General features: G+C 71.4%; 54 protein-coding genes and 1 pseudogene (1 of these 55 running past the window's edge). 31 read left to right on the top strand and 24 right to left on the bottom strand.

Annotated elements, in window-relative coordinates; all coding sequences use genetic code 11:
- From ACFWVP_RS28335 to ACFWVP_RS28295, 9 genes are all read left to right on the top strand, one after another.
- Window positions 1-1,174 carry the 3' portion of an amidohydrolase gene (locus ACFWVP_RS28335; RefSeq protein ID WP_384500828.1) on the top strand. 71 nt of this gene lie to the left of the window's left edge, so the window shows 1,174 of its 1,245 coding nt (coding positions 72-1,245); the start codon falls outside the window, past its left edge; it ends in the stop codon at window positions 1,172-1,174.
- A 138-nt stretch (window positions 1,175-1,312) separates the two neighbouring features.
- Window positions 1,313-2,365 carry a BMP family protein gene (locus ACFWVP_RS28330; protein ID WP_384500801.1) on the top strand — a complete coding sequence of 351 codons (1,053 nt, stop codon included), beginning with the start codon at window positions 1,313-1,315 and terminating at the stop codon, window positions 2,363-2,365.
- Between the two features lie 239 nt (window positions 2,366-2,604).
- The gene (locus ACFWVP_RS28325; RefSeq protein ID WP_384500827.1) at window positions 2,605-4,191 is read left to right on the top strand and encodes an ABC transporter ATP-binding protein; all 1,587 of its coding nucleotides are present in this window, start codon (window positions 2,605-2,607) and stop codon (window positions 4,189-4,191) included.
- Window positions 4,188-5,306: an ABC transporter permease gene (locus ACFWVP_RS28320; protein ID WP_384500800.1), complete on the top strand. Its 1,119-nt coding sequence runs from the start codon at window positions 4,188-4,190 to the stop codon at window positions 5,304-5,306. The genes ACFWVP_RS28325 and ACFWVP_RS28320 overlap by 4 nt, the downstream gene beginning before the upstream one ends.
- On the top strand, window positions 5,303-6,565 hold the full coding sequence (locus tag ACFWVP_RS28315) for an ABC transporter permease (protein WP_384500799.1): 1,263 nt from the start codon (window positions 5,303-5,305) through the stop codon (window positions 6,563-6,565). Before ACFWVP_RS28320 ends, ACFWVP_RS28315 begins: the two co-directional genes overlap by 4 nt.
- Complete coding sequence (locus ACFWVP_RS28310) at window positions 6,562-6,960, top strand: cytidine deaminase (protein WP_384500798.1); 399 nt, start codon at window positions 6,562-6,564, stop codon at window positions 6,958-6,960. The genes ACFWVP_RS28315 and ACFWVP_RS28310 overlap by 4 nt, the downstream gene beginning before the upstream one ends.
- A 227-nt stretch (window positions 6,961-7,187) precedes the next feature.
- A complete protein-coding gene (locus ACFWVP_RS28305; protein WP_384500797.1) occupies window positions 7,188-8,465 on the top strand; it encodes a thymidine phosphorylase in 1,278 nt (425 codons plus the stop codon).
- 97 nt (window positions 8,466-8,562) lie between these two features.
- Window positions 8,563-9,153 carry a Uma2 family endonuclease gene (locus tag ACFWVP_RS28300; protein ID WP_384500796.1) on the top strand — a complete coding sequence of 197 codons (591 nt, stop codon included), beginning with the start codon at window positions 8,563-8,565 and terminating at the stop codon, window positions 9,151-9,153.
- Between the two features lie 20 nt (window positions 9,154-9,173).
- Entirely contained in the window at window positions 9,174-9,545 is a 372-nt protein-coding gene (locus ACFWVP_RS28295; protein WP_384500795.1) for an STAS domain-containing protein, read from the top strand.
- 41 nt (window positions 9,546-9,586) lie between these two features.
- Here the strand turns inward: ACFWVP_RS28295 and ACFWVP_RS28290 are convergent, their stop codons facing one another.
- The 4 genes from ACFWVP_RS28290 to ACFWVP_RS28275 form a co-directional block, all read right to left on the bottom strand.
- A complete protein-coding gene (locus ACFWVP_RS28290) occupies window positions 9,587-9,874 on the bottom strand; it encodes a hypothetical protein (RefSeq protein WP_384500794.1) in 288 nt (95 codons plus the stop codon).
- A complete protein-coding gene (locus ACFWVP_RS28285) occupies window positions 9,871-10,860 on the bottom strand; it encodes a sigma-70 family RNA polymerase sigma factor (RefSeq protein WP_384500793.1) in 990 nt (329 codons plus the stop codon). Before ACFWVP_RS28285 ends, ACFWVP_RS28290 begins: the two co-directional genes overlap by 4 nt.
- A gap of 102 nt (window positions 10,861-10,962) precedes the next feature.
- Window positions 10,963-11,679 carry a L,D-transpeptidase family protein gene (locus ACFWVP_RS28280; RefSeq protein WP_384500792.1) on the bottom strand — a complete coding sequence of 239 codons (717 nt, stop codon included), beginning with the start codon at window positions 11,677-11,679 and terminating at the stop codon, window positions 10,963-10,965.
- Window positions 11,680-11,770: 91 nt separating this feature from the next.
- Entirely contained in the window at window positions 11,771-13,147 is a 1,377-nt protein-coding gene (locus tag ACFWVP_RS28275; protein WP_384500791.1) for an MFS transporter, read from the bottom strand.
- Window positions 13,148-13,209: 62 nt separating this feature from the next.
- Between ACFWVP_RS28275 and ACFWVP_RS28270 the strand changes: the two genes are divergently transcribed.
- Window positions 13,210-14,163, top strand: a complete 954-nt coding sequence (locus ACFWVP_RS28270) for a LysR family transcriptional regulator (protein ID WP_384500790.1) — start codon at window positions 13,210-13,212, stop codon at window positions 14,161-14,163.
- 57 nt (window positions 14,164-14,220) lie between these two features.
- Here the strand turns inward: ACFWVP_RS28270 and ACFWVP_RS28265 are convergent, their stop codons facing one another.
- A complete protein-coding gene (locus tag ACFWVP_RS28265) occupies window positions 14,221-14,982 on the bottom strand; it encodes an alpha/beta hydrolase family protein (protein ID WP_384500789.1) in 762 nt (253 codons plus the stop codon).
- Between the two features lie 103 nt (window positions 14,983-15,085).
- On the opposite strand from ACFWVP_RS28265, the gene ACFWVP_RS28260 reads away from it, so the two are divergent.
- Both ACFWVP_RS28260 and ACFWVP_RS28255 read left to right on the top strand, forming a co-directional pair.
- A complete protein-coding gene (locus ACFWVP_RS28260) occupies window positions 15,086-16,240 on the top strand; it encodes an adenosine deaminase (protein ID WP_384500788.1) in 1,155 nt (384 codons plus the stop codon).
- Window positions 16,241-16,374: 134 nt separating this feature from the next.
- Window positions 16,375-16,668: a hypothetical protein gene (locus ACFWVP_RS28255; protein WP_384500787.1), complete on the top strand. Its 294-nt coding sequence runs from the start codon at window positions 16,375-16,377 to the stop codon at window positions 16,666-16,668.
- Between the two features lie 112 nt (window positions 16,669-16,780).
- Here ACFWVP_RS28255 and ACFWVP_RS28250 read toward each other — a convergent pair whose 3' ends face one another.
- From ACFWVP_RS28250 to afsQ1, 5 genes are all read right to left on the bottom strand, one after another.
- Entirely contained in the window at window positions 16,781-16,984 is a 204-nt protein-coding gene (locus ACFWVP_RS28250) for a PspC domain-containing protein (protein ID WP_384500786.1), read from the bottom strand.
- A gap of 91 nt (window positions 16,985-17,075) precedes the next feature.
- Complete coding sequence (locus ACFWVP_RS28245; protein WP_384500785.1) at window positions 17,076-17,651, bottom strand: VanZ family protein; 576 nt, start codon at window positions 17,649-17,651, stop codon at window positions 17,076-17,078.
- A gap of 123 nt (window positions 17,652-17,774) precedes the next feature.
- On the bottom strand, window positions 17,775-18,428 hold the full coding sequence (locus ACFWVP_RS28240; protein WP_384500784.1) for a hypothetical protein: 654 nt from the start codon (window positions 18,426-18,428) through the stop codon (window positions 17,775-17,777).
- Window positions 18,425-19,957 (bottom strand): ATP-binding protein, encoded by a 1,533-nt coding sequence (locus ACFWVP_RS28235; protein WP_384500783.1) that lies wholly within the window; start codon window positions 19,955-19,957, stop codon window positions 18,425-18,427. Before ACFWVP_RS28235 ends, ACFWVP_RS28240 begins: the two co-directional genes overlap by 4 nt.
- A complete protein-coding gene (afsQ1, locus tag ACFWVP_RS28230) occupies window positions 19,954-20,631 on the bottom strand; it encodes a two-component system response regulator AfsQ1 (RefSeq protein ID WP_384500782.1) in 678 nt (225 codons plus the stop codon). The genes ACFWVP_RS28235 and afsQ1 overlap by 4 nt, the downstream gene beginning before the upstream one ends.
- 203 nt (window positions 20,632-20,834) lie before the next feature.
- Between afsQ1 and ACFWVP_RS28225 the strand changes: the two genes are divergently transcribed.
- Window positions 20,835-21,614, top strand: coding sequence for a SigE family RNA polymerase sigma factor (locus ACFWVP_RS28225; protein WP_384500781.1), 780 nt, complete (start codon window positions 20,835-20,837; stop codon window positions 21,612-21,614).
- A gap of 347 nt (window positions 21,615-21,961) precedes the next feature.
- On the opposite strand, the gene ACFWVP_RS28220 is transcribed toward ACFWVP_RS28225, so the two are convergent.
- Entirely contained in the window at window positions 21,962-22,663 is a 702-nt protein-coding gene (locus ACFWVP_RS28220) for a uridine kinase (protein WP_384500780.1), read from the bottom strand.
- Window positions 22,664-22,725: 62 nt separating this feature from the next.
- Here ACFWVP_RS28220 and ACFWVP_RS28215 point away from each other — a divergent pair, with 62 nt between their 5' ends.
- Entirely contained in the window at window positions 22,726-23,142 is a 417-nt protein-coding gene (locus ACFWVP_RS28215; protein ID WP_384500779.1) for a hypothetical protein, read from the top strand.
- Between the two features lie 65 nt (window positions 23,143-23,207).
- On the opposite strand, the gene ACFWVP_RS28210 is transcribed toward ACFWVP_RS28215, so the two are convergent.
- From ACFWVP_RS28210 to deoC, 3 genes are read right to left on the bottom strand one after another with little or no spacing between them, the layout of a single operon-like run.
- Window positions 23,208-24,161, bottom strand: coding sequence for an aldehyde dehydrogenase family protein (locus ACFWVP_RS28210; protein ID WP_384500778.1), 954 nt, complete (start codon window positions 24,159-24,161; stop codon window positions 23,208-23,210).
- Window positions 24,154-25,590 carry an aldehyde dehydrogenase family protein gene (locus tag ACFWVP_RS28205; RefSeq protein ID WP_384500777.1) on the bottom strand — a complete coding sequence of 479 codons (1,437 nt, stop codon included), beginning with the start codon at window positions 25,588-25,590 and terminating at the stop codon, window positions 24,154-24,156. The genes ACFWVP_RS28210 and ACFWVP_RS28205 overlap by 8 nt, the downstream gene beginning before the upstream one ends.
- A 5-nt stretch (window positions 25,591-25,595) precedes the next feature.
- Complete coding sequence (gene deoC / locus ACFWVP_RS28200; protein ID WP_384500776.1) at window positions 25,596-26,582, bottom strand: deoxyribose-phosphate aldolase; 987 nt, start codon at window positions 26,580-26,582, stop codon at window positions 25,596-25,598.
- Between the two features lie 137 nt (window positions 26,583-26,719).
- Here deoC and ACFWVP_RS28195 point away from each other — a divergent pair, with 137 nt between their 5' ends.
- The 3 genes and pseudogenes from ACFWVP_RS28195 (at window position 26,720) to ACFWVP_RS28185 (ending at window position 28,707) form a co-directional block, all read left to right on the top strand.
- Window positions 26,720-27,358 carry a PH domain-containing protein gene (locus tag ACFWVP_RS28195; RefSeq protein WP_384500775.1) on the top strand — a complete coding sequence of 213 codons (639 nt, stop codon included), beginning with the start codon at window positions 26,720-26,722 and terminating at the stop codon, window positions 27,356-27,358.
- Between the two features lie 96 nt (window positions 27,359-27,454).
- Window positions 27,455-27,955, top strand: a pseudogene (locus ACFWVP_RS28190) (phosphate ABC transporter ATP-binding protein); the annotation flags it as partial.
- The gene (locus ACFWVP_RS28185; RefSeq protein ID WP_384500774.1) at window positions 27,952-28,707 is read left to right on the top strand and encodes a hypothetical protein; all 756 of its coding nucleotides are present in this window, start codon (window positions 27,952-27,954) and stop codon (window positions 28,705-28,707) included. The pseudogene ACFWVP_RS28190 and the gene ACFWVP_RS28185, both read left to right, overlap by 4 nt.
- 96 nt (window positions 28,708-28,803) lie before the next feature.
- On the opposite strand, the gene ACFWVP_RS28180 is transcribed toward ACFWVP_RS28185, so the two are convergent.
- The 3 genes from ACFWVP_RS28180 to ACFWVP_RS28170 form a co-directional block, all read right to left on the bottom strand.
- On the bottom strand, window positions 28,804-30,444 hold the full coding sequence (locus ACFWVP_RS28180; RefSeq protein ID WP_384500773.1) for a phospho-sugar mutase: 1,641 nt from the start codon (window positions 30,442-30,444) through the stop codon (window positions 28,804-28,806).
- 74 nt (window positions 30,445-30,518) lie between these two features.
- On the bottom strand, window positions 30,519-31,343 hold the full coding sequence (locus ACFWVP_RS28175) for a purine-nucleoside phosphorylase (RefSeq protein ID WP_384500772.1): 825 nt from the start codon (window positions 31,341-31,343) through the stop codon (window positions 30,519-30,521).
- Window positions 31,344-31,446: 103 nt separating this feature from the next.
- A complete protein-coding gene (locus tag ACFWVP_RS28170; protein ID WP_028439081.1) occupies window positions 31,447-31,884 on the bottom strand; it encodes a gamma-glutamylcyclotransferase in 438 nt (145 codons plus the stop codon).
- A gap of 252 nt (window positions 31,885-32,136) precedes the next feature.
- On the opposite strand from ACFWVP_RS28170, the gene ACFWVP_RS28165 reads away from it, so the two are divergent.
- Both ACFWVP_RS28165 and ACFWVP_RS28160 read left to right on the top strand, forming a co-directional pair.
- The gene (locus ACFWVP_RS28165; protein ID WP_384500771.1) at window positions 32,137-33,576 is read left to right on the top strand and encodes an NAD(P)H-quinone dehydrogenase; all 1,440 of its coding nucleotides are present in this window, start codon (window positions 32,137-32,139) and stop codon (window positions 33,574-33,576) included.
- A gap of 217 nt (window positions 33,577-33,793) precedes the next feature.
- Window positions 33,794-34,768 (top strand): DeoR/GlpR family DNA-binding transcription regulator, encoded by a 975-nt coding sequence (locus ACFWVP_RS28160; protein ID WP_384500770.1) that lies wholly within the window; start codon window positions 33,794-33,796, stop codon window positions 34,766-34,768.
- 114 nt (window positions 34,769-34,882) lie between these two features.
- On the opposite strand, the gene ACFWVP_RS28155 is transcribed toward ACFWVP_RS28160, so the two are convergent.
- Entirely contained in the window at window positions 34,883-35,470 is a 588-nt protein-coding gene (locus ACFWVP_RS28155; RefSeq protein WP_384500769.1) for a TetR/AcrR family transcriptional regulator, read from the bottom strand.
- Window positions 35,471-35,580: 110 nt separating this feature from the next.
- Window positions 35,581-37,335 (bottom strand): acetyl/propionyl/methylcrotonyl-CoA carboxylase subunit alpha, encoded by a 1,755-nt coding sequence (locus ACFWVP_RS28150; RefSeq protein WP_384500768.1) that lies wholly within the window; start codon window positions 37,333-37,335, stop codon window positions 35,581-35,583.
- Between the two features lie 420 nt (window positions 37,336-37,755).
- Here ACFWVP_RS28150 and ACFWVP_RS28145 point away from each other — a divergent pair, with 420 nt between their 5' ends.
- On the top strand, window positions 37,756-38,220 hold the full coding sequence (locus tag ACFWVP_RS28145) for a hypothetical protein (RefSeq protein WP_384500767.1): 465 nt from the start codon (window positions 37,756-37,758) through the stop codon (window positions 38,218-38,220).
- A 12-nt stretch (window positions 38,221-38,232) separates the two neighbouring features.
- On the opposite strand, the gene ACFWVP_RS28140 is transcribed toward ACFWVP_RS28145, so the two are convergent.
- From ACFWVP_RS28140 to ACFWVP_RS28125, 4 genes are all read right to left on the bottom strand, one after another.
- Window positions 38,233-38,844: a nucleoside triphosphate pyrophosphatase gene (locus ACFWVP_RS28140; RefSeq protein ID WP_384500766.1), complete on the bottom strand. Its 612-nt coding sequence runs from the start codon at window positions 38,842-38,844 to the stop codon at window positions 38,233-38,235.
- Between the two features lie 30 nt (window positions 38,845-38,874).
- Window positions 38,875-39,003 carry a morphogenic membrane protein MmpB gene (gene mmpB / locus ACFWVP_RS28135; protein WP_356737633.1) on the bottom strand — a complete coding sequence of 43 codons (129 nt, stop codon included), beginning with the start codon at window positions 39,001-39,003 and terminating at the stop codon, window positions 38,875-38,877.
- 83 nt (window positions 39,004-39,086) lie between these two features.
- Window positions 39,087-39,293, bottom strand: coding sequence for an acyl-CoA carboxylase epsilon subunit (locus tag ACFWVP_RS28130; protein WP_384500765.1), 207 nt, complete (start codon window positions 39,291-39,293; stop codon window positions 39,087-39,089).
- A 15-nt stretch (window positions 39,294-39,308) separates the two neighbouring features.
- Window positions 39,309-40,889 carry an acyl-CoA carboxylase subunit beta gene (locus ACFWVP_RS28125; RefSeq protein WP_384500764.1) on the bottom strand — a complete coding sequence of 527 codons (1,581 nt, stop codon included), beginning with the start codon at window positions 40,887-40,889 and terminating at the stop codon, window positions 39,309-39,311.
- 181 nt (window positions 40,890-41,070) lie between these two features.
- Here ACFWVP_RS28125 and ACFWVP_RS28120 point away from each other — a divergent pair, with 181 nt between their 5' ends.
- The 5 genes from ACFWVP_RS28120 to hutH all read left to right on the top strand — a co-directional run bounded on the left by ACFWVP_RS28120 (window position 41,071) and on the right by hutH (window position 47,315).
- On the top strand, window positions 41,071-41,952 hold the full coding sequence (locus tag ACFWVP_RS28120; RefSeq protein WP_384500763.1) for a biotin--[acetyl-CoA-carboxylase] ligase: 882 nt from the start codon (window positions 41,071-41,073) through the stop codon (window positions 41,950-41,952).
- A 191-nt stretch (window positions 41,953-42,143) separates the two neighbouring features.
- On the top strand, window positions 42,144-43,334 hold the full coding sequence (locus ACFWVP_RS28115) for an adenylate/guanylate cyclase domain-containing protein (protein ID WP_384500762.1): 1,191 nt from the start codon (window positions 42,144-42,146) through the stop codon (window positions 43,332-43,334).
- Window positions 43,335-43,607: 273 nt separating this feature from the next.
- On the top strand, window positions 43,608-44,420 hold the full coding sequence (locus ACFWVP_RS28110; protein WP_384500761.1) for an enoyl-CoA hydratase/isomerase family protein: 813 nt from the start codon (window positions 43,608-43,610) through the stop codon (window positions 44,418-44,420).
- A gap of 73 nt (window positions 44,421-44,493) precedes the next feature.
- Entirely contained in the window at window positions 44,494-45,660 is a 1,167-nt protein-coding gene (locus ACFWVP_RS28105; protein ID WP_384500760.1) for a diguanylate cyclase domain-containing protein, read from the top strand.
- A 68-nt stretch (window positions 45,661-45,728) separates the two neighbouring features.
- Window positions 45,729-47,315, top strand: coding sequence for a histidine ammonia-lyase (hutH, locus tag ACFWVP_RS28100; protein ID WP_384500759.1), 1,587 nt, complete (start codon window positions 45,729-45,731; stop codon window positions 47,313-47,315).
- A gap of 67 nt (window positions 47,316-47,382) precedes the next feature.
- Here the strand turns inward: hutH and ACFWVP_RS28095 are convergent, their stop codons facing one another.
- Complete coding sequence (locus tag ACFWVP_RS28095; protein WP_384500758.1) at window positions 47,383-47,691, bottom strand: hypothetical protein; 309 nt, start codon at window positions 47,689-47,691, stop codon at window positions 47,383-47,385.
- Window positions 47,692-47,799: 108 nt separating this feature from the next.
- Between ACFWVP_RS28095 and ACFWVP_RS28090 the strand changes: the two genes are divergently transcribed.
- The 6 genes from ACFWVP_RS28090 to ACFWVP_RS28065 all read left to right on the top strand — a co-directional run bounded on the left by ACFWVP_RS28090 (window position 47,800) and on the right by ACFWVP_RS28065 (window position 55,113).
- A complete protein-coding gene (locus tag ACFWVP_RS28090; RefSeq protein ID WP_384500757.1) occupies window positions 47,800-48,201 on the top strand; it encodes a hypothetical protein in 402 nt (133 codons plus the stop codon).
- Between the two features lie 180 nt (window positions 48,202-48,381).
- A complete protein-coding gene (locus ACFWVP_RS28085) occupies window positions 48,382-49,650 on the top strand; it encodes an Ig-like domain-containing protein (RefSeq protein WP_384500756.1) in 1,269 nt (422 codons plus the stop codon).
- Between the two features lie 173 nt (window positions 49,651-49,823).
- Window positions 49,824-51,263 (top strand): ABC transporter permease, encoded by a 1,440-nt coding sequence (locus ACFWVP_RS28080; protein WP_384500755.1) that lies wholly within the window; start codon window positions 49,824-49,826, stop codon window positions 51,261-51,263.
- Window positions 51,264-51,335: 72 nt separating this feature from the next.
- Window positions 51,336-52,019 (top strand): ABC transporter ATP-binding protein, encoded by a 684-nt coding sequence (locus ACFWVP_RS28075; RefSeq protein ID WP_384500754.1) that lies wholly within the window; start codon window positions 51,336-51,338, stop codon window positions 52,017-52,019.
- A 365-nt stretch (window positions 52,020-52,384) separates the two neighbouring features.
- Window positions 52,385-53,764 carry an NADP-specific glutamate dehydrogenase gene (gene gdhA / locus ACFWVP_RS28070; protein WP_384500753.1) on the top strand — a complete coding sequence of 460 codons (1,380 nt, stop codon included), beginning with the start codon at window positions 52,385-52,387 and terminating at the stop codon, window positions 53,762-53,764.
- 146 nt (window positions 53,765-53,910) lie between these two features.
- Window positions 53,911-55,113, top strand: coding sequence for a hypothetical protein (locus ACFWVP_RS28065; RefSeq protein WP_384500752.1), 1,203 nt, complete (start codon window positions 53,911-53,913; stop codon window positions 55,111-55,113).
- The last annotated feature ends 878 nt before the right edge of the window (window positions 55,114-55,991 follow it).

Here is a 55,991-nt window from a genome sequence, read left to right as displayed (position 1 = left end):
CAGCCTGTCCGACGAGCTGCGTGCCGAGCTGATCGCCTTCCGGCGTGATCTGCACATGCACCCCGAGCTCGGCAACCAGGAGTTCCGCACCACCGCGGCCATCAAGGCCCGGCTGGAGAGAGCGGGGCTGGAGCCGAAGGTGCTCCCGTCCGGGACCGGACTCATCTGTGACGTGGGGGAGTGGGACGGCGTGACGCCGATGCTGGCCCTGCGGGCCGACATCGACGCGCTGCCCATCCCCGACACCAAGGCCGGCGTCTCCTACCGGTCCACCGTGCCCGACCGGGCGCACGCCTGCGGGCACGACGTCCACACGACCGCCGTCCTCGGCGCCGGGCTCGTCCTCACCGAGCTCGACCGGCAGGGGTTGCTGCCGCACCCCGTGCGGCTGCTCTTCCAGCCCGCCGAGGAAGTGCTGCCCGGCGGCGCGGCCGACGCCATCGAGTCCGGGGTGCTGGACGGGGTCGGACGGATCCTCGGAGTGCACTGCGACCCCAAGGTCGACGTGGGAAAGATCGGGCTCCGGATCGGCGCGATCACCTCCGCCTGCGACCGGCTGGAGGTCACCCTCGACGGCCCCGGCGGGCACACCGCCCGGCCGCACCTGACCACGGACCTGGTCACCGCCGCCGCCAGGGTCGCCGTCGACGTACCCGCGCTGCTCGCCCGCCGGGTCGACGCGCGCGCCGGGCTCGTCCTCACCTGGGGGCGGCTGGAGACCGGCCACGCGCCCAATGTCATCCCGCAACACGCCGAGCTGTCCGGAACGGTTCGCTGCCTCGATCTGAAGGCCTGGCGCGAGGCGCCGGACCTGGTCCACGCGGCGATCGACGAGGTGGCCGGAATGCACCGGGCCAAGACGGTGATCAACTACATCCGCGGGGTGCCGCCCGTCGTGAACGACGCCGAGTCGATCGGCCTGCTGGACGCCGCGATGACCGCCCGGCGCGGATCGTATGCCATCGAGGACACCGAACAGAGCCTGGGCGGCGAGGACTTCTCCTGGTACCTGGAACACGTCCCGGGTGCCATGGCCAGGCTCGGAGTCCGCACGCCCGGAGACACCCGAGGTCTGGACCTGCACCGGGGGGACTTCGATGTGGACGAGGAGGCGATCACCGTCGGGGTGGAGCTGTTCACCGCCTCCGCGCTGCTCGAAGGCAACCGCTCGTAACCGGACAGGACACCTTCTGTTCGCGACGATCCGATAACGGCTTCCGTACAGGTCATTATCTGACATCTACGCGCGTTACGATCTCGGCGAAACCAGCGCCGGAAGAGGCGCTTCGGTCAGGTTTGAAGGAGCCTTCCCTTGCGCCGGATCACCAGGATTGCCACCGTGGGCATTATGTCCGCGGCGCTCGCGCTCAGCGTTACCGCGTGTGGCGACTCGTCCTCCTCGTCGAGCAGCAGCTCCGACTCGAAGGACAGCAAGGCCGCCATCGCCTACGACATCGGCGGACGCGGCGACCAGTCGTTCAACGACGCCGCCTACGCGGGTCTCGCCCGCGCCGAGAAGGACCTCGGCATCAAGGGCACCGAGGCCGAGCCCTCCGAGGGTGAGTCGGACGCGGACAAGGTCCAGCGCCTCACCTCGCTCGCCCGCGCCGGCAACAACCCGGTGATCGGTGTCGGGTTCGCCTACGCGCCCGCCATCAAGAAGGTCGCGCCGAAGTTCCCGAAGATCACCTTCGGCATCATCGACGACGCATCGGTGACCGGCGACAACATCGCCAACATCGTCTTCAACGAGGAGCAGGGCTCCTACCTCGCGGGTGTCGCCGCCGCCAAGGTCACCAAGACCAAGACGGTCGGCTTCATCGGCGGTGTCGAGACCCCGCTGATCAAGAAGTTCGAGGCCGGCTACGCGCAGGGCGTCAAGGACACCGACCCGTCGGTGAAGGTGATCCCGCAGTACCTGACCCAGCCGCCGAACTTCGACGGCTTCTCCAAGCCCGACCTCGGCAAGGCCGCCGCCCAGGGCCAGCTCGACAAGGGCGCCGACGTGGTCTACTCGGCCGCCGGTCTGGCCGGTTCCGGTGCGATCGAGGCCGTCTCCAAGGCCGGCAAGTGGAACATCGGCGTCGACTCCGACCAGTACGCCCAGGAAGGCCTCGCCGCCTACAAGGAGTCCATCCTGACCTCGGTCACGAAGGACGTCGAGGACTCGGTCTTCAACCTGATCAAGTCCGTCCAGGACGGCAAGCCCGAGAACGGTGAGGTCCGTTACGGCCTCGACAAGGACGGCGTCGGCCTGGCCATGTCCAACCCGAAGTTCACCGAGATGACCGAGGTCATCGCCGCCGTGGACAAGGCCAAGCAGGAGATCATCGACGGCAAGATCACCGTCAAGACCGCCCCGTAACGACCTCGGTCGTACGGCTGGATCCCGTGGGCCCGGAGCGCGCAGCGTCGCTGCTCCGGGCCCACGGGGTACTCCCCGAAGAAGTTCCGCCCGTTGCAGTGCCCTCTCGGACAGGCCTCGAACCCCGGCGTTCTGGCCGTGCTGTGCGCGTGCGCTTGACGATTCGGCAACGCTACGCGTGTAGACAGCCCTCAGGCGCGATAACTTCACCCCGCCCCTTTGCCCCTCCGCTCCCGCTCCTGTCCGGCCAAGGAGAGTGCGTCATCAACGCGTCCAGCAGCCCCCCTGCCGTAGAACTGCACGGCATCACCAAGCGTTTCCCCGGCGTCGTCGCCAACCACGACATCGGCATCACCGTCCGCAAGGGCACCGTCCACGCCCTCGTCGGTGAGAACGGTGCCGGCAAGTCCACCCTGATGAAGATCCTCTACGGCATGCAGAAGCCGGACGAGGGCACCATCGCCGTGGACGGCGAGCAGGTCTCGTTCGGCAACCCGGGCGACGCCATCGCGCGCGGCATCGGCATGGTGCACCAGCACTTCATGCTCGCCGACAACTTCACCGTCCTGGAGAACGTCGTCCTCGGCGGCGAGAAGCTGTACGGCATCGGCTCCGCCGCACGTAGGAAGATCAAGGAGATCTCCGACGCGTACGGCCTGGGTGTCCGGCCCGACGCGCTCGTCGAGGACCTCGGGGTCGCCGACCGCCAGCGCGTGGAGATCCTCAAGGTCCTCTACCGCGGCGCCCGCATCCTCATCCTCGACGAGCCGACCGCGGTGCTCGTCCCGCAGGAGGTCGACGCGCTCTTCGCGAACCTCCGCGAGCTCAAGGCCGAGGGCCTCACCGTCATCTTCATCTCGCACAAGCTCGGCGAGGTCCTCTCGGTCGCCGACGAGATCACGGTGATCCGGCGCGGTACGACGGTGGGCACCGCCGACCCCGCGCACACCACCACCAAGCAGCTCGCCGAGCTGATGGTCGGCAGCGAACTGCCGTCGCCCGAGACCCGTGAGTCCACGGTGACGGATGTGCCGATGCTCCGCGTCAAGGGGCTCTCCCTCAGCGTGACGGACCCGGACGGAGTCGTCCGTGACGTCCTGTCCGACATCGGCCTCACCATCCACAAGGGCGAGGTCCTCGGCATCGCGGGCGTCGAGGGCAACGGCCAGACCGAGCTGATCGACGCCCTCATCGGGATGCGGTCGGCCGACAGCGGGGTGATCACCCTGGGCGACGAGGACATCACGCGCGCGCCCACGCGCAAGCGGCGCGAGGACGGCATCGGCTACATCCCCGAGGACCGGCACCGGCACGGGGTCCTGCTGGACGCACCGCTCTGGGAGAACCGCATCCTCGGCCACGTCAGCGAGAAGCCCAACAGCCGGGGCTTCCTGCTCGACCCGAAGGCGGCCCGCCACGACACCGAGCGGATCGTGCGCGAGTACGACGTCCGCACCCCCGGCATCGAGGTCACGGCCGGCTCCCTGTCCGGCGGCAACCAGCAGAAGCTGATCGTCGGCCGCGAGATGAGCCACGACCCCAAGCTCCTGATCGCCGCCCACCCCACCCGTGGCGTGGACGTCGGCGCGCAGGCACAGATCTGGGACCAGATCCGCGCGGCCCGCCGCGAAGGACTCGCCGTCCTGCTCATCTCGGCGGACCTGGACGAGCTCATCGGGCTCTCCGACACCCTGCGCGTCATGTACCGCGGAAAGCTCGTGGCGGACGCCGACCCCGCCACCATCACCCCCGAGGAACTGGGCTCGGCCATGACCGGCGCCGCCGCCGGTCACCTCGAAGCAGCACCGGAGGACGAGGCCCGATGAAGAAATTCGACAAGGACCGGCTGATCCTGGGCTTCGCCGGGCCGGTACTCGCCCTGGTCGTGGCCTTCGCGCTCAGCACCCTGGTGCTGCTCGTGTCGAACCGCGACCCGTTCGAGCTGTACCGACTGCTGTTCGAGCAGGCGTCGTACTCCGACGTTCAGGTACTGATCATCAACCAGGCCGGTACGTACTACCTCGCCGCTCTCGCGGTCGCGGTCGGCTTCCGGATGAACCTCTTCAACATCGGCGTCGACGGCCAGTACCGCCTCGCGGCGATGATGGCCGCCCTGGTCGGCGCGAGCGTCAACCTCCCCGGACCGCTCCAGATCGCCCTGATCGTGATCGTGGCGATGCTCGTCGGCGCGTTCTGGGCGGGCATCGCGGGCGTACTCAGGACGACCCGCGGAGTGAGCGAGGTCGTTTCGACGATCATGCTCAACTCCATCGCGACCTCGCTGATCGCCTGGCTGATCCTGCCGAAGAACTTCGGTGACCAGGCAGCAGGCTCCAACAACCTGACCACGGGCGAGATCCCGGAGTCCGGCTGGTTCCCGGGCCTGTCCATGGGCGCCGAGGCCGGAGAGATCTACGGATTCACCTTCGTCGCCGCCGGCTGCGGCCTCGTCTACTGGTTCGTCCTGAACCGCACCCGGTTCGGCTTCGACCTGCGGGCCACGGGAGCCAGCGAGAGCGCGGCCCAGGCCTCCGGCGTGGACGCGAAGAAGATGATCCTCACCTCGATGCTGATCTCCGGCGCGGTCGCCGGCCTGGCCGGAATGCCGACACTGCTGGGCGACACCCACACCTACAGCCTCGACTTCCCGGTCGGCATCGGCTTCACCGGCATCACCATCGCGCTGCTCGGCCGGAACCACCCGGTGGGCATCGCCCTCAGCGCCCTGCTGATCGCGTTCCTGGACAAGGCGTCTTCCCCGCTCGACCAGTTCGGGTTCGAGAAGGAGATCGCCACGATCATGCAGGGCCTGATCGTGATCTCCGTCGTCATCAGCTACGAGCTGGTCCGGCGCTACGGGACCCGCCGTCAGCAGCAGAAGGTCGGCGAAGAGCTCGCCGCCGGCCACGCCCTCACGACCGAGAAGGAGGCGGCCCTGTGAGCACCAAAGCCCCTGCCGCACGCGTCGCCCCCAAGAAGGGCGGCGGACGCCGCAAGCTCTCCCTGCCCGTCGTCCTCCTGATCATCGCCGGTGCGCTCGCCCTCGTCTCGCTGGTCCGTCTGATCAGCGGTGCGAACGACGTGACCTCCGTCGGGCAGGTCGCGGGCGCCCTGGAACTGGCCGTTCCCATCGGCCTCGCCGGCCTCGGCGGCCTCTGGGCCGAGCGGGCGGGCGTCGTCAACATCGGCCTCGAAGGCATGATGATCCTCGGCACCTGGTTCGGTGCCTGGGCCGGTTTCCAGTGGGGCCCCTGGGCGGGTGTGCTGTTCGGCATCATCGGCGGCGCGCTCGGCGGTCTGCTGCACGCGGTCATCACCGTCACCTTCGGCGTGAACCACATCGTCTCCGGTGTGGCGATCAACATCCTCGCCGTCGGGGTCACCCGCTACCTCTCGAACTTCACCTTCGCCCAGGAGCCGGGCGGTTCCTCCAAGCAGTCCCCCCGCCTGGAGGAGATCGACAAGATCACCGTTCCGGGGTTGTCGGACTGGATGCAGGACCTCCAACAACACCACTGGTTCTTCGTCTCCGACCTCGCCGGCATCATCGGCGGCCTCGTCACCGGACTGTCCCTGCTGACCGTCGTCGCCCTGCTGCTGATCCCCGTCACCTGGTGGGTCCTGTGGCGCACGGCGTTCGGTCTGCGGCTCCGCTCCTGCGGCGAGAGCCCGGTGGCCGCCGAGACCCTCGGCGTGAACGTCTACAAGTACAAGTACATCGCCGTCACCATCTCCGGCGGACTGGCCGGCCTCGGCGGTGCCTTCCTCGCCATCGTCGCCACCAGCATCTACCAGGAGGGCCAGACCGGCGGCCGTGGCTACATCGGTCTCGCCGCCATGATCTTCGGTAACTGGATGCCGGGCGGAATGGCCCTGGGCGCCGGGCTCTTCGGGTTCACCGACAGCCTCAAGCTGCGCGGCGGCGCGGAGAACGTGCACGCGATGCTGCTGCTCCTGGCGATCCTGCTGGTGATCGCCGCGGTCTGGCAGCTCTACCGCAAGAAGTACGTCGCCGCGGTGATCTCGGCGGCCTGCTCCGCGCTGCTGTTCACCTGGTACGCGCTGACGGACCAGGTCCCGAGCCAGTTCGTCGACGCCGCCCCGTACGTCACCACGCTCCTCGTGCTCGCCCTGTCGGCGCAGCGGCTGCGGATGCCCAAGGCGGACGGCCTGCCGTACCGCAAGGGTGAGGGCAAGTGACACCGCCGCCCCCGGTCGACTGGGAGGCGCTGCGGACGGCCGCCCGGGACGCGATGTCCCGGGCGTACGCCCCGTACTCGGGCTACCCGGTCGGTGTGGCGGCCCGCGTCGACGACGGGCGCACGATCGTCGGCTGCAACGTGGAGAACGCGTCGTACGGCATCGGCCTGTGCGCCGAGTGCGGCCTGGTCTCCCAGCTGGCCGCCACGGGCGGCGGCCGGCTGACCCACTTCACCTGCGTGGACGGCACGGGCTCGGTGCTCGTGCCGTGCGGGCGGTGCCGGCAGCTGCTGTACGAGTTCGGAGGCCCGGAGCTCGTCCTGGAGACGCCGGACGGCCTCCGGACGCTCGACGAGATGCTGCCGCAGGCCTTCGGGCCACAGCACCTGGGGTAGTGCGGGGCGGAGGGGCTTCCGGGGTCGTCCGGCGGCCCCTCCACCCCCTGCTCGCCCCCTGCTAGCCCCCTGTTCGTTCTCGCCGACTGGCCGGGGTCGCCCTCACGATGCCGGGCTGGCTCGATTCGGCCGGTCCCGGCCGGGCCGTCCGATGATCCATCATTCTCTATGCGCGTAGAGTCATTCGGGACTCCCGCGTACGCAACCGGCCGGAAGGATTCCCTCCCATGGACGCCATCTCCGTCATCCGCACCAAGCGGGACCGAGGCGAGCTCAGCCCCGAGCAGATCGACTGGGTCATCGACGCGTACACCCGCGGCGAGGTCGCCGACGAGCAGATGTCCGCGCTGGCCATGGCGATCCTGCTGAACGGCATGAACCGTACCGAGATCGCCCGCTGGACCGCCGCGATGATCGCCTCCGGCGAGCGGATGAACTTCGACGCGCTCTCCCGCCCCACCACCGACAAGCACTCCACCGGCGGCGTCGGCGACAAGATCACCCTGCCGCTCGCCCCGCTCGTCGCCGCCTGCGGCGCGGCCGTGCCGCAGCTCAGCGGCCGGGGGCTCGGCCACACCGGTGGCACACTCGACAAGCTGGAGTCCATCCCCGGCTGGCGCGCGCACCTCTCCAACGCCGAGATGCTGAACGTCCTCGACACCACCGGCGCCGTCATCTGCGCGGCCGGTGACGGACTCGCCCCCGCCGACAAGAAGCTGTACGCGCTCCGCGACGTCACCGGCACCGTAGAGGCCATCCCGCTCATCGCCAGCTCGATCATGTCCAAGAAGATCGCCGAGGGCACCGGCGCGCTCGTCCTGGACGTCAAGGTCGGCTCCGGCGCCTTCATGAAGACCCTCGAGGACGCCCGCGAACTGGCCTCCACCATGGTCGCGCTCGGCACCGACAGCGGTGTGCGGACGGTCGCGCTGCTCACCGACATGTCCACCCCGCTCGGCCTGACCGCGGGCAACGCCCTGGAGGTACGCGAGTCCGTCGAGGTCCTCGCGGGCGGCGGCCCCAAGGACGTCATCGACCTGACGCTGGCCCTGGCCCGCGAGATGCTCGACGCGGCCGGACTCAAGGACGCCGACCCGGAGAAGGCGCTCGCCGACGGCTCCGCCATGGACGTGTGGCGCCGCATGGTCTCCGCCCAGGGCGGCGACCCGGACGCCGCACTCCCCGTCGCCCGCGAGCAGCACGTGATCACCGCCCCGGCCTCCGGTGTGCTGACCCGCCTGGACGCGTACGACGTCGGCGTCGCCGCCTGGCGCCTCGGTGCCGGCCGCGCCCGCAAGGAGGACCCGGTGCAGGCGGGCGCGGGCGTCGAACTGCACGCCAAGCCCGGTGACACAGTGACCGAGGGCCAACCGCTGCTGACCCTGCACACCGACACCCCCGAGAAGTTCGAGTACGCGCTGAAGGCCCTGCCCGGCTCGTACGACATCGCCCCCGCCGGCACGCCGTTCGCCGCCACGCCGGTCGTGCGGGAACGTATCGCCTGACCTGCGGCTTTCCCTTTCGGGTGAACGGGACCGGTGGACCACCACCGGTCCCGTTCGGCATGCTGGACTCGGTGACGCACCGGAAGAGGAGACCGCCATGAGCGCACTCACCGTCGATCCCGTCCCGGGCAACGGCCAGGGATGGGACGACCTCGTCCGTATCTGGGAGGAGACGGACGCACCCGAGGGCTGCAAGGTGGAGATCATCGAGGGGATCGTCACCGTGTCGCCACCGCCGTCCAAGGACCACAACACCACCGCGGAGCTGCTCCAGCGCAGGCTGTACTCCGTGATCCCGGAGGACTGGGGGATCTACCAGACCCTCGGTGTCTCCGTGCCCGGACGGGCCGGGCTGTACATTCCCGATCTCGTCGTCCTGCCGAGGGAGGTCGCGTCCGGGCCCGGCAATCGCGTACCGGCGGAAGAGGTCCGGCTCGTCGTCGAGATCACCTCACCGGCCAACGCCAACCACGACCGCATCGGCAAGGCGCACGGATACGCCAGGGCAGGCGTGGAACTGTTCCTGCTTCTCGACCCGTGGCACACCGGCCGCCCGACCGCCACCCTGTACGGGGAGCCGAGTGACGGCACCTACCGGGTCCTGGAGGCCGTCGAATACGGCGAGACGCTGACGCTGCCGAAGCCGTTCGCTCTGGACCTGGACACCGGGATGTTCCCGGTGAGCTGAGACACCCGCCCGGCGCAGCGATGAGTTCCGGGCGTCCCGTCGGTCTCTGTGGTGTGGATGCACCGACCCCGAACGCCCTCGTCCTCACCGGCCGCGTCACCCGCGCCGAGGTGCCGGAGCTCTGTGCCCGGCTGGAGGCCCTGCTGGACAGCCGTACGGCCGCGGCGGGCCCGCCCGCCGCGACGACCGTCGTGGACTGCGACGTGGGCGGCGTCATACGCCCGGATCTCGCCCTGGTCGAGGCGGTGGCCCGGCTGGGGCTCGTCGCACGCCGGGCCGGGGACGCCGAGATCCGGCTGCGCAACGTACCGGCCGAGCTCTCGGCCCTGCTCGACCTCGTGGGACTGACGGACGTGGTGGGCCACATCCGGGTCGACCCCGACCCGGGGTGACCCGGCTCAGCAGGCCGCGGCGAATCCCGGGCTGACGGCGCTCAGCGGCGGATCACGGCGTGATCGCACAGGCGCTGCACCGCTCTCGTCTCCATGTTCTCCGTCCTGAGCAGCGGGGCGGCGCTCGCCACGGGTGACGGTGCCACCCGCGCCGCCGCGCACGAGCCCTCCGGCTGGGGCCCGGGGGCGGCGTCGCCCGGGGCGCTGCCGGACGCCGGCGCCGGGCGCGGGCCGGCCGTGGCGGACGGCTCGCCCAGCCACAGCGTCGCCGCCCAGCCGCCCACCACGAGCAGCGCCCAGCCGGTCACCACCGGCCTGCTGATCCTCATGACGCCGCGTCGTCCAGATGGTCCGGGAACCCGAACAGCGGGAACCAGCGCGGGGTGTCCAGGAAGCAGTGCATCCCGGTGATCGCACCGTCCGAGATGTCGATGACCTGCACCGCCCACGGCACGAAGCCCGGGCCGTCCGGATCCGGCTTGTAGTGCGCGAAGGCCGGAGTGCCGTTGGCCTCGGTCGCCACCAGCCGGGAACCCGCACAGCCCGCACCGATGCTGAGCATGAAGCCCGTGATGTCCTCGTGCCCCTGCAGCCAGAGGTCGAACGGCGGCATCGTCATCACGGCGTCCTCGCGGAGCAGCGCGGTCAGCGCCGCCATGTCGTACCCCTCGAACGCCGCCACGTACCGGTCGAGGAGCTTGCGCTGCTCCTCGTCCAGCGGATTCGCGGTGTCCGGGGCCGAACTGTCCGTGTCCGCCAGCGTCGCCCTGGCCCGCTGCAGGGCGCTGTTGACCGAGGCGACCGAGGAGTCGAGAAGCTCGGCGACCTCGCTCGCCCTCCACGCCAGGACCTCGCGCAGGATCAGCACCGCACGCTGCTTGGGCGGCAGGTGCTGGAGGGCGGCGACGAACGCCAGACGCACGGACTCCCGGGCCACGGCGGCCTCCGCCGGGTCGGCCACCGACGGCAGGACGCGGCCGTCCGGCATCGGCTCCAGCCAGGTGTTCTCCGGGAGCGGGTTGAGAGCGGCCTGCGCCAGCGGGCTCGGGCCGGTGAGGTCCACCGGCCTGGCCCGCTTGTTGCCCGCCTTCAGCATGTCCAGACACACGTTCGTCGCGATCCGGTAGAGCCAGGAGCGCAGCGAGGAACGGCCTTCGAACTTGTCGATGTTGCGCCAGGCACGCACCAGGGTGTCCTGGACCGCGTCCTCCGCCTCGAAGGCCGAGCCGAGCATCCGGTAGCAGTAACCGGTCAGCTCGACCCGGTGTCCTTCCAGACGGCTGTCGATGTCGGCCGTGGCCGCCACATCACTCATCGCTGCACTCCACCCCTGTTGCGCTGTGACACCGCTCACCCGGCACTGCGGAAGCTACCCCAGGGCACTGACAACGGGGGTGGGAAGCACGGAAACCGCTGATCAGGTGCCGGGCTTGCGTCCGTACACGAAGACGTCGTCGCCGTTCTTCAGCAGGTTCCAGTACGACTTCGCGTCCGAGGGGCGCATGTTGACGCAGCCCGCCGACCCGGGGTTGTTGTACATGGACTTGGTGACCGAGTGGAACGCCTGGCCGCCGTCGAAGAACTGCGCGTACGGCATCCGCACGTCGTAGAGCGTCGACCAGTGGTTGATGTTCCGCCAGTAGATCTTCGTCGAACCGGTCCGCGTCTCCGCGCCGTCGCGTCCCGTCCGCACCGCCACCGGGCCGAACTTCAGCTTGCTGCCGTCCTGGATCCAGCTCAGCTGCCTGGTCAGGTCCACGCACGCGATGCGGCCCCTGTTGGTGGGGCACTTCTTCGCGGCGTTGGGGTTCTTCCCGGCCGCCTTCTGAGCGGTGATCGTCTTCATCGTGCGCCAGGTGACCGGCCCCGCGTACCCGATGGCGGGCGTAATGCCCTTCGCCACCTGGAACGAGCGGATCGCCTGGCAGTCCGCCGTCGACTGACGGCCGTCGGCGGTCCGCTTCAGGTACTTCTCGACCTGCTTCTGGTACGGACCCTTCCCCGCCGTGCAGGACGCCGCCTGCGCGGCCGTCCCGGTGCCCAGGACCAGGGCCGGTGCGGCCAGCAGGCCGGCGACGGACAGCGCCGTACCGCGCCGCATCCGTACGCCGCGTATCTTCCCCGTGATTCTCATGTGCGTCCGCTCCCCTTCGCGTTCCCGTGCGGTGCCGTGCCTCCGCTTGTTGGACGCGCGCAGGGGAGCGGCGGTTGTACCTCGGAAGGTCTCAGTTGCGCACAGCCGCCGTACGGGGGGCCCGGAGGCGCTCGGTCCGCGCGGCCCGGGTCCCGAAGAGCGTGATCGACACGACGCCGAGGACCGCGAGGAGGCCCAGGGCGACGGTGCCCGCCCACCCTCCGGCGTGGAAGGCGACCGCGCCGAGCGTGCCGCCCGCGCTGGAGCCCAGGTAGTACGTGGACTGGTACAGCGCCGACGCCTGGGCGCGGCCCGTGGTCGCCGTACGGCTCACCGAGGACGAGGCGACCGCGTGCCCGGCGAAGAAGCCGGCCGTGATCAGGACCAGGCCGAGCAGGACGAGGACCAGCTGACCGGCCAGGGACAGCAGCAGACCGGCGGCCGTGGTGGAGACCGCGAGGTACAGCGCGCCCCGGCGCCCCAGCCGGGCGACCAGCCGGCCGGCCGCGGCGGAGGAGACCGTACCGACGAGGTAGACCAGGAAGACCGAGCCGACGACGCCCTGCGGGAGGCTGAACGGCGCCTCGACGAGCCGGTAGCCGATCACGGTGTAGACCGCGCCGAACACCGTCATGAACAGGGCACCGATCGCGTACAGGCGGCGCAGCAGCGGGTCGGAGAGATGGGTGCCGACGGTCTTCGCCAGTGCCTTCGGGTTCAGCGAACCGGGCGTGAAGTTGCGGGCCTTGGGGATCAGGAAGTGGAACACGACCGCGCACGCCACGGCGAGCAGCCCGACGGCACCCAGCGCCGCACGCCAGCCCCACAGCTGGGCGACCCAGCCGCCCAGGATCCGGCCGCTCATCCCGCCGATGCTGTTGCCCGCCACGAACAGGCCGATCGCCGCCACCAGTGCCTTGGGCCTGACCTCCTCGGCCAGGTACGCCATCGCGGAGGCGGGCAGGCCTGCCAGTGCCGCGCCCTGGACCGCGCGCAGCGCGATCAGCCAGCCCAGTGACGGGGCGAAGGGGATGAGCATCCCGATCAGTACCGCGACCGTCAGCGACGCGGTCATCATCTGGCGCCGCCCGAAACGCTCCGAGAGGGCGCTCAGCGGCAGCACGCACAGCGCCAGCGCACCGGTCGCGGCGGAGACCGTCCAGCTCGCCTGGCCGGCCGTGGCGCCGAAGGAGGCGGAGACGGCGGGCAGGAGGGCCTGGGTGGAGTACAGGAGCGCGAAGGCCGCGACCCCGGCGGCGAAGAGCGCGAAACTCATGCGCCGGAAGCCGGGACGGCCCGGCTCCAGACGGTCCGGCTCCAGGCGGTCCGGGGTGATTGGAGCGGCAGAGGGGGCCGGAGTGGCCGTGGCGTCACGAGTGACCGGGGTGACCGGAGCGGTGGTGGCGGTGGATGACGGAGCGGCGGCGCCCAGCGTGATGGTGGACGCCCCGGTACTGGCAGGAGGCATACGTCGAACGTAGGCCGCCCGCTTTCATGCGTCCAATGCATGAAACGGCCATAATCGTTCCCATGGTGCATCAAAGCAGCTCACGGCCTCGGCTGTCACCGAGCAGTTACGAAGAAGACATCCGGGCCGTGCTCGCCCCACGCCTCGCGTACTTCGAGGCCGTGGCCCGGCACGAGCACGTCACCCGCGCCGCGCACGAGCTCGGAGTCCCGCAGTCGACCCTGTCGCGCGCCATGGTCAGGCTCGAACAGGATCTGGGCGTCGCCCTGTTCGCCCGCCGGGGCCGGACCGTCTCCCTCACCCCCGCCGGCCGCACCTTCCTCGGCTCGGCCGAACGCGCGCTGGCCGAGGTCGAGAAGGCCGCCGACTCGGTCCGCGCCGACGCCGACCCGACGGCGGGCAAGGTCGCCTTCGGCTTCCTCCACACGATGGGCTCCGAAACGGTGCCCGCCCTCATCCGCGCCTTCCGGGTCGACCATCCCCGGGTCCGCTTCCAGCTCGTCCAGAACTACGGCGAGGCGATGATCGAGCGCCTGCGGGCGGGCGGCCTCGACCTCTGCCTCACCTCGCCCGTCCCGGACGCCCCCGACCTCGTCAGCCGCCGCCTCGACGAACAGCGGCTGCGCCTGGTCGTCCCCGACGACCACCGGCTGGCCGGCCGCAGGCGCGTCCGGCTCGCCGAGGCCGCCGACGAAACGTTCGTCACCCTCGAACCCGGTTACGGGCTACGGCGGATCACCGACGACCTCTGTACGGAGGCCGGTTTCACCCCACGGGTGGCGTTCGAGGGCGAGGAGGCCGAGACCCTGCGCGGACTGGTCGCGGCAGGGCTCGGCGTCGCCCTGCTGCCGCCGCCCGCCGTCGCCCGGCCGGGCGTGGTCGAGCTGACGGTCACCGCGCCGCGCGCCGCCCGCGAGATCGGGGTCGCCTGGCTGGACGGCCACCCCGACACCCCACCGGTGGCCGCCTTCAAACGCTTCCTGCTGTCCCGCCGCGGGAACCTGCTGCCCGACTGAGCCCCGGCGCGGCGGAGGTCGCCGCACCGGAGCACGCAGGGGCTCGGCCCGAAGCCCTCAGTGGTGCCGCAGGGACTCCCCGAAGCCCGCCGCCAGCGGCATCCGCAGACCCAGCGGCGGCGGCGCGGCGAACGCGTCGGCGACCGGCCGGGCGTACGACCGGGAGAACAGCGACCCGCGTATGAAGTCCGCGGCCAGCGCCACCACTTCGGACCGGTGCTGCCGCAGCGCGTGCCCGTCCGAGTGGACCTCGAAGCGGCAGATGTCCCGGTTGGCCTTCTTGGCCCGCTCGGCCAGCCGGTAGGAGAGCTCCGGATCCGTCCGGGCGTCGTTCGTGCCGTGCACGATCAGCACCCGGCGCCCCGCCAGGTGCCTCACCGGCTCGGGCTCCGGCTCCCCCGCGTCCGGCAGCCAGGGGGCCATCGCCAGCACGGAGGTGACCGCCCCGTGCCCGCCCGCCCGCAGCGCGGCCCGGCCCCCCATCCCGTGCCCGACGAGGCAGACCGGGACGTCGCCGTAGCGCCGTACGACCTCGTCCGCGGCCCACCGCGTGTCGGCCACCGGATCCGCGTCCGCGTTCCAGCCGCGCCGGCGGTAGTGCACCACGTGCACCGCGAGACCGTCCTCGTGCCCGGCCCGCGCCAGCATCCGGGCGAACGGGAGCTGTACCGCGTACGACAAGGTGGAGGGACGGCGACGGGACTCGGTCTCGCCGTCCGGGAGCAGCAGGGCCACGCCGCTGACCTCAGGTGGTGCTCCAGCCGTGTGAACGGCCCGTCCCAGCCTCGCAGCAGGCAGGGGAAGTGCGCGCTGTGCCATGACAGAACAGTGTCAGAAGGGCAGATGTATTCCACCCGACTTCGCGGTCACTGTTACGCATCGACGCTCGGCGCTCTACGCGCGTAGGCGCTACAGTGCCCCAATGACGAGCCAGACCCCGAACGTCCCCGGTCCCGACCAGATCCGCCGCGCGCCCAAGGTGCTCCTCCACGACCATCTCGACGGTGGCCTGCGCCCCGGCACCATCGTCGAACTGGCGCGGGAGCAGGGCTACGACGTGCTGCCCGAGACCGAACCCGACAAACTCGGCGTCTGGTTCCGCGAGGCGGCGGACTCCGGTTCGCTGGAGCGCTACCTGGAGACGTTCGCCCACACCTGCGCCGTCATGCAGACCCGTGACGCCCTGGTCCGGGTGGCCGCGGAGTGCGCCGAGGACCTCGCCGAGGACGGCGTCGTCTACGCCGAGGTGCGGTACGCGCCCGAGCAGCACCTCACCGAGGGGCTGACCCTCGAAGAGGTCGTCGAAGCGGTCAACGAGGGCTTCCGGGAGGGCGAGCGCCGGGCCCGCGCCAACGGCCGCCGCATCCGCGTCGGCGCCCTCCTGACCGCGATGCGGCACGCCGCCCGCGCCCTTGAGATCGCCGAACTCGCCAACCGCTACCGCGACCTGGGCGTCGTCGGCTTCGACATCGCGGGCGCCGAGGCCGGCTACCCGCCCACCCGGCACCTCGACGCGTTCGAGTACCTCAAGCGCGAGAACAACCACTTCACCATCCACGCGGGCGAGGCCTTCGGGCTGCCGTCGATCTGGCAGGCCCTGCAGTGGTGCGGCGCCGACCGGCTCGGCCACGGCGTCCGCATCATCGACGACATCGAGGTCGCGGAGGACGGCAGCGTGACGCTCGGCCGCCTCGCCTCCTACGTACGGGACAAGCGCATCCCGCTGGAGCTCTGCCCGACCTCCAACCTCCAGACCGGCGCCGCCGCCTCGTACGCGGAGCACCCCATCGGACTCCTGCGGAAGCTGCACTTCCGCGCCACCGTGAACACGGACAACCGGCTGATGAGCGGTACGAGCATGAGCCAGGAATTCGAGCGGCTGACCGAGATATTCGGATACACGCTCGATGACATGCAATGGTTCACAGTCAATGCGATGAAATCAGCGTTCATTCCTTTCGATGAACGTCTGGCCATGATCAACGATGTCGTCAAGCCCGGATACGCGGAACTGAAGTCCGAGTGGCTCTTCCGTCAGACGGCTGTGACCAGCGGTTCTTCTGCCGTCGAGGGCTGAGCGGACCTAAAGGGAAACGGCCGGGGACGCCGAATCCCGGCCGTTTTCCGTGTCCCGGCATGTTTGCGGGAGGGATGGTGGGCTGACTAGGTTGCAGAGCCGCTCCCATCCCCTTCCCCAAGGATGAATGTCACATGAAGCAGTCTGCTGTCAGGACCCTCGGTGTCGCCGTTCTCGGTGCCGCTTTCGCCGCCGCCGGTGCGGGTAGCGCCTCCGCCGTCGCACTGCCCGTCGACGCCGCCGCCGCCGCGCTGCCCGCCGGTCTCGCGCTCGACTCCGTGACCGACGCGCTGCCCGCCGTGCAGAAGGCCGCCGGCGGCCTCCTCGACCGACAGGGCGGCAGCAGCGACCTGTCCGCCCCGGGCACCAACCTGCTCGGCGGCCTGCCCGCGGGCGGCCTGACCGGCGTCCTGCCGATCGGCGGCTGACCACCCGTACACACAGAGGGGGCGTACACCCGGCCAGGGTGTACGCCCCATCGTGCGCTCTCTCCGTGCTTTCTTCCCGGTCTCCCCCGGCCCCTCCCCGTGGTCCCGCAGGTCACCAGGCCGTCGCGGACGCGGTCTTCTCCGACGGCAGCAGCAGCCACAGCGCCAGGTAGACCAGGAACTGGGGGCCGGGAAGCAGGCACGAGACCACGAAGATGATCCGCATCGTCCGTGCGGAGGTGCCGAAGCGCCGTGCCAGCGCCGCGCACACCCCACCGATCATGCGTCCGTCAACAGGGCGGGTAAGTGCGGCCATGGTGGGCTCCTTCGTGAACCGTCTGCGGGGGCGGCTCCGTCGCGCTCCCGGTACCTCCATAGTGGCTCCGCAAGGGGTGCAAAGCATCGCTCTACGGGGCGATACCGACCCTGGAAATCGTCGGGGTCGCCCCCTGAGGGGACTCGCTCCCGAAGGAGCGGAGCTCGTGGCCGAGCCGGGAGATGTCACCGGCCCCCGCCCGGTCCCCCCGGCGCAACCGTGCCCGGCTCACCGGGACGACCAGCAGATGGGCGAGCGCGACACCGGTGGTGTTCAGCAGCATCGAGTCGACGTCGACGACCTGCCCCGGCACTCCGGTCTGCCCCAGCTCGATGGCCATCGAGATCAGCGCCCCGGCGGCGACCGTACGGGCCATCGAGGCCCACGGGGAGACCAGCAGCCGCCCCCCGGCCATCGGCAGCAGTACGCCCAGCGGAGCCAGCAGCAGCAGCCCCTCGCCGATCCGGCGCGCCGCCTCGACGGGGCCGAGGGCCAGGTCGGCCCTGATTCCCGCGAGGGGCTGCAGATTCGCCGCCGTCATCCAGGGCACGTCCAGCGGGCGCAGCGTCAGCCAGCCGACGAACAGCAGATGCGCGAGGAGGAGGACGACCCCCGCCGCGCGGAAATGGATGACGGCCCGGCCGTCCGAACTGTGACGCACGCACACCAAGACGCCACGACCGGCAGGATCGGTTCCGCCCGCTCCGCCGTTGTGCGGGTCGGTGGGAAGCCAGGGACGTCGATAAGGGGTAAAACGGACACTCCGCCGTCCCTGGAGTCCCACCGAGCGTTACGAGAGTTTGAGCGCTCCGAGGGTGGGGACATTGGCGGGGCGGGACTTCGTTTCCGAGGTGCAGAGGTAGGCCCTCGGGGCGTAGTTGCCCGGGCCGCCCAGGATCACCGAGCCGCCGGAGGCCAGGGGCTCGCTCTCCGCGTACGAGCACACCAGCTGCGCCAGCGACTCCGCGGGCAGGTCCTCGGGCTGTTCGCTGAGGCGCAGCGTGCCCTTCGGGTCACCCACGTGGGCCTCGGTGACCCGTAGCCCCGACGGCACGTCGGTGGCGAATCCCGCGCTCCGCTCGTCGGCGGACGGATCCCGCTGCAACTCGCCCAGGAGGGCCTGCGCGACCAGGACCGGGTCGGACCGGGACTCGTCGACCTCGACGGTGCGCTCCACGGTCACCAGCTGCGACGCGCAGACGAGATAGATCCGCACCGCGACGGTCTCCTGCGGTGGCGCGCTCGCCGGCCCCGACGACGTGCGGCACGGCACCCGCGAGGGGGCCGCCCCGGCGTCCACGGGCACCGACGTGCTCCTGATCCCGCAGCCCGCGGCCAGCGCCGCCACGGACACGACAGCCGCCAGCGCCGCCCCGGCCCGGGCCGGGCGTCCGGTCGGACGGCCCCGGCGGGGTGCGCCGTCCGTGAGCTCGCCGCGCCTCACTTCGCGTCACCCTCCTCGTGCCGGTCGGGGTCGTCGTCACCCGGGGCGTCGGTCAGCCGCTCCTCGTCGCGCGGCAGCCGCAGGACGAACACCGCCCCGCCGCCGCCCGGCGAATTGAAGGCGGTGATGTCACCGCCGTGGATGTGCGCGTTCTCCATGGCGATCGACAGACCCAGACCGCTGCCCTCGGAACGCGGCCGGGAGGCGCTCGCCTTGTAGAAACGGTCGAACACATGGGGCAGGACGTCCTCCGGGATACCCGGACCGTGGTCGCGCACCTCGATGACCAGCTCCTCGTCATCGGTCCGCACCGCCACCCGTACAGGTGACCCGCCGTGCTTCAGCGCGTTGCCGATGAGATTGGCCAGGATCACGTCGAGGCGGCGCGGATCGAGCCGCACCATCATGCCGCGCTCCGCGTCCAGGTCGACCGCGTCCAGCCAGGCACGGGCGTCGATGCAGGCGGTCACCTGGTCGGCGACGTCCACCGTGTCCAGCACCAGCCGGGCCGTACCCGCGTCGAAGCGGGTGACCTCCATGAGGTTCTCGACCAGGTCGTTCAGCCGCCGGGTCTCGCTCACGACCAGATGCACGGCCGGTGCGATCATCGGGTCGAGGCTGTCCGCCTCGTCCTCCAGCACCTCGGCGACGGCGGTGATCGCGGTCAGCGGGGTCCGCAGCTCGTGCGACATGTCGGCGACGAACCTGCGGCTCGCCTCCTCCCGCGCGCTCATGTCCGCGACCTTCTTCTCCAGCGAACTCGCCGTCCTGTTGAACGTACGCGAGAGATCGGCCAGTTCGTCGGTTCCGGAAACCACGAGACGGGTGTCCAGCTTGCCCTCGCCGAGCTTGCGGGCCGCGTCACCGAGCCGCTGGACGGGCCGCAGCACCGTCGTCGCCGCGGCCTGCGCGAGCAGCGCCGAGCCGACGAGGGCCAGCGCCGTGGCGATGCCCAGGGACCAGGCCAGCGAATTGAGGTCCTGACGCTCCTGGTCGAGCGACTTCAGCATGTACCCGGCCGGGCCACCACCGATGATCTTCGTACCGGCCACCAGGTACGGGGTGCCGCCGATGCTCGTGCGCTGCCAGAACAGGTGGTACTCAAAGGAGTTGGCGGACGTCAGCGGCTGCTTCTTGTTCACCTGCTTCTGCAGCGACGCGGGCACGTCGACCTTGGTGAACGAGTCGATGTCGGAGGACCCGACGATCGGTTTGCCGTCGTAGGTGTCGATCAGCAGGACGTGATAGCCGGGGCCGCTGGTCGCCATCTGCTCGGCGGCGTCCTGGAGATCGTCCTTCGTGGGCCGCGACGGCAGTGCCGCCGCCCGGTGCTGCATCTGGCGGCGGAAGTCTCCGAGCGCCGTGTCCTGCGTACGTGTCAGGACCGCCTCACGGTTGAGCCAGTACGCGATGCCCGACGCGGACACCGCCGCCGTCAGCGCCACCAGGGCGAACACGACGAGCAGCCGCAGCCGGAGGCTGGTCCAGCGAAGACCCGCGAGTATGGAACGTTTCGCGGAATCACTCACTGAGGCGAGTCCAGCCGATAGCCCACACCACGCACGGTACGGATCAGGGTCGGCGAGGACGGCACGTCCTCCACCTTCGCGCGCAGCCGCTGCACGCAGGCGTCCACGAGCCGCGAGTCACCGAGGTAGTCGTGTTCCCACACCAGCCGCAGCAACTGCTGCCGGGACAGGGCCTGACCGGGCCTGCGGCTCAGTTCGAGGAGGAGACGCAGCTCGGTGGGCGTGAGCTGCAGGTCCTCCCCGCTCTTGGTGACGGTCATCGCCGAACGGTCGATGACGACACTTCCGAAGGTCGCCGAGTCGGTCGACTCGCGCTCACCACGGCGCAGCACCGCACGGATACGGGCGTCGAGCACCCGGCCCTGCACGGGTTTCACCACGTAGTCGTCCGCGCCGGACTCCAGTCCCACCACGACGTCGATGTCGTCGCTGCGCGCGGTCAGCAGAATGATCGGCAGCTGGTCGGTGCGCCGGATGCGCCGGCAGACCTCGAAACCGTCGATCCCGGGCAGCATCACGTCCAGCACGACGAGGTCCGGGCGTTGCTCCCTCAGCAGCTCAAGGCCGTCCTCTCCCGTCGCCGCGGTGGCCACACGGTGGCCCTGGCGTGACAGGGAGAGTTCGAGGGCCGTGCGGATGGCGTCGTCGTCCTCGATCAGCAACAGGAAAGGCACAGGGGCCATTCTGGCCCATCGGGGTGCTGTAGGACGACTGTGCCCCCTACTTGATCCTCCGTACCCGGCACCTCCACGGAACGGACACGGGCCCGACATGCCCTGTGACAGGCCTGTGACAGTCGGGGGACAGGGCCATGAAACTGCCCCGGCAAGCTCGTTGGCACAAGGAACGAACGGACTCCACCGATGGGGGGCGCGAGATGAACACACTGCACAGCACCACCTCAAGCGCAGTTGCCACGCGTCTCCACGACGTCGGCCGGAGCACGGAGAAGTCCGGCGCTCAGGGGGGCGTACGGGGATGCGTCCGTGGCGCCGGGCGTCAGCACTCGTCGTACCTGACGATGGTTGACGCGCCCACGGGGGGAAACGGGGGCCACGGGGGAAGCGGGGCCAACGGGGGAAACGCGTACGGGGAGGTCACGGGGGAGCGGAAGCCCGGGACGCGGACCGAGGACGCCGAAGCGGCGTTCACGGCCTACGTCCAGGAGCGCCGCGCCTCCCTGTACGCGACCGCCTACCACCTGACCGGAGACCGGTTCGAGGCCGAGGACCTGCTGCAGAGCGCCCTCTTCTCGACGTACCGGGCATGGGACCGGATCAGTGACAAGGCGGCGGTCGGCGGATACCTCCGCCGCACCATGACCAACCTGCACATCAGCGCGTGGCGCAGGCGCAAGCTGAACGAGTACCCGACCGAGGAGCTGCCGGAGACGGTGGGCGACACGGACGCGATGCGCGGCACGGAGCTGCGGGCGGTGCTGTGGCAGGCGCTCGCGCGGCTGCCCGAACTCCAGCGCACGATGCTGGTCCTCCGCTACTACGAGGGCCGCACGGACCCGGAGATCGCGTCCATCCTCGACATCAGTGTCGGCACGGTGAAGTCGAGCATCTGGCGGTCGCTCCGCCGGCTGCGCGAGGACCAGGTCCTCAGCTTCGGCCGTGACGAGGAGGAGTCCTTCGGCGAGCTGGTGGCCTGAGGCGTACGGGGGGACGGGGGGACGGGTCGCGGCTTCGGGGGAGGCGGCGACACGGGGGAAAGGCCGCCGCTTCGGGGGAGGCGGCGGTACTGGGGCAGCGCGTGGTGGGGCCGGACAGGCCGGGGGGTCCTGTCCGGCCCCGCCGTGTTGTCCGCGGGTTCCGGGTTCCGGCGGGGCCTGTCAGCCGCGGACCGGCCGCCGCACCGGGGCTCCGCCCCGGACCCCGCTGCTCAATCGCCGGAGGGGCTTGATTCGGCCCGCTCCGAGGGGGTCTGGGACGGGCTTGATTCGGCCCGCTCCGAGAGGGGCTCGGAGGGGCTTGACCAGGTCTGGTCGGACGGGCCTGGTCAGGCCTGCCCGGCCGGGGTTCGGCGGCAGCGGCCCGCTGCCGCCGCTGCCAGGCGGCCCAGGGCCTCGGGCTTTCCGCAGGGGTGGGCGCCCAGGGCCGTCTGGCGGGCCACGATGCGCCGTTCGGCCCGCATCAGGCGCCAGCCCCGCCGGAGCAGGAACGGCACCGACTTGCGGCCCTCGCGCAGATCCCGCACCAGCCTCCGCCGGAACGTCGTCGACGGGCGCCCGCGCAGGCACAGCGCGTCCGCGAGGAGCCCCAGTTCCTGGCAGCGTCCCACGATGTCCGCCGCGAAGATGCCCTCGGCGACGAACAGGGGCGTCCGCTCGATGTCGAGTGCCTCACGGCCGACCCGGGAGCTCGTGGAGATGTCGTACACGGGAACGTTCGTCCGCCCCGTCCGGCACAGCTCGGCGATGGCGGCGACCGCCGCGTCCGCGTCCCAGGACCGCGCCGAGTCCCAGTCGATGTCCGTGCTGCCGGTGACCACGGGCAGCGTCGGGTCGTTTGCCTCCTTGTAGAAGTCGTCCAGGCGCAGCACCGGCAGACCGGTGCGGGCGGCGAGGGACGACTTGCCGGAGCCGGAGGGACCGGCGAGCAGTACGACTCGAGTGGGGATCGGTTGGGAACTCACAGAACAGAAGTGTGAGGCATCGACCCGTGCGGAGGATCCCCGGGAGGCCTTGTTGGTATCGAGCATCACACCTCAACTACTCTGCGCGCACGAATGATTACTCATCCAGCCCGATCAGGTGGGAAAACATGGCACGTCATGCACTGTCCAAGCCCCGGCGTCGCGCGCTGCTGCGCGCCGGTCTGACCCTCACCGCGCTGGGCGCGGCCCTCGGCGCGGGAGGCGCGGTGGCCCAGGCCGCGCCGCTGCCCGTCACCCCGGCCACCGGCGAGGACAGCACCCTCGGGGCGGTCGGCAGCGCGGCGGCGCCCGCGCTGACGAGCGCGCTCGGCTACGGGCTCGCCGGAGCCGTGGCGCCCGTCACCGATCTGCAGCTCGACCCGCTGGCCGGGACGGGCGTCGACCCGCTGGACAACGCGGTGGGCGCCCAGGTCGCCGACTTCAAGCCGGTGACCACGGCGATCGTCACCGACCCGCTGACCAGTGGCGCCGCGCTCGGTGACCTGCCGGTGGTGGGCCAGGTGACGGACCTGATCACCGGCTGACGCCGCGCACACGGCCGCGGGGCCGCCCTCCTACCGGAAGGCGGCCCCGCGGGGCGGACGTGGGGTCAGTACGAGGAGCCGGAGGCTCCCAGGGCGCCTGTGGGGTGCCAGACCGTCTTGGTCTCCAGGAAGGCCGTCAGGCGGCGTGTGCCCGGATCGGCGGTCCAGTCCGCGCCGTCCACAGCCTGTGGACGATCGGCGCCGTGCGCTTCCTTCCCGAGGTGGTCGCGGGAGACGGGTGGGCGAAGAACCCGCTTCAGGTTGTCCGCCGCCGCGATCTCCAGCTCCTTCGCCAGCTCGGTGTCCCCTGCGGCGCCCGTGAGGTCGATGGCGTTGACGTCCTGGTGGGACGCCAGCGGCGCCGCGAGCTCAGCCGTCCTCCCCGACAGGATGTTCACCACACCGCCCGGCAGGTCCGACGTGGCCAGCACCTCGCCCAGTGAGAGCGCGGGCAGCGGGGCGTCGGCCGAGGCGATGACGACCGCGGTGTTACCCGTGGCGATCACCGGGGCGATCACCGAGACCAGACCCAGGAACGACGACTCCTGCGGGGCCAGGACCGTGACGACACCGGTCGGCTCCGGGGTGGAGAGGTTGAGGAACGGACCCGCGACCGGGTTCGCCCCGCCCACGATCTGGCCGATCTTGTCGGTCCAGCCCGCGTACCAGACCCAGCGGTCGATCGCGGCGTCGACGACGGCCGCCGCCTTGGACTTCGACAGCCCCTCGGCGTCCGCCACCTCCCGCACGAACTGCTCCCGGCGGCCCTCCAGCATCTCGGCTACGCGGTAGAGGACCTGGCCGCGGTTGTACGCGGTCGCGCCCGACCAGCCGCCGAACGCCTTGCGCGCGGCCACGACCGCGTCCCGGGCGTCCTTGCGGGAGGACTGCGGGGCGTTGCCCAGCCACTTGCCCTTGGAGTCGGTCACCTCGTACACCCGGCCGCTCTCGGAGCGGGGGAACTTGCCCCCGACGTACAGCTTGTAGGTCTTGAAGACGCTCAGTCGCCCGTCAGACATCGAGGTAGGCCTCCAGACCGTGGCGGCCGCCTTCGCGGCCGAAGCCCGACTCCTTGTATCCGCCGAACGGCGAGGTCGGGTCGAACTTGTTGAACGTGTTGGCCCAGACGACGCCCGCCCGGAGCTTGCCGGCCACCGCGAGGATGCGGGAGCCCTTCTCCGTCCAGATGCCCGCCGAGAGGCCGTACTGGCTGTTGTTGGCCTTGGCGACCGCCTCGTCCGGCGTACGGAAGGAGAGCACCGACAGGACCGGGCCGAAGATCTCGTCGCGCGCGACGGTGTGCGCCTGCGTGACGTTGGTGAACAGCGTCGGGGCGAACCAGTAGCCCGCGGACGGCAGCTCGCACGGCGCGGACCAGCGCTCGGCGCCCTCCGCCTCGCCGGTCTCTACGAGGGCGGTGATCCGGGAGAGCTGCTCCTCGGAGTTGATCGCGCCGATGTCGGTGTTCTTGTCCAGCGGGTCGCCGAGGCGGAGCGTGGACAGGCGGCGCTTCAGCGAGTGCAGCAGCTCGTCCTGGACCGACTCCTGGACGAGGAGCCGCGAGCCCGCGCAGCAGACCTGGCCCTGGTTGAAGAAGATCCCGGTCACGATCCCCTCGACGGCCTGGTCGATGGGCGCGTCGTCGAAGACGATGTTGGCGCCCTTGCCGCCCAGCTCCAGCGTGGCCTTCTTGCCCGTGCCGGCGATCTGGCGGGCGATGGCCTTGCCGACCGCGGTCGATCCCGTGAAGGCGACCTTGTTGACGTCGGGGTGCTCGACGAGGGCCGAGCCCGCGTCCCCGTAGCCCGTCAGGATGTTGACGACACCCTTGGGCAGGCCCGCCTGGCGGCAGATGTCCGCGAAGAAGAGCGCGGACAGCGGGGTCGTCTCCGCCGGCTTCAGCACGACCGTGTTGCCGGTGGCGAGCGCCGGGGCGATCTTCCACGCGAGCATCAGGAGCGGGAAGTTCCACGGGATGATCTGGCCGGCCACACCCAGCGGGCGCGGATTCGCCCCGTAACCGGCGTGGTCGAGCTTGTCGGCCCAGCCCGCGTAGTAGAAGAAGTGCGCGGCGACCAGCGGGAGGTCCGCGTCGCGGGTCTCCCTGATCGGCTTGCCGTTGTCCAGGGTCTCCAGGACGGCCAGCTCGCGCGAGCGCTCCTGGATGATCCGGGCGATCCGGAAGAGGTACTTGGCGCGCTCGGAACCGGGCAGCGCCGACCACTTCTCGAACGCCCTGCGGGCGGCCTTCACGGCGCGGTCCACGTCCTCGGCGCCGGCCCGGGCGACCTCGGAGAGCACCTCCTCGGACGACGGGCTGACCGTCTTGAAGACCTGGCCGTCGGCGGCCTCGGTGAACTCGCCGTCGATGAACAGGCCGTACGAGGGGGCGATGTCGACGACGGAGCGGGACTCCGGAGCCGGTGCGTAGTCGAATGCAGATGCCATGGGGATCAGTCCACCGTCACGTAATCGGGGCCGGAGTAGCGGCCGGTGCTGAGCTTCTGGCGCTGCATCAGCAGGTCGTTCAGCAGGCTGGAGGCGCCGAAGCGGAACCAGTGGTTGTCCAGCCAGTCCTCGCCCGCGGTCTCGTTCACCAGGACCAGGAACTTGATCGCGTCCTTGGTGGTGCGGATGCCGCCCGCGGGCTTCACGCCGATCTGCACACCGGTCTGCTCCCGGAAGTCACGCACGGCCTCCAGCATCAGCAGGGTGTTCGCCGGGGTGGCGTTGGTCGCGACCTTGCCGGTCGACGTCTTGATGAAGTCCGCGCCCGCCAGCATCCCGAGCCAGGAGGCCCGCCGGATGTTGTCGTACGTGGACAGCTCACCGGTCTCGAAGATCACCTTCAGCCGTGCCGGGCCGCACTCGGCCTTCACGGCGAGGATCTCCTCGTACACCTTCAGATAGCGGCCGGAGAGGAAGGCGCCGCGGTCGATCACCATGTCGATCTCGTCGGCACCGGCGGCCACGGCGTCGCGGACGTCCGCGAGCTTGACGTCCAGCGCGGCACGCCCGGCGGGGAAGGCCGTCGCGACGGACGCCACCTTCACCCCGGAACCGGCCAGCGCCGCGGCGGCGGTCGCCGCCATGTCCGGGTAGACGCAGACGGCCGCGGTGCGCGGGGTCGTACGGTCGGTCGGATCGGGGTTGACGGCCTTGGCGGCGAGAGCCCGGACCTTGCCCGGGGTGTCCGCGCCTTCCAGCGTCGTCAGGTCGATCATCGAGATGGCGAGATCGATGGCGTACGCCTTGGCGGTCGTCTTGATCGATCGGGTGCCGAGGGAGGCGGCGCGCGCTTCGAGGCCGACGGTGTCGACACCGGGCAGCCCGTGCAGGAAGCGGCGCAGCGCACTGTCGGACGCCGTCGCGTCGGCGAGAGGGGCCCCGCCCTGCTCGAACGCCGCTGAGCGCTTGGGGGAAGGTGCAGTGGTGGGCATGGTCACCACATGAGCATATCTACGCGCGTAGCGACCTGTACAGGGCCCTGCCCGATTCCGCGCCTCCCGCAGGCCGTCCGATGGCTCCCGGGCGGGCGCCCCGCCACCGCACGGGCCCGTCAGGCAGAATCGGAACCATGACGAGCCCCACACCCCCCGCCGAGCCCGCCTACGCCGACCGGACCTTCCGTTCGGTCCCCGGGCTGGTCAGCGGCGCGCTGCTGATCCTCCTGGTCGGCTGGATCGGCGGCGACGCGGTGTTCCGGGGCAACGGGTGGGTGCCGTGGCAGGCGCTGGCCGCCCTGCTGGCCCTGGTCCCGCTGATCGTGGCGTTCACACTGCGGCCCGCGGTGTTCGCCGGCGAGGAGCGGATCCACATCCGCAACCCGTTCCGGACGATCGTGCTGCCCTGGACCGACGTCGCCGACGTACGGGCCTCGTACTCCAGCGAGGTGTTCACCCAGGACGGCAGGAAGTACCAGCTGTGGGCGGTGCCGGTGTCGCTGCGCGAGCGCAAGCGGGCCGCGCGGAAGGCCGGCCAGGCCGCGCACGACGACCCGTACGGCCGCACCTCCGCACACGTCGACGTCCGTGACACGCACGCCCGGGTCGCCGCCGCCGACCAGGCGGTGGGCGACCTGCGGGAGCTGGCCGAGCGTGCCGCGAGGCGCACGGAGCCCGGCACGACCACGGCCTCGGTGCGCTGGGCGTTCGAGGTCATCGCCCCGGCCGTCGTCGGCGCGGTGCTGTTCGTGGTGCTGTTCGCGATCGGCTGACCATCACACCGCTCGTACCCCGCGCACACCCGCGACGCCCTCGGCCAGACCGAGGGCGTCGCGGTGTATGCGGTGTGCCCTAGGGGCTACATCCCGCAGCCGAACCCCTTCCCCGCGATGTCCCTGTACGACAACGTCCTGGCGGGCCTGAAGCTGAACGGCGTCAAGGCGTCCAAGGACGGCCGCGACGACCTCGTCGAGGAGTGCCTCACCAAGGCGGGCCTCTGGAAGGAGGTCAAGGACCGGCTCCGGCAGCCGGGCGGCGCGCTCTCCGGAGGCCAGCAGCAACGGCTGTGCATCGCCCGCTCGCTGGCCGTGCGCCCCCGGGTCCTCCTGATGGACGAGCCGTGCTCGGCCCTCGACCCGACCTCCACCCGGCGCATCGAGGAGACGATCCACGACCTGAAGGAGGAGGTCACCATCGTCATCGTCACGCACAACATGCAGCAGGCCGCCCGCGTCTCCGACAGCTGCGCGTTCTTCCTCGCCGAGCAGGGCACCCCGGGCGTCATCGTCGAGCACGGGCCGACGGACGACATGTTCAACGCACCCCAGGACTCCCGTACCTCCGACTACGTGAACGGCCGCTTCGGATGACGCCCCGCCGGTCCGCCGCACCCGCGGCCGCCGTGGCGCTGCTGCTGGCCCTCGTCGCCGGCTGCGGTGCGGGGAGGGCGCCCGGGGGTGCGGAGGCGGGGCCGGCCCCCGTGCGTTCGTCGGCGGCCCCGTCCGGCGTGCCCCCGGCACCCCGGCCCGCAGCCGCCCCCGAGACCCCGGCGACGAAGCCGCCCGCCGCCCCGCCGCGGTCCTCGCCCGCCCCGGCAGGCCCCGATCTCTCCCGTACCGCCGCTCCGGCCCCCGCGAAGACCACGGACAGCACTCCTTCCACGGCCCGCACCCCGACCACCCCCACCACCCCGGAAGGAACCACCCCGGAAGGAACCCCCTCGCCCACCCCGGGCGACGACGCGTCTACCAGCGCCACCGCCACCGTCCTGCGGATAGGAGACTGGTCCGCGAAGGTCGTCCGCGGCGGCCGGGACGCCGTCGACGCCTGCCGGAACGCCGTGCAGTGGTCCGGTCCGGCGTTCGGCTCGGAGAACGGCCAGGCGATGCGCACGATCGTCGTCGTCGGCCACGACCACTGCGGTTTCCAGCAGTTCGCGATGCTTCCGGTCGGCACCGTCGTCACGGTCGAGACACCACGCGAGACCCTGCGCTACCGCGTCTACACCCGCTACCTCACACCCGGCCGCGGCACCCCCGCCCACGGCCTCTACTGGGGCGACCTGACCCTCCAGTCCTGCGTAGGCCCGGACACAGGCTTCACCTACCTCACCCGCACCTGAGCGGTCTCGGTCGGTGGGAGCGCAGGGACCGGGAAATGCCGCCGAACCGGACAGATGTGGGCCCCCGCGCTCCCACCGACGCTGGGTGCGCGGGGGTCAGATGCCGGCGGCGGTGGCCAGGTCCTGCTTGAGGGTGCTGAGGAGGGTGGCGGCTTCTGCGCGGGTGGTGGCAAGGGACTCGAGGGCGGGGACCGGGAGGACCACCTCCAGGTAGCACTTGAGCTTCGGCTCGGTGCCGCTCGGGCGGACGATCACCCTCGCCCCCGTCAGGTGGTAACGCAGGCCGTCGGTGGGCGGCAGGAGCTCCGTGCCCCGCGACAGGTCCTCCGTCGAGATGACGGTCAGGCCCGCCAGGGAGGTCGGGGGCTTGTCGCGCAGCCGCCGCATGGCGTCCGCGATGACCGTCAGGTCCTCGACCCGGACCGACAGCTGGTCCGTGGCGTGCAGCCCGTGCTCGACGGCGAGGTCGTCGAGCAGGTCGAGGAGGGTGCGGCCCCGCTCCTTGAGCACCGAGGCCAGCTCCGCGACCAGCAGGGCGGCGGTGATGCCGTCCTTGTCGCGTACGCCCTCCGGGTCGACGCAGTAGCCCAGCGCCTCCTCGTAGCCGTAGCGCAGACCCTCGACGCGGGCGATCCACTTGAAGCCCGTCAGCGTCTCCTCGTGGCCGACACCGGCCTTCTCGGCGATCCGGCCGAGCAGGGACGACGACACGATCGACTCGGCGAACACACCCGTGACCCCACGGGACACCAGGTGGGCGGCGAGCAGTGCGCCGACCTCGTCGCCGCGCAGCATCCGCCAGCCGGCCGGGGCCGACTCGTCGGGGACGGCGACGGCGCAGCGGTCGGCGTCCGGGTCGTTGGCGATCACGAGGTCCGGGGCCGCCCGGCGCGCGGTCGCGAAGGCGAGATCCATGGCGCCGGGCTCTTCCGGATTGGGGAAGGCGACGGTGGGGAACGCGGGGTCGGGGTCCGCCTGTTCGGCCACGAGCACGGGCGCGGGGAAGCCGGCCCGCGCGAAGGCGGCCGTGAGGACGGAGGTGCCGACGCCGTGCATCGCCGTGTAGACGGTGCGCGCGGTACGGGGGGAGCCGGGGCTGAGGACGGCGTCCGTACGGGCCAGGTAGGCGTCCAGGACCTCGTCGCCGAGGGTCTCCCAGCCGGACTCCGGGCGCGGTACGCCGTCGAGCGGCCCGACGGCCGCGATCTCGGCGGCGATCTCCGCGTCGGCCGGGGGCACGATCTGTGAACCGTCACCCAGGTAGACCTTGTAGCCGTTGTCGCGCGGCGGGTTGTGGCTGGCCGTGACCTCCACACCCGCGACGGCCCCCAGATGCCGTATGGCGTACGCGAGGACGGGGGTCGGCAGCGGGCGGGGGAGTACGGCCGCGCGCAGCCCCGCGCCCGTCATCACCGCCGCCGTGTCCCGGGCGAAGTCGGCCGACTTGTAGCGGGCGTCGTAACCGATGACGACGAGCCCGCCGGACTCACCCCGCGCCTTCAGGTACGCGGCCAGGCCGGCGGCGGCGCGGATGACGACCGAGCGGTTCATCCGCATCGGCCCGGCGCCGATCTCGCCACGCAGACCGGCCGTGCCGAACTGGAGCGTGCCCGCGAAGCGGTCCTCCAGCGCGCCGAGGTCCGCGGCGTCGATGAGCCCGGCGAGCTCCTCACGGGTTTCGGGGTCCGGGTCCTCGGCCAGCCAGGTCCTGGCACGGGCGATGAGGTCCTGCTGCACGGTGTCCGCCTCTCGGGGGTACGGGTGGGTGGGGGAGCCGGGTGTGAGCGGGCCGCGCTCCGTCACCCGTGCGCTCAGATCCGGTCCAGCACCCGGGCCAGCAGTGCGCCCATCCGGGTGGCGGAGTCGCGGCCGGCCCGGAGGACCTCCTCGTGGTTGAGGGGCTCGCCGCTCAGACCGGCGGCCAGATTCGTGACCAGGGAGATGCCGAGGACCTCGGCACCCGCCTCGCGTGCCGCGATGGCCTCCAGCACGGTGGACATGCCGACGAGGTCGCCGCCCATGACACGGACCATGTTGATCTCGGCCGGGGTCTCGTAGTGCGGGCCGGGGAACTGCACGTACACGCCCTCTTCGAGGGTCTCGTCGATCTCCTTGCACAGCGCGCGCAGGCGCGGCGAGTACAGGTCGGTCAGGTCGACGAAGTTGGCGCCGATGATCGGCGACGCCGCCGTGAGGTTGATGTGGTCGCTGATGAGTACCGGCTGTCCGGGGCGCATGCCCTCGCGCAGCCCGCCGCAGCCGTTCGTCAGGACGACGGTCCCGCAGCCCGCGGCGACGGCCGTACGGACGCCGTGGGCGACGGCGGCGACACCGCGGCCCTCGTAGTAGTGCGTGCGGCCGAGGAAGACCAGGGCTCGCTTCTCGCCGATCAGGTACGAGCGGACCGTGCCGCCGTGCCCCTCCACGGCGGGAGCCGGGAACCCGGGCAGCGCGGTCACCGGGAACTCGGCCTCCGGGGCGCCGAGCGCATCGCCCGCGGGGGCCCACCCGGAGCCCATCACGAGGGCGACGTCATGGGTCTCGGCGCCGGTCAGCTCGCGCAGGCGGGCGGCGGCGTCGGCAGCGGCGGCCAGCGGGTCGCCCTGGATGTGGTCCGGAATAACAGATGCGTTCACGCGGATGAGGGTAACCGGTGATTCCCTACGCGCGTAGATGTGCAGGTGCGGAGTCTGGCCTGTCGTATTCGTACTTTCGTACAGAAGTGACGTGCGGGGGTGCTCAGCAGGGGCGCTTGCGGAGCCCCATCACGTAGTCGTGGGGCGCCCCGGCGGACTCGGCGGCGTCCGCCACCTCGCCCAGATAGCGGGCCGAGGGCAGCCCGCCCTCGTAGCCGTTCAGCACGTACATCCAGGCCGGTTCCTCGCCGTCCAGGGTGTGCACGCGCACCCGCATCCGCCGGTAGATGTCGAGGCCGACACCCTCCCAGCGGTCCATCGAGTCCTCGTCCATCGGCGCCAGGTCGTACAGCGCCACGAAGACCTGGGAACGGGGCGCCTCCACCACGGTGGCCAGCGCGCCCTCCCAGCCCATCTGCTCCCCGCCGAACGTCAGCCGCCAGCCGTTGAGCCAGCCCGTGCCGCGCAGCGGGGAATGCGGTGCGCGGCGCGTCATCAGCCGCGCGTCGAGGTTGCCGGCGTACGCGGCGTAGAGCGACATGGGGTCGAGGGTACGGGAGGTGACGGGGAACGCGCCGATTCTTCCGGTGAGGAAGGCCCCGGTCGGGACCCCGTGGAGGCTCCCGGGGCCCGGCCCCGGGCGGGCGCGTTCCCGTATGGAGGGCCCCGGGGCGAAGCGGCTTGGCGCGTGCGGGACAATGAATTACGTACTGCATACGCCGGGGCGATCCCCCGGACCCCCGGCCGGGGCGGCAGACGGCCGTGGGATGACACCACGCGAGGCGGACTTTTCGTGACCCGGATCGTGATCATCGGCGGCGGCCCCGGCGGCTACGAGGCGGCACTGGTGGGCGCCCAGCTCGGCGCGGAGGTGACCGTCGTCGACTGCGACGGCCTCGGCGGCGCGTCGGTACTCACCGACTGCGTTCCCTCGAAGACCCTGATCGCGACGGCCGAGGTGATGACCACGTTCGACTCCTCGTACGAGGAGCTCGGCATCATCGTCGCCGACGACACGCCACACCTGGAGCAGGCGGCCCGGGTGGTCGGCGTGGACCTCGGCAAGGTCAACCGGCGGGTCAAGCGCCTGGCGCTCGCCCAGTCCCACGACATCACCGCCTCCGTCACCCGGTCCGGTGCCCGGGTCATGCGCGGGCGCGGGCGGCTCGAAGGGCTCCAGGCCGCCGACGGCTCCCGCCAGGTCGTGGTGACCGCCGCCGACGGCACCGAGGAGCGGCTCACCGCCGACGCGGTGCTGGTCGCGACCGGAGGCCGGCCCCGGGAGATCCCGGACGCCCAGCCCGACGGCGAGCGCATCCTGAACTGGACCCAGGTCTACGACCTGAACGAGCTCCCCGAGGAGCTCATCGTGGTCGGCTCCGGCGTGACCGGCGCCGAGTTCGCCGGTGCCTACCAGGCACTCGGCTCGCGCGTCACCCTCGTCTCCTCCCGCGACCGGGTGCTGCCCGGCGAGGACCCGGACGCCGCCGCCGTCCTGGAGGACGTCTTCCGGCGCCGCGGCATGAACGTCATGGCCCGCTCCCGCGCCCAGTCCGCCAAGCGCGTCGGCGACCGCGTCGAGGTCACGCTGGCCGACGGCCGGGTCATCTCCGGTACGCACTGCCTGATGGCCGTCGGCGCGATCCCGAACACCGCGGGCATGGGCCTGGAGGAGTCCGGGGTCCAGCTCAAGGACTCCGGCCACATCCGCACCGACCGGGTCTCCCGCACCAGTGCCCCCGGCGTGTACGCGGCCGGCGACGTCACCGGGATCTTCGCCCTGGCCTCGGTCGCCGCGATGCAGGGCCGGATCGCGATGTACCACTTCCTCGGTGACGCGGTCGCCCCGCTGGACCTGAAGACCGTCTCCTCGAACGTCTTCACCGACCCCGAGATCGCCACGGTCGGCTACAGCCAGGCCGACGTCGACGCCGGCAAGATCGACGCCCGCGTCGTGAAGCTGCCGCTGCTGCGCAACCCGCGCGCCAAGATGCTGGGCATCCGGGACGGCTTCGTCAAGATCTTCTGCCGTCCGGGCACCGGCATCGTGGTCGGCGGCTGTGTCGTCGCGCCGCGGGCCAGCGAGCTCATCCACCCGATCTCGATCGCCGTCGACAACAATCTGACGGTGGAACAGATCGCGAACGCGTTCACCGTGTACCCGTCCCTGTCCGGATCGATCGCCGAAGTGGCACGGCAGTTGCACACCCGTAAGCGGGCCGGGGACGCGTAACCCTGACCGACGGCCCGCCAGAAACGGTCAATTGCCGGTCGAACGCGGCGAATCGGGTGGTCCGGCAGGGCGTCCGTCCGCCGTCCGGACACGCGTGAACATCGCATGAACAACAACGGGGTCTCCTATATCACTGGGGGACCCCGTGTGCGTACAACTTCTGTTATTCGGCGCAAACTGCTGAAAAGGAACCGACGGCCAGGTTACTGTCAGTTTCGTGTTCGCTGCAGAACGTCGTCAGTTGATCCTCGAAATGGTGCGCGCCAACGGGGCGGTATCGCTCCGTGAGCTCGCCCGCGTCGTCCAGACCTCCGAAGTGACCGTACGGCGGGACGTGCGTGCGCTGGAGGCAGAAGGACTCCTCGACCGCCGGCACGGCGGTGCGGTTTTGCCGGGCGGTTTTACGCGGGAGTCCGGCTTTCCGCAGAAATCCCATCTCGCCACCGCGGAGAAGACGGCCATCGCCGACCTGGCCGCCGACCTCGTCGGCGAGGGCGAGGCCATCGTGGTCGGCGCCGGAACGACCACGCAGGAGCTGGCCCGCCGGCTCGCGCGTGTCCCCGGCCTGACCGTGGTCACCAACTCGCTGCTCGTCGCCCAGGCGTTGGCCCATGCCAACCGGGTGGAAGTGGTGATGACCGGAGGCACCCTGCGCGGGAGCAACTACGCGCTCGTGGGCAGCGGGGCCGAGCAGTCCCTCCAGGGGCTGCGGGTGTCGCGGGCGTTCCTCTCCGGGAGCGGGCTGACCGCGGAGCGCGGGCTGTCCACGTCCAACATGCTCTCCGCGAGCGTCGACCGGGCGCTGGTGCAGGCGGCGGCGGAGGTGGTGGTCCTGGCGGACCACACCAAGCTCGGCTCCGACACCATGTTCCAGACGGTGCCGACGGAGCTCATCACCCGCCTGGTGACGGACGAACCACCGGCCCACGACGAGCGGGCGGCCACGGAGCTGCAGGCTCTGGCGGACCAGGGCGTCGAGATCACGGTGACGGGGCCGGACGCTGAGTCCGCGGGCGGTGACGGTGCTCCGGGGCACCGGCCCCGGAGAGAGATGCCGCTGCCCGGTCAGCGGCGCACCCAGCCGGGCGGGCACGGGGGGCCCGGGGGCCTCGGGCCGCAGCTGCGGAGTGCGGCGGCGCTGACGGAGGGGTCGGCCGAGCGGGGGCGGGTCGCGGATCTGCGGCGGCGGTAGGGGCTTTTCGGGGCTCCGCCCCGGACCCCGCTCCTCAATCGCCGGAGGGGCTTGATCTGGGCACCCCGGGGCCCGTTGCTCAATCGCCGGAAGGGCTTGGGGTGGGCACCCTGGTCAGAGGGTTGCCTTCAGACCCTGGAGGGTCAGGAGCAGGAGGCGGTCGGCCAGTTGCGGATCCGTGGGGGACTGTTCCGCCGCCAGGGCGATCGCGTTCGTCAGTTGCAGCAGGTCGTCGATCGAGACGTCCGCCCGCACCGAACCGCTCGACTGCGCCCGCTCCAGCAACCGCGCCCCCGCCTGACGCAGCGGTACATGGCACTGCGTCAGCGCCGAGGTCTCGTCCCCCGAGGCCGACATGAGGGCCTGGGCCAGACCGCGGTACTCACCCGCATGTGTGACGATCGCACCCAGCCACTCCACCAGCGCCGCGCACGGCCGCTCCGCCTCCGCCAGTTCGCGGGAGCGGGTGAGCAGTGCGGCCAGGGCCTCCTGGAACACCGCGTTCATCAGCGCGTGCCGGTTCGGGAAGTGGCGGTACAGCGTGCCGATGCCCACCCCCGCGTGCCGGGCGATGTCCTCCAGCGAGGCATCCGTGCCGTGTGCCGCGAACGAGGCACGGGCCTCGCTCAGCAGCCGGTCGTAGTTGCGGCGCGCGTCGGCGCGCATCGGCCGCGTCGGTGTCGGTGCCGTGCTCATCGCCATCGCGCTGCCCTCCTGGTGGTCCGTTCGGGTCCAGGATGCCACCGAGGGCCCCGGCTCTGTCGGCGCGGAGGTGCGCGGACAGGGCCGGGGCCCTCGGGAGGCGTGCTGCGTCAGTCCTTGATCTCGCAGATCAGGGCACCGGAGGAGACCGAGGTGCCGACCTCCGCGGTCAGGCCCTTGACCGTGCCGGAGCGGTGCGCGTTGAGCGGCTGCTCCATCTTCATGGCCTCCAGGACGACGACGAGGTCGCCCTCCTTGACCTCCTGTCCCTCCTCGACCGCGATCTTGACGATCGTCCCCTGCATCGGGGAGGCGAGGGTGTCGCCGGAGGCCGCGGAGCCGGCCTTCTTCGCCGCGCGGCGCTTCGGCTTCGCACCGGCCGCCAGGCCCGTACGCGCCAGGCTCATGCCGAGCGAGGAGGGCAGGGAGACCTCCAGGCGCTTCCCGCCGACCTCGACGACGACCGTCTCGCGGCCGGTCTCCTCGTCCGCGTCCACGTCCGTGGGGACGGTGAAGGGTTTGATCTCGTTGACGAACTCCGTCTCGATCCAGCGGGTGTGCACGCGGAACGGGTCCGCGGTGAACGCCGGGTCGACGACGACCGCGCGGTGGAACGGGATGGCCGTGGCCATGCCCTCGACGTCGAACTCGCCGAGCGCGCGCGCCGCGCGCTGCAGCGCCTGCTCACGCGTCGCACCGGTCACGATCAGCTTGGCCAGCAGGGAGTCCCACGCCGGGCCGATCACCGAACCGCTCTCGACGCCCGCGTCCAGACGGACACCGGGGCCGGTCGGCGGGGCGAACGTGGTGACGGTGCCGGGGGCGGGCAGGAAGCCGCGGCCCGGGTCCTCGCCGTTGATCCGGAATTCGAACGAGTGGCCGCGCACGGCCGGGTCGCCGTAGCCGAGCTCCTCGCCGTCCGCGATGCGGAACATCTCGCGTACGAGGTCGATGCCGGTGACCTCCTCGGTGACCGGGTGCTCCACCTGGAGGCGCGTGTTGACCTCCAGGAAGGAGATCGTCCCGTCCGTGCCGACCAGGAACTCCACGGTGCCCGCGCCGACGTAACCGGCTTCCTTCAGGATCGCCTTCGACGCCGCGTACAGCTCGGCGTTCTGCGCCTCGGAGAGGAACGGCGCCGGGGCCTCCTCGACCAGCTTCTGGTGGCGGCGCTGCAGCGAGCAGTCACGGGTGGAGACGACGACCACGTTGCCGTGGGTGTCGGCCAGGCACTGGGTCTCGACGTGCCGCGGCCTGTCGAGGTAGCGCTCCACGAAGCACTCGCCCCGGCCGAAGGCCGCTACGGCCTCGCGGACCGCGGAGTCGTACAGCTCCGGGATCTCCTCCAGCGTGCGGGCCACCTTCAGGCCGCGGCCACCGCCACCGAAGGCGGCCTTGATCGCGATCGGCAGGCCGTTCTTCTCGGCGAAGTCGACGACCTCGGCGGAGCCGCTCACCGGGTCCGGCGTGCCGGCCACCAGCGGGGCGCCCGCGCGCTGCGCGATGTGACGGGCCGCCACCTTGTCGCCCAGGTCACGGATGGCCTGCGGCGGCGGGCCGATCCAGGTAAGACCCGCGTCCAGCACGGCCTGGGCGAACTCGGCGTTCTCCGACAGGAAGCCGTAGCCGGGGTGGATCGCGTCCGCCCCCGAGTCCTTGGCCGCCTGGAGCACCTTCGCCATGTCCAGGTAGCTGGCGGCCGGGGTGTCACCGCCCAGAGCGAACGCCTCGTCGGCCGCGCGGACATGCAGAGCGTCCCGGTCCGGATCGGCGTAGACGGCTACGCTCGCAATTCCGGCATCCTGGCAAGCCCGAGCAACGCGGACAGCGATTTCGCCACGGTTGGCGATGAGCACCTTGCGCACGATGACTCCCTCCTTGAGAACAAGCTGAGTTTAGGGACAACCGACACGCACGTACGACCCGTCCCCAATGGTGAACTTGCCCACACGGAGTGTGATTCGAGGCTTGCTCGAGTCGCGAAATCCCTTGTCGCACCACGGTACGCCGCGATCCTTAACCGCACAGTAGCCACGAGGTGTGGTCCAAGTCTCTGTTCGTACGGTCAACGCCGCGCGGCGTTTCTTTGTGGACTCCCTACCAACGGTCGCTGGAATCTTTGCCTGCGACACGAGGGGGACGCGAGCCCGGCGCGATCCGGGTGTGGCAGGGGAGCGGGTCGTGCGCGGGGAGCGCACGGGGGAGCGCGACCTCTTGTACGAAGCGTTACCCGTTAGTAGGGTCCGCGCTGTCCGGACGTACTGCAGGTAACAGGGGGTGGCGCCGTGGTGCGCAGACCGGTGGCCGTGCTGACCGCGATCGTGCTGTTCGGGGAGGCCGTGGGCATCGTGCTCGTCAACGCCGTCCTCGCGACGGTCGTCGACAACCAGAACATGTCCCTGGCCGGGATGGATCCCGGCGTCATGTCCACCGGCACCTGGGTGATGGGCTTCGCCTCCGGCCTCCTCCTGCTGCTGTGCGGCCTGATACCCCTGCTGGCCGGCATACGCGACCGGGCGCCGGGCCGGTACGGCAGGATCGCCCTCATCGGGTGCGCGGTCGTGCACGGGGTGCTCGGCGCGCTCGCGGTGGGGCTGGTCGGCTGGACGGCGTTCGCGGTCATGATGGTCGTCCTGGCACTGATCGTGCTGACCCTGGTGACGTACGGGCGGCGCGAGCCGGGGGCGCGGGCACCCGGCGAGGACGGGCACGGCAGAGGTGCCGAAGCCGGAGCTCCGGCACCCGCGTGACACGGTCGTCCCTCAGACCCACAACTCGGTGACGGAGATGCCCAGTTCGCCGAGCAGCCGGCGCAGCAGCGGCAGCGAGAGCCCGATGACGTTGCCGTGATCGCCCTCGATCGCTTCGACGAAGGGTGCCGAGCGGCCGTCCAGGGTGAACGCGCCCGCCACATGGAGGGGCTCGCCCGACGCGACGTAGGCCGCCACCTCCGCGTCGGTCGGCTCGCCGAACCGCACGGTCGTGGACGCGGTCGCCGACACCGTACGGCCCGTCGCCGTGTCGATCACGCTGTGCCCCGTCCGCAGGACGCCCGCGCGGCCGCGCATGGACTTCCAGCGTGCCGTGGCCTCCTCGCTGTCGGCGGGCTTGCCGAGCGCCTCGCCGTCCAGTTCGAGCACCGAGTCGCAGCCGATGACCAGGGCGCCGGCGGCCTCCGGACGTGATGCCACGGCGGCGGCCTTGGCCTCGGCCAGGACCAGCGCGAGCTCGGCGGGCGTCGGGGCGGTGAGCGCGTCCTCGTCCACGCCGCTGACGATCACCTCGGGGGCGAAGCCGGCCTGGCGCAGCAGGCCGAGACGGGCGGGGGAGGCGGAGGCGAGCACGAGGCGGCGCTGATCAGTCATACCGGTCATCGTAGGCGGGGCCGGACGGGCCCAGGTGCCTCAGCGGATGCCCAGGACGAACATCGCCACGACCATGGCCAGCGCGAGCAGCAGTCCGGCGCGACGCAGCATGTCCTGGGCGTCGCGCAGTTCCTTCGGCGGCTTGTTCTCGGGATCGGACCACAGCATGTGTCCGATGGTGCTCCGGGCAGGGCCGCGGCGCCTGAGTACGCGTACTCAGGCGCCGCATCCGTGCCACTCGGCGCTTCCCGTCACACCGGCCAGTACGTCCGTGCCCAGGACCGGGGGCCCGGTTGCCGCGTCCCGGCACGGGCGATACGGCCGGGGTCCGACCACTGCTCGGGCGGCAGCGGAGCGCCGGACGGCACGGCGGCGGCAGCCGCCGCACGTGCCCGCACCACCGCGAGGGCAGCGGCCAGTTCCTCCGGGGTCGGATTGCCCCGGACAACCTTGATCATGATGCCTCCCGGTGGTCAGAGGGGGATGTTGCCATGCTTCTTCGGCGGCAGCGACGCGCGCTTCGTACGCAGCTGGCGCAGCCCCTTCACGAGGTGTGCCCGGGTCTCGGACGGCATGATCACCGCGTCGACGTAACCCCGCTCTGCCGCGACGTACGGATTGAGCAGGGCGTCCTCGTAGTCGGCCATCAGCTCGGCCCGGGTGGCCTCGGGGTCGTCGGCGGCGGCGATGGTGCGGCGGTGCAGGATGTTCACCGCGCCCTGCGCGCCCATGACCGCGATCTGCGCGGTCGGCCAGGCCAGATTCAGGTCGGCGCCCAGGTGCTTGGACCCCATGACGTCGTACGCGCCGCCGAAGGCCTTGCGGGTGATGACCGTGATCAGCGGGACGGTCGCCTCCGCGTACGCGTAGATCAGCTTGGCGCCGCGGCGGATGATGCCGCCGTACTCCTGGTCGACACCCGGCAGGAAGCCGGGGACGTCGACGAAGGTCAGGACCGGCACGTTGAACGCGTCGCACGTACGCACGAAGCGTGCGGCCTTCTCGCTGGCGTCGATGTCCAGACAGCCGGCGAACTGCATCGGCTGGTTGGCGACGATGCCGACCGGGTAACCCTCGACGCGGCCGAAGCCGGTGAGGATGTTCGGCGCGAACAGCGCCTGCGTCTCCAGGAACTCGCCGTCGTCGAGCACGTGCTCGATCGCGGTGTGCATGTCGTACGGCTGGTTCGCCGAGTCCGGGATGAGGGTGTCCAGCTCGCGGTCCTCGTCCGTGGTCTCCAGGTCGGCCTCCTCCGGGAAGGCGGGCGCCTCCGAGAGGTTGTTCGACGGGAGGTAGGACAGCAGGGACTTGACGTACTCGATGGCGTCCTTCTCGTCGCCCGCCATGTGGTGCGCCACACCCGAGGTGGTGTTGTGCGTGCGGGCGCCGCCCAGTTCCTCGAAGCCGACGTCCTCACCGGTGACCGTCTTGATGACGTCGGGTCCGGTGATGAACATGTGCGAGGTCTGGTCGACCATGACCGTGAAGTCGGTGATCGCGGGGGAGTAGACCGCACCGCCCGCGCACGGTCCGACGATCAGCGAGATCTGCGGGACGACACCCGAGGCGTGGACGTTACGGCGGAAGATCTCGGCGAACAGACCGAGGGCCGCCACGCCCTCCTGGATGCGGGCGCCGCCGCCGTCGTTGATACCGATGACCGGGCAGCCGGTCTTCATCGCGAAGTCCATGACCTTCACGATCTTCTCGCCGTAGACCTCACCCAGCGACCCGCCGAAGATCGTGAAGTCCTGCGAGTACACGCAGACGGGCCGGCCGTCGACCGTGCCGTAGCCGGTGACGACACCGTCCCCGTACGGGCGGTTCCTCTCGATGCCGAAATTGGTCGACCGGTGCCGTGCGAACTCGTCGAGCTCCACGAAGGAACCCTCGTCGAGCAGGAGATCGACGCGCTCACGGGCGGTCAACTTGCCCTTCGCGTGCTGCTTTTCGACGGCGCGTGCGGAACCTGCGTGCGTCGCCTCGTCAATACGGCGCCGAAGGTCCGCGATCTTTCCGGCGGTCGTGTGGATGTCGCTCTGCGGCTCGGACATCGGGTGGCGGCTCCCTGCCTGGTCACGGGGACGGCTGGTACATCCGGTACATCAAGTGACGCGCTGGACCGGTGTGTGCTCGACGGCCAGCGGCTCGTCGGCGGTGTTGCTACTGATCCGTAGCGTATCGGCGGGGATACGGTTCGGCAGTGCGTCGTTGGCCACACCTAATGTGGGTTGTATGACACCTCCGGATGCGCCCCACAACCGCTGGTCGGACCTCGACAGGCCGCCCCTGAACGCCGCCGCGCTGCGACGCGGGCTGCTGAAGCCGGGTGGGCTGTGGACCTCGCTCGACATCGTGGAGTCGACCGGATCCACCAACTCCGACCTCGCGGCCCGGGCCGCCGGCTCGGCCGGGGGCACGGTCCTGGTCGGGGGCACGGTCCTGGTCGCCGAGGAGCAGACCGCGGGCCGGGGCCGCCTCGACCGGAGCTGGACGGCGCCGCCGCGCTCCGGCCTCTTCCTCTCGGTCTACCTGACCCCCGGCGACGTACCCGCCGAGCGCTGGGGCTGGCTGCCCCTGCTGGCGGGGGTAGCCGCCGCCACGGGGCTCGCACAGTCGGCCGGCGTCGACATGGCACTGAAATGGCCCAACGACCTCCTGGTGACCGTCGACGGCACGGAACGCAAGACCGGCGGCATCCTCGCCGAGCGCGCCGGGGACGGCGTCGTCATCGGCATGGGCATCAACGTCTCGCTGCGCGCGGCCGAGCTGCCCGCCCCCCACGCCGGCTCTCTGGGCCTCGCCGGAGCGGTCTCCACCGACCGCGAGACACTGCTGCGGGCTGTCCTGCGCTCGCTGGAGGAGTGGTACGGGCGGTGGCGCGAGGCCGACGGCGACGCCGCCGCGAGCGGCCTCCGGACGGCCTACGCGGCGGGCTGCGCCACGCTCGACCGCACGGTGCGGGCCGAACTGCCGGGAGACCGGTCCGTCGTCGGCGAGGCCGTCGCGATCGACGGGGACGGGCGGCTGGTCCTGGCCACGGGCGGCGGGCTCCAGGAGCCCGTCTCGGCCGGCGACATCGTGCACCTGCGGGGCGCCGGGGGCGGGCTGACCTGATCCGGGGCGGCGCGGGCGCGCGTCCGGCGGCCGTCCGGCGCCGGACGGCCCGCACGGACGGGTGATGTCACCCCGGACGCACCCGAACCGGGCAGCCGGAGACGTGAGCCAGGGCACACCTGCCGTATCGTTGAGGCGATCCAGCAACAGATCGGCAGGGCAGTGGCCAGGGAACGGGCAGGAGGCGGCCGGTGACCGTCGACGACACGAACTCCGGCGACGGCGTGGAGCCACCGTCGGGACCCTCGGTCCACTCGACACCGCATCACGAGGTCGACCACACGGCCGAGCCGACCGACGACCCGCTCGCCATCCGGCTGGAGGCCCTGATCCTGGGGGCCGACCGCCGCTACACACCCTTCCAGGCGGCCAAGACCGCCGGGGTCTCCATGGACCTGGCGTCCCGGTTCTGGCGTGCCATGGGCTTCGCCGACATCGGGCAGGCCAAGGCGCTCACCGAGGCCGACGTGCTGGCGCTGCGCCGCCTCGCCGGTCTGGTGGAGGCCGGGCTGCTCAGCGAGCCGATGGCGATCCAGGTGGCCCGGTCGACCGGGCAGACCACCGCCCGGCTCGCGGAGTGGCAGATCGACTCCTTCCTGGCGGGGCTGACCGAGCCCCCCGAGCCCGGCATGACCCGCACCGAGGTCACGTACCCGCTGATCGAACTGCTCCTGCCCGAGCTGCAGGAGTTCCTGGTGTACGTGTGGCGGCGCCAGCTGGCCGCCGCCACGGGCCGGGTCGTGCAGACCGGGGACGACGAGGAGATGGTCGACCGGCGGCTCGCCGTGGGCTTCGCCGACCTGGTCGGCTTCACCCGGCTGACCCGGCGGCTCGAGGAGGAGGAGCTCGGCGAGCTGGTCGAGGCCTTCGAGACGACCTCCGCCGACCTGGTCGCCGCGCACGGCGGGCGGCTCATCAAGACGCTCGGCGACGAGGTCCTCTTCGCCGCGGACGACGCGGGTACGGCGGGCGAGATAGCGCTCCGGCTGGTCGAGGCGATGGCCCAGGACGCCACGATGCCCGCGCTGCGGGTCGGCATCGCGTTCGGCACGGTCACCACGCGCATGGGGGACGTCTTCGGTACGACGGTGAACCTGGCGAGCCGGCTCACGTCGATAGCGCCGAAGAACGCCGTCCTGGTCGACGGCGCGTTCGCCCAGGAACTGACGCGGACCGGGGACGCGCCCGAGTCCGAGGCGAAGGCGGCCGAGGAGGTCGTGGCGGCGGCCGAGCGGGCGCGGGTGGCCGAGAAGGAGGGCCGGCAGTTCGAGGAGGCTCCGCTGCCGACGTACCGCTTCGGGTTGCAGCCGATGTGGCAGCGGCCGGTGCGGGGGCTGGGGGTCGTGGAGCCCTGGCTGCTGGCGCGGCGGGGGTCGCGGTAGCCGGTGGGGCGGCCCCTTGGTCCGTGGGCTCCGCCCCCGGGGCCCCGGTCCTCGATCGCGGGGCGGGCTTGTTTTGGTTGCGGGGGTGCCCTCAATCGCCGGGCGGGCTTGTTTTGGTTGCCGGGGTGCCCTCAATCGCCGGGCGGGCTTGATTTGTGCGCCTCGGGGGTTTGATTTGTGTGCCTTGGGTCGGCTTGGGACGTGGTCCTCGGACGGGTTCGTGGGGTGGCGCCTAGGATCTTCGGTAACGCTCGTTAACCGGAGGGGTGCAGCATGACCGTCACGTCGGAGCAGCGGTTCGGGGAGTTCGTTGTCGTGCGGCGGCACGCGGGGCTGGAGCACGTGGCCGAGCTGGTGCTCGACCGGCCGAAGGCGATGAACGCCGTGTCCACCGACATGGCCCGCTCGATCGCTGCCGCCTGCACCGCGCTCGGGGCCGACCAGGGGGTGCGTGTCACCGTTCTCACCTCCAGTCATGAGCGTGCCTTCTGTGTGGGGGCGGACCTCAAGGAGCGGAACTCCTTCACCGACGCCGAGCTCGTGCGGCAGCGGCCCACCGCGCGGGCCGCGTACACCGGGGTGCTCGAACTGCCGATGCCGGTCGTCGCCGCCGTGCACGGCTACGCCCTCGGCGGCGGCTTCGAGCTCGCGCTGGCCTGTGACGTGATCGTCGCCGACCGTACGGCCGTGGTGGGGCTGCCCGAGGTGTCCGTCGGGGTCATCCCCGGCGGCGGCGGTACGCAGCTGCTGCCCCGCCGGGTCGGTGCGGCGCGCGCCGCCGAGCTGGTCTTCACCGCGCGGCGGGTGGAGGCGGCCGAGGCCAGGGAGCTGGGCCTGGTCGACGAGCTGGTCGACGCGGGCCGGGACCGGGAGGAGGCGCTGGCGCTGGGTGGCCGGATCGCCGCCAACTCCCCGGTGGGCCTGCGGGCCGCGAAGCGGGCGCTGCGGCTGGGGCAGGGGCTGGACCTGCGTGCCGGACTGGAGGTGGAGGACGCGGCCTGGCGGTCGGTGGCCTTCTCCGGGGACCGGGCCGAGGGAGTGGCCGCGTTCAACGAGAAGCGGAGGCCGGACTGGCCCGGCGAGTGAGCCACCGTACGCCGTGAAGATCATCAGCGCTGTCAACTGATCGAAACGCCGTGAACCTCCCTAAGCTGGAGCGATGGCTGGTGATGATGTGCGGCTGCGGGCCGTGGTGTCGCTCGCGCAGATGATGGCGGCGGCCTACACCCCGCGCGAGTCGTGGCTGGCCGCGGCGCGGGGGGCGGGCGAGGCGCTGGGGGGCACGTTCGCGGCCCTGTCCGTGTGGGAGCGGGACCGGAGCAGGCTGCGGGTGCTGGTGAACGCGGGGGAGCGGGCCGAGGGGGAGGCGGAGTTCCCCGAGGAGGAGGCCTACCCCGTGCACCAGTTCCCGGAGATCACCGAGTTCCTGCACGAGCGATGGGCCGGCGGCGGTGAGCCGGACGCCTGGGTGGAGACCGCCGACGGCGTTCCGGCCGCCGGGGCCCCGGCCCGGGGAGCCAGGCCGTACTGCCGGCAGCGGGTCGCGGCCCTGCGGCGGCGCGGCCGGGGCTGCTGCGTCGTGGCGCCGATCGTGATGCACGGGCGGGCCTGGGGCGAGCTGTACGTGGCGCGTCCGGCGGGGGCGCCGGTCTTCGACCGGGACGACGCGGACTTCGCGACCGTGCTGGCCGCCGTCGTCGCGGCGGGCCTCGCGCAGACCGAGCGGCTGGAGGAGGTCCGCAAGCTGGCCTTCACCGACCCGCTGACCGGCCTCGCGAACCGCCGCGCCGTCGACATCCGGCTCGACGAGGCGGTGGAGCGGCACCGCACCGAGGAGGTCGTGGTCAGCCTGGTCGTCTGCGACCTGAACGGCCTCAAGGCCGTCAACGACACCCATGGCCACGCCGTCGGAGACCGTCTGCTGGAACGATTCGGCTCCGTGCTGTCGCTCTGCGGCGCGATGCTCCCCGACGCCCTCGCGGCGCGGCTCGGCGGTGACGAGTTCTGTCTGCTGACCGTGGGGCCGTCGGCGGACGACGTGGTCCGGGTGTCCGAGGAGCTGTGCGCGCGGGCCGTCGCCCTGGAGCTCGGCGACGGGGTCGCTTGCGGGGTCGCCTCGACCGGCGACGACATCGGTCCCGTCGGGTCAGCGCGCCGGCTCTTCCGGCTGGCGGACGCCGCCCAGTACCGGGCGAAGGCGGCGCACTCCAGGAAGCCGGTGGTGGCCGGGCGGGACGGCGAGGTGCTCCGGCTGGCCGACCACCCGCCGGGTTCCCCGCACGACCGTCGCGGACTGCGCGGCAACCCGCCTCCGGGCACGCGCTGACGGGGTGGTGAGTGGTCCGCCTCGGACCACTGGTGACATGCCGGGTTTCAGTCCGTAGGCTTCTGAATATGAATATGCACACAGTCGTGGTGGGGACGTCCGGTACCACCGCCGAGGACGTCATCGCCGTGGCCCGCGAGGGCGCCCGGGTCGAGCTCTCCGCAGCCGCCGTCGACGCCCTGGCCGCCGCCCGCGAGGTCGTGGACGCGCTCGCCGCCAAGCCCGAGCCGGTCTACGGCGTCTCCACAGGCTTCGGCGCCCTCGCGAGCCGGCACATCGGCCCGGGCCTCCGGGCGCGGCTGCAGCGCAACATCGTCCGCTCGCACGCGGCGGGCATGGGTCCGCACGTCGAGCGCGAGGTCGTGCGGGCGCTGATGTTCCTGCGGCTGAAGACCCTCGCCTCCGGCCACACCGGCGTACGCCCCCAGGTCGCGCAGACCATGGCCGACGTGCTCAACGCGGGCATCACCCCCGTCGTCCACGAATACGGCTCGCTCGGCTGCTCCGGCGACCTGGCCCCGCTGTCGCACTGCGCCCTGACCCTCATGGGCGAGGGCGACGCGGAGGGCCCCGACGGCGTCGTACGCCCCGCCGGTGAGCTCCTCGCGGCGCACGGCATCACGCCCGTGGAACTGCGCGAGAAGGAGGGCCTCGCCCTCCTCAACGGCACCGACGGCATGCTCGGCATGCTCGTGATGGCCCTGGCGGACCTCAAGAACCTCTACACGGGCGCCGACATCACCGCCGCGCTCTCCCTGGAGGCCCTCCTCGGCACGGACAGGGTCCTCGCCCCGGAGCTCCACGCCATCCGGCCCCACCCCGGCCAGGGCGCCTCCGCCGACAACATGCTGCGGTTTCTCGCCGGATCAGGCCTCACAGGCCACCACCAGGATGTCGCGCCGAGGGTCCAGGACGCCTACTCGGTGCGCTGCGCCCCGCAGGTCAACGGCGCCGGGCGCGACACCCTCGCGCACGGCGCGCTCGTCGCCGGCCGCGAGCTGGCCTCGGCCGTGGACAACCCGGTCGTCCTTCGAGGGGGCACCTCCCGCTCGAGCGAAGCCGAGAGTGGGGGAGGCCGCGTGGAGTCCAACGGCAACTTCCACGGCGCGCCCATCGCCTACGTACTCGACTTCCTCGCGATCGTCGCCGCCGACCTCGGTTCGATCACCGAGCGCCGCACCGACCGGCTGCTGGACAAGAACCGCTCGCACGGGCTGCCGCCGTTCCTCGCCGACGACGCCGGGGTCGACTCCGGGCTGATGATCGCCCAGTACACGCAGGCGGCCCTGGTCAGCGAGCTGAAGCGGCTCGCGGTCCCGGCCTCCGTCGACTCGATCCCGTCCTCCGCCATGCAGGAGGACCACGTCTCCATGGGCTGGTCCGCGGCGCGCAAGCTCCGTACCGCCGTCACCAACCTGGCGCGGATCGTCGCCGTCGAGCTGTACGCGGCCACCCGCGCCGTCGAACTGCGCGCCGCCGAGGGCCTGACCCCCGGGCCCGCCTCGCTGGCCGTCATCGAGGCGCTGCGCGCCGCCGGGGTCCAGGGGCCGGGCCCCGACCGCTTCCTCTCGCCCGACCTGGCCGCCGCCGACGCCTTCGTACGGGAGGGGAAGCTCGTCGCGGCCGCGGAGAGCGTGACCGGGCCGCTGGCCTGACCCGCGGGACCGGCACGGGGAGAGGGCCGCCGCACACGTGCGGCGGCCCTCTCCCCTCGTACGTACGTCAGAAACCGGTGCTGAGCGTGCCGCCCCGGCGTACCGAACAGGCGACGAAACCCGCACCGACGCACAGGAAGGCCGTGCCGCCGATCAGATACGGAGTGGTGTCCACCCCGGCACCCGTGTCGGCGAGTGTCTCCTGCTGGACGGTCTCCTCGGTGGAACTCCCGTGTGGGGCTTCGGCCGAGGAGCCTGTGGAACCGCCCCGCGGCCCCGTTCCGTCCGTCGCGTTGGCGGAGGGGACGAACCAGAGAGCGCAGAGCAGGGTGCCTGCCGCTGTGGTGGTCAGCAGCGTGCGACGAGCGATGGACACAGAATCGATCCCCTTGCGACAGCCATCAGTTAGCCCCGTGGGCCGATGCTAAGCAAAGCAGCGGGTCGGAGGAAACCCGCAGGTCCCGGGAGCCTTACGCTCCGGCGTATGAGCACTTCAGAGACAACCGGATATGTTCGGCTTCGCGTGGAGATGGTGCTGCGGATCACCGACGCCGACGCGCTGACCGGCACCGCACTCGAAAGCATCGCCGCCGACTTCACGCCCTCGGGCACCTCGGCCGGTGAGTCCGCCGAGGAACGTACGCATGCCGAGGAGACCGTCAGGGAAGACGGTGCTGAGGCCCTCGCGTCACTCATCGACCCCTTCGACCTCGTGGGCCAGGTGCCGGGGGTCGAGCTCGCCCAGGCCTCCTGGAGCAGCGAGACCATCGACTACGACCCGGACGCCGAGGACTGGGTGGCCGGGGAGGACGACGACGAGGCCTACTACGGGATCGAGGACAATGAGACGGGCGACGAAGAGGGCGGCGGCGGAACGGAACGCTGACACGGTCCGGCGGTTCTGCCGGCCCGCGGGAACCGCCACGGCCGGGGACGCGTCGATGAGTGGTGTTCCCCACATCTTCGACGGATGTGGAACGGAAGACCCGTACAGGGTGTTCTTGGAACATTGACGGGGGATCGCCGTCAGGCGACCTCGTCCGGGGATGTTGGGGATTCGGCAACGATGGAGAATCGTGTGATGACGGACAGCAAGCGGCGCCGGGGCCTCATGGCGGCGTCCGCACTGCTCGGCGGCGTGCTGGTGCTTTCGGCCTGTAGCGACGACGGTGGTACGGGGGGCGCGAGCGCCGACAGCTCGAAGACGTCGCAGGCACAGGTGGACGAGGCGGCCGCCAAGGACGCCTCCGAGGCGCAGATAACGATCGCGCCGAAGAACGGTGCCACCAACGCGAGCATCAACAACGCCGCCATCGTCACCGTGGCCAAGGGCAAGCTGACCGAGGTCACCATGACCACGTCGGCCGGAGAGGCCGTCGAGGGCACCCTCGCCGCCGACGGTTCCAGCTGGAAGCCCAGCGGGCAGCTCGAGCGCTCGACCACGTACAAGATCAGTGCGACGGCGGCCGACTCGAAGGACCGTGAGGCGCACGCCAACAGCTCCTTCACCACGGTCTCGCCCGAGGACAGCTTCATCGGGAACTTCACGCCCGAGGACGGTTCCACCGTCGGCGTCGGGATGCCCGTCTCGATCAACTTCAACAAGGCGATCACGAACAAGAAGGCCGTCCAGGACGGCATCACCGTGACGTCGAGCAGCGGCCAGGAGGTCGTCGGCCACTGGTTCAACGCCCAGCGCCTGGACCTGCGCCCCGAGGACTACTGGCAGGGCGGCTCCACCGTCACGCTGAAGCTGGCGCTGGACGGCGTCGAGGGCGCCGACGGCGTCGTGGGCGTGCAGCAGAAGACGGTCACCTTCAAGGTCGGCCGCAACCAGGTCTCCACCGTGGACACCAAGGCGAAGACGATGACCGTCACCCAGGACGGCAAGACGATCAAGACCATCCCGATCTCCGCCGGTTCGTCGGAGAACCCGACGTACAACGGCGAGATGGTGATCTCCGAGAAGTTCAAGGAGACCCGCATGGACGGTGCGACGGTCGGCTTCACGGACGACGACGGCAAGGGCGAGTACGACATCAAGGACGTGCCGCACGCCATGCGCCTGTCCACGTCGGGCACCTTCATCCACGGCAACTACTGGGGCGCCAAGTCGGTCTTCGGCAGCGCCAACACCAGCCACGGCTGCGTCGGCCTGTCCGACACGAAGGGCGCCGACGACCCGGGCACGGCCGGAGCCTGGTTCTACGACAACTCCATGATCGGCGACGTGGTCATCGTCAAGAACTCCCCGGACAAGACCATCTCCCCGGACAACGGCCTCAACGGCTGGAACATGAGCTGGTCGGAGTGGACGGCCGGCTCCGAGGCCTGATCCCGTAGCCGAGCCCCATCCCCCCGTTCCGAAGGCGGCGGCACCCCGGTCCACCGGGTGCCGCCGCCTTCGGCGTGTGCGCCCCACCTCGACGTGCGCGCCCCGCGAAGGTTCTCATCCAGCTCTCATCGCAGACTCAACTCCTCATCACGCCCGCTCCATAGCTTCGCGCCATGTTCTTCACCTACCTCCGGCGCGAGCTGCGCCGCCGCAGAAAGGCGGCGCTCGTCGTCGCCTCGGGGCTCGCCCTCGGTATCGCGCTGGTCATCATCGTCAGCTCGGTCTCCTCGGGCATGAGCAAGGCCCAGGACAAGGTCCTGGAATCGCTGTACGGCCTGGGTACGGACATGACGGTGACCAAGGCCGCCGCCGCCCAGGGGTCGGGCACCGAACGCCCCCGGTTCGAGTTCGACGCCAAGGACGACGACGAGGCGACCCAGAGCACCGACCGGGTCATGGTCCAGGGCTTCCAGACGCTAGCCTCCAGCACCGTCACGAAGGTCGGCGAGCAGGACGGCGTCGCGGACGCCGTCGGCGGGCTGAGCCTGACCGTCATGAAGGTCGACGGCCAGTTCCAGCGCGGCGAGTTCAAGCAGGACGAGAGCGCGGGACAGGCTGGCCCCGGCCAGGGCGGCGGCCGGCCGCAGGGTGAGGTCCAGGGTGGCGGCGCCTCCTTCGACGTCAACTCCTTCACCGTGTACGGCACCGACGTCACCCAGCAGGACCTCGGTCCGCTGACCTCCTCCGCGATCACCGAGGGCCGTACGTTCAAGGCCGCCGAGACCGACGCCGAGGTCGCGGTCGTCGACGCCGCCTACGCCAAGGAGAAGGAACTCGCGGTCGACAAGACCGTCACCATCTCCGGCACCGAGTACACGATCGTCGGCATCTCGACGGCGGACAGCGCAGACGCCGCCGCCAACGTCTACATCCCGCTGAAGCAGGCACAGACCGTCGCCGACTCCGAGGACAAGGTCACCACGGTCTACGTCAAGGCCGCGGACTCGCAGCAGATCGACACCGTCAAGGCCGCCATCCAGAAGAACATCTCCGGCACGACGGTCACCACCTCCGCCGACCTCGCCGACACGGTCTCCGGCTCCCTCTCCACCGCCTCCGACCTGGCCTCCAGCGTCGGCAAGTGGCTCTCCGTCGCCGTCCTCGTCGCCGCGTTCCTCGTCGCGGGCCTGCTCACCTCCTCGGCGGTCAGCCGCCGCGTACGGGAGTTCGGCACCCTCAAGGCACTCGGCTGGAAGAGCGGCCGCGTCACCCGCCAGGTCATCGGCGAGGCGCTCGTCAACGGCCTCATGGGCGGCGTCCTCGGCATCGCCGTCGGCCTCGCCGGCGCGTACGCCGTGACCGCCGTCAGCCCCACCCTCACCGCCCAGCTCGGCTCCTCGGGCGGCGGTGGCATGGGCGGCGGCCCGATGGGCGGAGGCGGCCGGCAGGCCGCGGCCAAGACCCTCGACATCGCGCTGACCGCACCGGTCTCGCTGACCACGATCCTGACCGCCGTCGCCCTGGCGGTGGCCGGCGGACTCGTCGCGGGTGCCTTCGGCGGCTGGCGGGCCTCCCGGCTGCGCCCGGCCGACGCCCTGCGCCGCGTCGAGTAGCACGGCCCCCGGGCGCACCCGGGACCACGCCGCCCGGCCCCTCCCCTCCTTACGTACAGCAGGAGTCCACACGTGTACCAGCTCAGTGGCGTCACCAAGCGCTACATGCGCGGCAAGACCGCCGTCGACGCCCTCGCCGGTGTCGACCTGACCATCGAGGACGGCGGCAGGCTCGTCATCCAGGGCCCGACCGGCGGCGGCAAGTCCACCCTCCTCCAGATGCTCGGCGGACTCGACCGGCCGACCGCGGGCACCATCGAGCTCGACGGTGTCGATCTGGCGAAGCTGCCCGAGTCCCGGCTCACCAAGGTCCGGGCGGAGTCCATCGGCTTCGTCTTCCAGAGCTTCAACCTGATCCCCACCCTCACCGCCCAGGAGAACGTGGAGACCGCGCTCGTCCCGCTCGGCCTCGGAGCGAGGACCCGTCGGGAAAGGGCCGCGGAGGCCCTCGAATCCGTGGGCCTCGGCGACCGCCCCACCCACCTGCCCGGCGAGATGTCCGGCGGCCAGCAACAGCGCGTCGCGATCGCCCGGGCACTGGTGAAGCGGCCGAAGGTGCTGCTCGCCGACGAACCCACCGGCAACCTCGACGAGTCCATGCGCGACGAGATCATGGACCTGCTCGACGGTCTGTGGAAGGAGCACGGGCTGACCTTCGTGATGGTCACCCACGACAGCTCCATCGCCCGCAAGGCACCCCGGGTGGCCACCATCCGCAAGGGCAAGGTCACGGTGACGGAGAACGCGGCCGCCTGAGCCCCCTCCCCAGGCCGCACCGAGGCCCGCCCCGACGGGGCGGGCCTCCGCCGTGCGCGGCGCGGGGCCCCGGACGCCCGCGCTGTCCCCGTGGCCCTGAGCGCCGGTACCCTCACAGCCGAGCCCGTCCGGCTGTGAGTTCCGCCGCCCCGCAGGCCCCGCGCACGGGGTGCCCCGCGGCCGGCATGTGGATGCCGATGAAGATCTTCGGTGGGTACTGGGACAATTGGCCGGTGCAACGGTTCCGTACGTTCCCGGGAGCAGCGTCGCTCCCAGGGGGCTCTCCTCCGGGAGGAGGACCCGCGGCGCCCCAGGGACGGGAGCGCCGACGCGCATGACGCCCACCCACGGAAGGTCTTGATCAGATGCCGGCCAGCCCCGCCTCCGTCACCCCGAACACCGCCGAGAGCCGTGTCATCGAGCCGCTGTACGCCCAGATCCTCCGCCGCAACCAGGGCGAGCGTGAGTTCCACCAGGCGGTGCGCGAAGTCCTCGAAACCCTCGGCCCGGTGCTGGCGCACCGCCCGGAGTTCGTGGACGCGCGGATCATCGAGCGGATCTGCGAGCCCGAGCGGCAGCTCATCTTCCGGGTGCCGTGGTCGGACGACTCCGGCGACATCCACGTCAACCGGGGCTTCCGCGTCGAGTTCTCCAGCTCGCTCGGCCCGTACAAGGGCGGACTGCGCTTCCACCCCTCGGTCAACCTCGGGATCGTGAAGTTCCTCGGCTTCGAGCAGATCTTCAAGAACGCCCTGACCGGTATGCCGATCGGCGGCGGCAAGGGCGGCGCGGACTTCGACCCCAAGGGCCGCTCCGACGCCGAGATCATGCGCTTCTGCCAGTCCTTCATGACCGAACTCCACCGCCACCTGGGCGAGTACACCGACGTCCCCGCCGGTGACATCGGTGTGGGCGGCCGGGAGATCGGCTACCTGTTCGGCCAGTACAAGCGGATCACCAACCGCTACGAGTCCGGCGTCCTCACCGGCAAGGGCCTCGGCTGGGGCGGCGCCCTGGTGCGCACCGAGGCGACCGGTTACGGCTGCGTCCTGTTCACCGCCGAGATGCTCCGCAGCCAGGGCGACAGCCTCGACGGCAAGCGCATCGCCGTGTCGGGCTCGGGCAACGTCGCGATCTACGCCATCGAGAAGGCCCAGCAGCTCGGCGCGACCGTCGTCACGTGCTCGGACTCCGGCGGCTACGTCGTGGACGAGAAGGGCATCGACCTCGCCCTGCTCAAGGAGATCAAGGAGACGGGCCGGGGCCGCGTCTCCGAGTACGCCGTGCGGCGCGGCGCACACGTGCGGTACGTCGAGGGCACGGGCGTCTGGAACGTCCCCGTGGACGTGGCACTGCCCTGCGCCACCCAGAACGAACTCCACGAGGCCGACGCCCTCACCCTCGTACGCAACGGGGTCAAGGCCGTCGCCGAGGGCGCCAACATGCCCACCACCCCCGAGGCCGTCCGCGTCTTCCAGGAAGCGGGCGTCGCCTTCGCCCCGGGCAAGGCGGCCAACGCGGGCGGCGTGGCCACCAGCGCCCTGGAGATGCAGCAGAACGCCTCGCGCGACTCCTGGACCTTCGCCCACACCGAGCAGCGCCTCGCCGAGATCATGTGCCACATCCACGACTCCTGCTACACCACCGCCGAGCGCTACGGCAGCCCCGGCAACTACGTGGTGGGTGCGAACATCGCGGGCTTCGAGCTCGTCGCGGACGCGATGCTGGCGCAGGGCCTCATCTGAGCGACGCCCCAGGCGTCGACGGCCCGGGGCGCGGCGCGCGCCCCGGGCCCGGCCCGACCTGCGGGTTCCGTGATCACCCTGTGCTCGCGCGGACCGGCCGCACCGAGAAGAATGCCTGCTCCGAGCACGTACAAGGGGTGGGGAACGTGGACACTGCGGGACGCTGGGGAACCGTGCTGGCGCTGACGTCGGTACTCGTCGGCACAGCCGCGTGCGGCACGGGGAACGACGCGGAACCGGGGGAGGCCGTCTACGGGCAGCCGCTGGCCGACCAGTTCCACGCGGCGACGGAGGCGACGCGCGAGGCGGGCACCGCCGCCTTCGTCTCCACCCTCACGTACGGGACGAACACCGGTGACGCCGTGCAGCGCACCGAGGGAAGCCTCGACTACACCGAGGGGACCTCGCTCGCGACCGTCAGCCTCGAGGTGGACCGGCGCTTCCACCGGACCGCCGCCCAGTTCGTCGGGGAGCCGGGGACGACCGTCGAGCAGACCCTGGCCACCGAGGGCGACGACGTCTACGTACGGCGCGGCGGCGCCGCCTGGCTGCGCTACACGCCCGAGGCGATCACGGGACTCGGCGAGGCGACCCGGGGGGTGGCCGCGCACGCCGCGGGCGACGTGGCACCGTACAGCGGCACCCTCGCCGACCTCGTCCCCCGGACGATCCCCCGCCAGGCACCCGAGCGGCAGACGGACGGCAGCCGCCTCTACCGGGTGACCGCACTCCCCGAGACCGTGTCGGAGATACTGCCCCCGGAGCTCCGTACCGCCGGCGGCGGTCCGGTGGAACTGACGGTGGTGCTCGATCCCGAAGGCCGGCTCACCGAGGTGACCGCCGACCTCGGGCCCGTACTCGTCGGTCTGCACGAGGAGAACGCTCCCACCGGAGCCATCAGGACCCTGCGCGCCACGTACGAACTCAGCGCGTTCGGCAAGCCGGTCCGGCACCGGAAGCCGGCCGAGGGCGTAGAGGACGCGCGGAAGGCGCTGGCCCCCGTGAGCGGCCTGAAGGCGGGACAGTGCGCCGCCACCGACACGGGACTCGGCGGCAGCGGGGTCGTACGCCCGGTCGACTGCGCGGAGAGCCACGACATGCGGGTGCTCGCGCAGACCGAGGTCGACCGGTCCTTCCCCGGGGACGCGGCGGAGAAGAGCGGGGACACGTACGCCGACGAGCAGTGCGGGCGCGCGCACGACAGGGCCCCGGCCGCCTGGCTGCGCGACGCCGTCGACAAGGACGGCTACTCGTACCACGGCTCCTCCGAGACCACGGTCTCGGTGGACGAGAAGGGCACCGGGACGACGGTGACCGGCGCCTACACCTGCTACGTCGTCACGTCCTGACCCGTACCCGTACCCGTACCCGCGCCCGCACCCGTCACGCCGTGACGGCGACAAGCCGGCAGCCGTACTCGGAGCCCTCGGGCTCACCGAGCCTACGAATGACCGGCGTAGGTCCGCGCGCCGCAGAACGGTGGACAAGCCGAAGGCCGGGGGGCGGGAGCCCGGCGCCCTCGTGGTGGCTACGGTCAGGTGGTGTGCGGCGCTACGTGACGCGCCGAGCAGGGCCTTCACCTCGCGTAGTCGGGCCCGGAACCCCCATCCGCAGCCCCCTCTTCGAGTGAGCGGTCAGCGCTCGGTGTCCGGCCACACGGCAAGGTGCGGGAATGCTCATGCAGGACCCGGTGCACAAGGCCGTGGTGCGGGTGGTCGGGTCCAGCGAGGGCATGAACTCGGGACCGTGCCCGGCTCGTTGTCAGGAGCGGGGTGCCAGTGCCGAGGCGCTTCGAGAACGGGAGCCCCGCAGGCCTCGCACACGGTGACCATCGCCCACACGAGAGCGGTGACCGCTGGCCGGCCGAGGGGCGCTCGCGGGGCGGTGCCTCGACGATGCGGTCGCGAGGCCGGCCCAGGTGCTGTCGGTCAGCGTCCAGTCGCTCATCGTGGCCGTCGTCGTGGATCTCCCGGCGGATCTGTCGATGGGCGTCCGCAGCCGTTACGGGGAACCGGCTCGCCCTCGGCGCATGGGCGGGACGGAGCGGCGCCCGGGGGGGGGCCGAAGCCCCCCCCGGGCCCCGCCCCCACCCCCCACGGCCCCCCCGGGGGTGGCGCGGCGCCCCGGGGGGCCCGGGGGGGGAGGGGGGCGGGCGGGGAGGCCCCGCCCGCGTGGCGGCGGGGGCGGGGCCGCGCAGAGGGGGGGGCCCCCCCCCGGGCCCGGTGGG

The organism is Streptomyces sp. NPDC058637 (assembly GCF_042717325.1).
Lineage (GTDB): Bacteria > Actinomycetota > Actinomycetes > Streptomycetales > Streptomycetaceae > Streptomyces.
This window is presented reverse-complemented; position numbering and strand designations above follow the sequence as displayed.

Excerpts from the sequence above, each read along its gene's own strand:
- ACFWVP_RS28320 (WP_384500800.1), top strand. The coding sequence starts at position 4,188 with ATGAAGAAATTCGACAAGGACCGGCTGATCCTGGGCTTCGCCGGGCCG.
- ACFWVP_RS28305 (WP_384500797.1), top strand. The coding sequence starts at position 7,188 with ATGGACGCCATCTCCGTCATCCGCACCAAGCGGGACCGAGGCGAGCTC.
- ACFWVP_RS28300 (WP_384500796.1), top strand. The coding sequence starts at position 8,563 with ATGAGCGCACTCACCGTCGATCCCGTCCCGGGCAACGGCCAGGGATGG.
- ACFWVP_RS28295 (WP_384500795.1), top strand. The coding sequence starts at position 9,174 with ATGAGTTCCGGGCGTCCCGTCGGTCTCTGTGGTGTGGATGCACCGACC.
- ACFWVP_RS28290 (WP_384500794.1), bottom strand. The coding sequence starts at position 9,874 with ATGAGGATCAGCAGGCCGGTGGTGACCGGCTGGGCGCTGCTCGTGGTG.
- ACFWVP_RS28285 (WP_384500793.1), bottom strand. The coding sequence starts at position 10,860 with ATGAGTGATGTGGCGGCCACGGCCGACATCGACAGCCGTCTGGAAGGA.
- ACFWVP_RS28280 (WP_384500792.1), bottom strand. The coding sequence starts at position 11,679 with ATGAGAATCACGGGGAAGATACGCGGCGTACGGATGCGGCGCGGTACG.
- ACFWVP_RS28275 (WP_384500791.1), bottom strand. The coding sequence starts at position 13,147 with ATGCCTCCTGCCAGTACCGGGGCGTCCACCATCACGCTGGGCGCCGCC.
- ACFWVP_RS28270 (WP_384500790.1), top strand. The coding sequence starts at position 13,210 with ATGGTGCATCAAAGCAGCTCACGGCCTCGGCTGTCACCGAGCAGTTAC.
- ACFWVP_RS28265 (WP_384500789.1), bottom strand. The coding sequence starts at position 14,982 with ATGGCACAGCGCGCACTTCCCCTGCCTGCTGCGAGGCTGGGACGGGCC.
- ACFWVP_RS28260 (WP_384500788.1), top strand. The coding sequence starts at position 15,086 with ATGACGAGCCAGACCCCGAACGTCCCCGGTCCCGACCAGATCCGCCGC.
- ACFWVP_RS28255 (WP_384500787.1), top strand. The coding sequence starts at position 16,375 with ATGAAGCAGTCTGCTGTCAGGACCCTCGGTGTCGCCGTTCTCGGTGCC.
- ACFWVP_RS28250 (WP_384500786.1), bottom strand. The coding sequence starts at position 16,984 with ATGGCCGCACTTACCCGCCCTGTTGACGGACGCATGATCGGTGGGGTG.
- ACFWVP_RS28225 (WP_384500781.1), top strand. The coding sequence starts at position 20,835 with ATGAACACACTGCACAGCACCACCTCAAGCGCAGTTGCCACGCGTCTC.
- ACFWVP_RS28220 (WP_384500780.1), bottom strand. The coding sequence starts at position 22,663 with ATGCTCGATACCAACAAGGCCTCCCGGGGATCCTCCGCACGGGTCGAT.
- ACFWVP_RS28215 (WP_384500779.1), top strand. The coding sequence starts at position 22,726 with ATGGCACGTCATGCACTGTCCAAGCCCCGGCGTCGCGCGCTGCTGCGC.
- ACFWVP_RS28210 (WP_384500778.1), bottom strand. The coding sequence starts at position 24,161 with ATGTCTGACGGGCGACTGAGCGTCTTCAAGACCTACAAGCTGTACGTC.
- ACFWVP_RS28205 (WP_384500777.1), bottom strand. The coding sequence starts at position 25,590 with ATGGCATCTGCATTCGACTACGCACCGGCTCCGGAGTCCCGCTCCGTC.
- deoC (WP_384500776.1), bottom strand. The coding sequence starts at position 26,582 with ATGCCCACCACTGCACCTTCCCCCAAGCGCTCAGCGGCGTTCGAGCAG.
- ACFWVP_RS28195 (WP_384500775.1), top strand. The coding sequence starts at position 26,720 with ATGACGAGCCCCACACCCCCCGCCGAGCCCGCCTACGCCGACCGGACC.
- ACFWVP_RS28185 (WP_384500774.1), top strand. The coding sequence starts at position 27,952 with ATGACGCCCCGCCGGTCCGCCGCACCCGCGGCCGCCGTGGCGCTGCTG.
- ACFWVP_RS28170 (WP_028439081.1), bottom strand. The coding sequence starts at position 31,884 with ATGTCGCTCTACGCCGCGTACGCCGGCAACCTCGACGCGCGGCTGATG.
- ACFWVP_RS28155 (WP_384500769.1), bottom strand. The coding sequence starts at position 35,470 with ATGGCGATGAGCACGGCACCGACACCGACGCGGCCGATGCGCGCCGAC.
- ACFWVP_RS28140 (WP_384500766.1), bottom strand. The coding sequence starts at position 38,844 with ATGACCGGTATGACTGATCAGCGCCGCCTCGTGCTCGCCTCCGCCTCC.
- mmpB (WP_356737633.1), bottom strand. The coding sequence starts at position 39,003 with ATGCTGTGGTCCGATCCCGAGAACAAGCCGCCGAAGGAACTGCGCGAC.
- ACFWVP_RS28130 (WP_384500765.1), bottom strand. The coding sequence starts at position 39,293 with ATGATCAAGGTTGTCCGGGGCAATCCGACCCCGGAGGAACTGGCCGCT.
- ACFWVP_RS28125 (WP_384500764.1), bottom strand. The coding sequence starts at position 40,889 with ATGTCCGAGCCGCAGAGCGACATCCACACGACCGCCGGAAAGATCGCG.
- ACFWVP_RS28120 (WP_384500763.1), top strand. The coding sequence starts at position 41,071 with ATGACACCTCCGGATGCGCCCCACAACCGCTGGTCGGACCTCGACAGG.
- ACFWVP_RS28110 (WP_384500761.1), top strand. The coding sequence starts at position 43,608 with ATGACCGTCACGTCGGAGCAGCGGTTCGGGGAGTTCGTTGTCGTGCGG.
- ACFWVP_RS28105 (WP_384500760.1), top strand. The coding sequence starts at position 44,494 with ATGGCTGGTGATGATGTGCGGCTGCGGGCCGTGGTGTCGCTCGCGCAG.
- hutH (WP_384500759.1), top strand. The coding sequence starts at position 45,729 with ATGAATATGCACACAGTCGTGGTGGGGACGTCCGGTACCACCGCCGAG.
- ACFWVP_RS28090 (WP_384500757.1), top strand. The coding sequence starts at position 47,800 with ATGAGCACTTCAGAGACAACCGGATATGTTCGGCTTCGCGTGGAGATG.
- ACFWVP_RS28085 (WP_384500756.1), top strand. The coding sequence starts at position 48,382 with ATGGAGAATCGTGTGATGACGGACAGCAAGCGGCGCCGGGGCCTCATG.
- ACFWVP_RS28080 (WP_384500755.1), top strand. The coding sequence starts at position 49,824 with ATGTTCTTCACCTACCTCCGGCGCGAGCTGCGCCGCCGCAGAAAGGCG.
- gdhA (WP_384500753.1), top strand. The coding sequence starts at position 52,385 with ATGCCGGCCAGCCCCGCCTCCGTCACCCCGAACACCGCCGAGAGCCGT.